The organism is Janthinobacterium sp. 1L-D-8-B-C4, from assembly GCF_057291295.1.
The window spans coordinates 56,639-114,309 of the sequence record NZ_JBXAVX010000017.1 but is presented as its reverse complement, the minus strand read 5'-3'; the positions used below and the strand labels follow the sequence as shown (position 1 = coordinate 114,309).

The window sequence follows — 57,671 nt, the reverse complement described above, 5'->3', positions numbered from 1 at the left end:
GCGCTACTGACGTTCGTGTTATGGGGAATGTATGGCCCTGAACCGAGCTGGGTCTTTGGTTTTGTTAACGCCGTTGCAGTACTGATCATTGCTTGCCCATGTGCATTGGGGTTAGCCACGCCGATGTCCATTATGGCCGCCACAGGCCGCGCGGCCACCCAAGGTGTGCTCTTTCGGGATGCCGCAGCGATAGAAGACCTCAAGAAGGTCGACACACTGATTGTCGACAAGACGGGGACCCTCACTGAAGGTAAGCCTTCCTTTAACAGCGTGGTCGCAGCGCCCGGTTTCAAGGACGAAGACGTCCTGCAAATGGCGGCGAGCATAGACCAGGGCAGCGAACATCCGTTAGCGCACGCGATCGTCTACGAAGCGAACAGGCGAGCACTGGTGCTAACCAAACCTGACAGTTTTGAGTCTGCCAGCGGTATTGGCGTGCGCGGCACGCTTGGCGGGGTGCACATCGCACTGGGCAACACCGCGCTGATGGATGCTGACAAAGTCGATTGGAGGCCGCTTGCTGAGGTCGCTGAACGCCTGCGGACAGAAGGTGCTAGCGTCATGTATCTATCCTCTGACGGCGTTTTGGCTGGACTGATTGCGGTGTCGGATCCCATCAAGGCAACGACGCATGAGGCCATAGAAGGCTTGCGCGCTGAAGGGCTGACCGTAATCATGGCCACTGGCGATGGCGTCACCACTGCGAAGTCCGTAGCCGAAAGGCTGGGCATCACGGAGTTCTACGGCGAGGTGAAACCACAGGACAAGTTGGCCTTGGTAGAAAAACTGCAAAAGCAAGGCAAGGTGGTCGCAATGGCCGGCGATGGAATCAATGATGCCCCCGCACTGGCGAAGGCCAATGTTGGTATTGCCATGGGTACAGGAACAGACGTGGCTATCAATAGCGCTCACGTCGCTTTAGTAAAAGGAGATCTGCGTGGGATTGCCCTTGCCCGTCGAATCTCGGTCGATACTGTTCGAAATATGTGGCAGAACCTGGGCTTCGCGTTTGTCTACAATGCCTTGGGCATTCCCCTGGCTGCCGGTGTGCTGTATCCATTTACTGGCCAACTGCTATCGCCGATGATCGCCGCGTTAGCGATGAGCCTGAGTTCCGTGTCTGTCATTACCAATGCACTCCGGTTGCGCGGTACCGGTCGGCCTTAACCGCTGACTGTGGCACCGAGCGACATTCTTGTGGAAGCAAACATGAATATACCTGCGATAGTGAAAGCTGCATCGAATAATGGCTGCTTGCTTAGCAACGAAGAATTGAATTTTCTTCCGGCTGCACGCCTCAATAGAGACTGTTTCTGCACCAGTTTGGATAGCTCCGCATTGAAAATAGCGCTTTCTAGCGAACCGGGCATGGACGGATTGCACGAGTTGATCGAGGAGCGGTGTCCCTATCTATTTTCTGCGCGGCCTATTTTTGTCTCGTATCGCCAAAGCAAACGTATTGCGGACGTTATTGCAGCGATTGAATCCGTAATATCGCTGCCATCGTATCGTGCGCGCGTTCTGACTGATGCTCCTGACATTGCCAAGCATAATCCTGATGATGCAAAAGGAGTATTTTTTGGCTATGACTTCCACATCCACGACGATACCTTGGCGCTCATCGAAATCAACACAAATGCCGGTGGAGCGATGCTCAACGCCGCGATGGCAAAAGCCCATAGATCGTGCTGTCTCAGCGATAGTGAATTGACACGAGCCATTGATAGCGGTGCGACCCTTGAAGATACCATCTTCAACATGTTTGAGTCGGAATGGGCGCTCTCTCAACGTTCACAGCCACTTCGGACAGTCGCGATAGTTGACGATCATCCAGAGCAGCAGTATCTCTATCCCGAGTTTGTTCTTTTTCGACGCTTGTTCGAACGCCACGGCATAGAGGCCGTTATTGCCTCACCATCGGACCTTACCTATCGTGATGGCGTTTTACGTCATGGGGATCTTGCTATCGACTTGGTCTATAACCGGCTGACCGATTTCATGCTTGAGTCGCCCCAGTGTCTCCCATTGCGTTCGGCGTATCTAGAAAGCGCAATCGTGCTAACGCCGCACCCCCAAGCGCATACCCTCTATGCAAATAAGGCAAATCTGGTTCTGCTATCGGATAAGAAAGAGCTCGTAGCGCTTGGCGTAGCCCCCGCCGTGCAAGATATTCTGCTCAAGAGCATACCGCGAACGCAGATTGTGACGGCCTCCGATGCGGACCGCTTGTGGACGGAGCGCCGAAAGTTGTTTTTTAAACCTGTTGCAGGTTACGGGGGGCGAGCCACGTACCGTGGTGAAAAGATCACCAAACGGGTATGGCAGGACATTCTGGCTGGTGACTACGTCGCTCAGGCCCTCGTCATACCCGGTGAGCGCTCGATCGGTTCCACCGATAATCCTAGCTCGCTGAAATTCGACCTTCGAGTCTATGTTTATGACGGAAAGGTGCAGTGGACCGCGGCCAGGATGTATCAGGGGCAAACCACCAACTTTCGCACCCCTGGAGGTGGTTTTGCACCTGTTTATAGTTTGGACGACGAGCGCACTGCGAATGAAATCAGCTCTATCGCGACTAGAGCTAGTTCCCATCACGATTGAGACGTGTTTGATCCTTAAAGCGAACAGGTTAGTTAGTTACTCTATCCGACCAGCTCTCTGAAACGTCAGAAATCGAATGTCAATGAGGGAGGAATCCATGAATAAAATTGAATCGATCCAGGCATCTATCGGGCTCACAGTTAAGGGTAGCACCAGCGCGGAAGGCAAGACGGCAGGGCAAATGTTTTCTGCCACATTAGCTAATGCACTAGGATCGACGCCAATAGTGGCAATGGCCTTGCCTCCAGTGGCAACTATTCAACACACACAGTTTGACCTTCCATTGAATTTGACCGCTGCTAAGATTTGGCAGCAGGTGAGTATCAATGAACGTGCGCTCGGACTGCGGGCGTACCGTCAAGAACTTCTCGCATCCAATATCGCGAATGCCGATACGCCTGGATATGTGGCGGTAGATATTGACATTGAGAAGGCCTTAAAAACAGGAAAGTCAAAAGATGACGTTTCCCTGCAATTTCGTATTCCAGCCCAAGGTAGCATTGATGGAAACACCGTTGATATGGATGTTGAACGGGCCCAATTTGCTCACAATTCCCTCATGTATGAATACAGCGTTGATCGTGTCAAGGGACGCTTCAAGGAACTAGATGACCTTTTGAAAAATACACCATATTAGTAATCTCTTCTTGGAAATACTGACAGTAGCGACTTAATGCAACTACCGCAGGCAACGGAAAGATTAAGTCATGGCGTGATCGGGTAAGCACCTGAATGGATACGATCGCTGCTGGCCGCATATGCCACCAGCAGCGATCGCATCCAGCACTCAAAACCGCGTTACTTTTTCTTCATCATTTCCTGACAGTCCTTCATCATTTGATCCATTTTTTCATACATTTTCGGATCCATTTGATGATCCTTTTTTGGCTCCATCTGATGTTCCATTCCAGCTTGCGGGGCTTTATTGGCCGCTCGCATCATTTGCGCCTGCTTGGCCTTGCGCCCTTGCTCAATCAGTTGCCAGTCCGGGCCAGCGAAGGCGGGAAATGCAGTGCTAAGAGTGCTGATACAGAGCAGCGTAAGTAGTAATTTTTTCATGATAGACTCCTCGATAAACTAATTTGATGTATGCATCGTCATCCCCATGGTCAAGTGGCTAATTCAACCATCGACAATACAAAAGCCGCAGCGCAACTGCGGGAACGTCTGACATATCAGAAAAAAAATCACTTCTATCCGTTTGCGAAACAAAACGCATCGTAGCAGTGGTAGCACCGAGATCCGGATAGTCGCCGCCTGCGTTATGGTCGGCAAAAGGTGGTCCCATATAGCAGAAGGCGCATGTCTGGCAGCTTGGCATGGCCATCGGCTGCGCAATCGCCGCAGATGCAGGCATGTCGTTTTGCAGTGGAAACGCCGGTATATGGCTGCACCAGATAAAACCGAACAACACCACCGCACACCTCACGAAATACACGAGGTGCTTAGCCGAGCGGTAGGTGCCGAACGGTCTCATGACGGCTAATTCTCCTCTGCTGCTGCCGAGCCGGCGGCACGGATCTGACGCCGACGAAGCAGCAGATAAACCGCAGGGACCACAAACATGGACAACAACGGCGCGGTAATCATGCCGCCAACCATCGGCGCGGCGATGCGCTGCATGACCTCCGACCCGGTGCCGGTGCCCAGCATAATCGGCACCAGGCCGGCGATAATGACCGCCACCGTCATTGCCTTGGGCCTCACGCGCAAGACCGCCCCTTCACGAATTGCATCGAGCAGATCGGTTTCACTAGCGTTACCATTCGCCAGACGTTCATCCCAGGCATGCTTTAAATAAAGCAGCATGATTACGCCGAATTCGGCCGAGACGCCAGCCAACGCGATGAAGCCGACGCCGCCGGCGACTGACAGGTGATAGTCGAGCAACCACAGTAGCCAAATGCCGCCGGCCAGCGCAAACGGCAGCGTTGCCATGATCAAGGCCGCTTCATCGAAGCGCTTGAAGGTCAAATAAAGCAGCACGAAGATAATAAGCAAGGTCGCTGGCACGACGATTTTGAGTTTTTCAGTGGCACGCTCTAGATATTCGAACTGCCCCGACCATGCAATGGAGTAACCCGCCGGCAATTTGACTTCCCTGGCGACGACTTGCTTCATGTCATACACAGTCGAACTCAAGTCGCGATCGCGAATATCGACATACACCCAGCCTGACAGCCGGGCATTTTCACTCTTGAGCATCGGTGGGCCGTCGTCGATGCGGATCGCGGCGACATCACCCAGCCGGATTTGCGCCCCCCGCTCTGTCAGCACCGGTAGCTGGCGCAGTTTCTCAATTGAGTCGCGCACCTCGCGTGGATAGCGCACATTAATCGGGAAACGCTGCAATCCTTCAACAGTTTCACCGATATTGTCGCCGCCGATCGCCGCCGACACCACGCTTTGCACGTCTGCTATATTCAAGCCATAGCGGGCGGCCGCGTCGCGATCGATGTTGACGTCGATGTACCGTCCGCCGTTCAGGCGCTCGGCCAGCGCTGAGGAGACACCCGGCACCTTCTTGACTGCGCGTTCTATCTCACCAGTGATGCGGTCAATTTCCTGCAAGCTAACGCCTGCGACCTTGACGCCGACCGGGCTTTTTATGCCGGTGGCCAGCATGTCAATCCGGTTGCGGATCGGCGGCACCCAGATGTTGGACAGCCCAGGCACCTTGACGGTGCGGTCCAGTTCCTGTATCAATTTTTCCGGCGTCATGCCAGGGCGCCACTGATCGCGCGGCTTGAACTGGATCATGGTTTCGAACATTTCCAGCGGCGCCGGATCAGTGGCGCTCTCGGCTCGACCGGCCTTGCCGAAGACGCTTTGTACCTCTGGTACCGTTTTAATCAGCCGGTCAGTCTGCTGCAACAACTGCGCGACCTTGCCGGCCGACAGACCGGGCAACGCCGACGGCATGTACAGCACATCGCCTTCATCCAATGGCGGCATGAATTCGCCGCCGAGCCGGGTCATGGGCCAGATCGTGATGGCTGCTACCAGTGCTGCCGCCAGCAAAGTCAGCTTTGGAAAACGCAGTACGACATCGAGCAAGGGGCGGTATAGCGCGACCAGGAAACGATTGAGGGGATTCTTTTGCTCATCGGGAATCCGGCCGCGGATCAGATAGCCCATTAAAATGGGAATCAGCGTCACCGCCAGTCCAGCCGCCGCCGCCATCGCATACGTCTTGGTAAAGGCCAGCGGCGAAAACAGACGGCCCTCTTGCGCTTCCAGAGTGAACACGGGAATAAACGAGAGAACGATGATCAAAAGCGAAAAGAACAGTGCTGGTCCAACCTCAACAGCAGCGTCGCCAATGACGCGCCAATGCTCATGACCCTTTAGCTGTTTACCTGGATGGGCATGATTCCAGGCTTCAATATGCTTATGGGCATTCTCGATCATCACCACGGCGGCATCGACCATCGCGCCTACAGCAATGGCGATACCGCCCAGCGACATGATATTGGCGTTGACTCCCTGGTAGTACATGACGATAAAGGCGATCAGGATGCCGATCGGCAGCGTGATGATGGCCACCAGCGCCGAGCGCAAGTGAAACAGGAACAGCGCACAGACCACAGCGACGACAATGAATTCCTCGATCAGCTTTTCTTTCAGGTTGGTCACAGCGCGCTTGATCAGGTTCGATCGGTCGTAGGTGGGGATGATCTCGACGCCGGGCGGAAGGCTCGCTTTTAGCTTTTCCAGCTTGACCTTGACGGCATCGATGGTTTCCAGCGCATTTTTCCCGGAACGCATGATGATCACGCCGCCAGCAACTTCGCCCTCACCATTCAAATCGGCAATCCCGCGCCGCATCTCTGGCCCGATCTGGATGCGCGCGACATCGCCCAGCCGGACCGATACGCCAGCGTCAGTCGTCATCAACGGAATCTTGCGGAAGTCGTCAAGCGACTTCAGATAACCAGAGGCCCGTACCATGTATTCGGCCTCGCCCAATTCCAGCACGGAACCGCCCGTTTCCTGGTTGGCTTTCTGCACGGCATCGATAATTTTGCCATGTGGGATGTTAAAGGCGCGCATCTTGTCTGGATCGAGCACGATCTGGTACTGACGCACCATGCCGCCAATGCTGGCCACTTCCGAGACGTTGGGCACCGCTTTCAACTCATACTTGAGAAACCAGTCCTGCAAGGCGCGCAATTGCGACAAATCGGTCTTGCCGCTACGGTCGACCAGCGCATATTCATAGACCCAGCCGACGCCGGTCGCATCTGGTCCGAGCGCGGTTTTTGCCTGCGGTGGCAGGCGTGACTGCACCTGGTTCAGATATTCCAACACCCGTGAACGCGCCCAGTACGGATCGGTACCGTCTTCAAACAGAATGTAGACGAAGGAGTCACCGAAAAACGAGTATCCGCGCACCGTCTTGGCACCCGGCACCGACAGCATGGTGGTGGTCAGTGGATACGTGACCTGGTTCTCGACGATTTGCGGCGCTTGCCCCGGATAGCTGGTGCGGATAATAACCTGCACGTCCGACAGGTCGGGAATGGCATCGAGCGGCGTGCGCGCCAGCGACCAAATGCCCCAGACCGTAATGAATACAGTCGCCAACAAGACCAGAAAACGGTTGCTGATAGACCAGCGGATCAGTTTTGTGATCATTTCGCCACTCCCGCGGGTGCTTTCATGCCACCCATGGGTTTATTTTCGGGTTTCGGCGCACCGGAGGTCGGCGCAATGGCCACGATCTCAAAGCTGCCATCCTCGCCTTGCTGGATGTCGAAGGCGACTCGGTCACCTATGCCAATATTGCGCTGCAAGCCCGTGGAAGACACTTTGAAACCCATCGTCATCGCCCCCCACTGCAGCGACGTGATAGGGCCATGCGAAATGGTGATTTCATCCTTGCCGATCTGTTCGACCTTGCCTACCCCATGGTGGCGCGGAAGTGCCTTGTCTGCGTCAGGGGACTGCGTATCGCTCATGCGTGTCGTCGTTCCCTTCAGGCTGGCCTCGGAATCGATCAAGAACTGCGCCGAGACGACCACTTTCTGACCAGCGGATAGGCCCTTGCGAATTTCGGTGAGACCACTGCCTTCGCTGCCGACCTCCACATCGACGGGCATAAACTTGCCGCCCTCCTGGGCAAGCATGACAACGCTGCGCGTACCCGTCTGGATGACTGCCTCCGACGGCACCTGCAAAACATCGGTGCCACTGTTTGACGCGAAGGTCAGAGTAGCAAACATACCGGGCAACAACTGAGCGCCGGGGTTAGCCAGCTCCACACGGGCTTTCAGGGTTCGCGTCGCGGCATTAACTTCCGGCAAAATGGCACCCACCTTGCCCTTGAAAATAGTTCCGGGTAGCGCCTGTACCTGCGCTTCGACGGCGTCACCAGGGCGAACCTTGGCCGCCACGCTTTCGGGAACCTCCGCGTTGACCCATACTGTCGCAAGTCCATTGATGCGAAACAGCGGCGCACCAGCGGAGACGGTCATTCCTTCGCGGGCGCCAAGCTCTGCGATCACACCGCTGATGGGTGCTGAAACCGTCAAGCGAGGATGGACCTTTCCACTTGACTCGACTAGCCGGATTTGCCCCTCACTCATACCAACTAGCCGCATGCGCTGGCGGGCAGCGTCGACCAGGGATGCTGTTTCATTGCCTTGCATACGACGGCTTGCCAGATAGTCTTCTTGTGCCGCGATCCAGTCAGGGACATACAAGTCAGCCAAGGGTTGCCCCTTTTCCACCGGATCGAGCAGGGCACGCGCATACAAGCGCTCTACAAATCCACCGCTACGCGCCTGCACCAGTGCCACGTCGCGCTCGTTATAGGCAACGTTACCGACGGCAACCAAGCCGGCGGACATCCTTCCTGATGTGACGAGCGCTGTGCGCACTCCCAGGTTTTGCTGGACCCGCGGGCTAATCGTAACATTACTGTCCTCACCATCCCCCGCAGCATAGACGGGCACCAGCGGCATATCCATGAACGGTGACTTACCGGGTTTGTCAAACTTCTGGCCCGGCACCATGGGGTCATGCCAATATAATGGTTTCTTGTTGGCAGCACTCGCGGCGCCTGCTGCGTTGCCGGATACCGCCTTGACGTCACCTGTAGATACTGTCTGATGTGCTTGTCGTAAACCAAACTGGTAACCGGCATAAGCGACCGCTGCAAGGGCACCCGCAAGTACTAGGACGCGTAATTTCTTATTGTTCATTTGAATTCCTGCTGGCGATGTACTGCGGAAATCTGCGTGATTGCGATGTCGGGAAAGAGGAAGCGAAGCTGTGCCCAGAACTGGGCTGTATTCATCTGCAACTGCAGCAACTGAACGTGCATGTCCGCACTGTTACGCCTGGCAGCGAGCACCTCAGCCAAAGAGGCTTTTCCGCCACGATAAGAGGCCAGGACCGCTTGGCTTCGCTTGTCGGCAAGGGGCAATAGCTGGAGCGCGTAGCGCTCGCTACGTTCTTGGCCACTCCTCCATTCGATGAGCAAGGCACGGATGTTGGCGGCATCTTCTCGCAGCAGTTCGTCGCGTTCGCTCCTCGCTTGTTCGACCAAGGCGAGTTTGGAGCCTAGTTCGCGGTCCTGCCGGTTTTTGCGATCCCACTGTAATGGCAGGGATAGGCCAACGGAGACCATGTTCGAGTAGGCCGCGCCGCGCTGCTGGAATGCGAACTCGATACTCCAGTCCGGATGCCGATTCGCTTGCGCCAGATTGACGTCGGCCTGGGCGACTTCTTCCTGCCGATTCAACACCATGATCTGCGGGCGGTGCGCCAGTTCAGTGTCGAGCAACACCGGGTCCAGAGGGATGGTGCCCAAGTCGGGCATGCTGGAATCGGCAAGTTCGCCGCTGCTGCCAGTCCAACGCACCAGCATGTTTTTTGCCGTATTGAGGTCGCGTTCGACCTGACTGGCTCGGTCCTCAAGGGTTAACAAGGCAGAACGCGCAGCCAGCACGTCGGCCTGGCTGCCACGCCCGCCCCGATAGGCGGCCGTAGCGGCGTCAATTTCCTGGCGGGAAAAGACCACTTGTTCTGTCAGAACTACTGACATTTTCCGAATGTAGTAGACGTTGAGCCAGGAGATCGCCGTGTCGCGCTGAATCGCGGCGAGTGCGACATCTTTTTGCGCCTGCGCCTTGTCGGCTTCGCGCTCAAGACGTGCGGAACGCCAGCGCAATTTATCGGCGCGTGTCAGTTCCTGCGAAATGCCGATGCGCCGCATCGTCATGAAATCCCCGCTCAAACTAAAGCGATCGGTGCCACTTAAGGGCACATTATCGATGCCGACCTTGAGAGTGGGATCGGGGCGCTGCGCCACTGCTACCGCCATTTCGTGTGCGGCGACAGTTGCCTGGTCCTGCGCATGAAGTTGGCGCGAGCGGGCGACAGCCTGCTGCAGCGCCTCGGTGAAGGTGACTGGCTGGGGGGCCGCGCGCGCATCATGAACGAAGGCAAGCAGCGGAACAGTAAGGGCGAGAGTTAACGCCGTCTTCATGAATGGGTGAAGGCGGACGACGCGTGCATTTGTATGCACGGTGTACGGGATTGACATGGCAGCTCCAGAATGCGATGGGAGGCATCGCCTTGTCGAACCCGACAAGGCGATGGCGATCTAGGCAGTCTGGAGTGTTAAATACGGAAACAGCAATGGCGGATAGCGATAGGCGGTGCCGTTGGCCTCGCCAAGGTAATGAGCAAAGGAGGTTTGGCTGTATACACTACGGGAGTGTCATAAATAGCTAACGTCAGAAGCAGGACAACAGGTACGAAAGATGGGTGGTCGGCGACAGGCGTCTTGTCCAGCGACTGCCTGGACGCATCCCCCACAGCATAAATTTGACACAACGTCGACTGGTCAGTGTCCATGCCGGCGCAGTCTGTCATCGCGGGCATCGCAGACACCCCAACACCTGCGGATGTAACGGAACTACCGACTCCCATCGGTACGCCGGGGCATAGGTATGAAGCGACCGCATGCTGCATGAACAGCATGCTAAGTATCGCGACAAGAGCCGTGAACAATCGCACTGTGCGGGAGGTCTTCATAAACTATCTAAACGGATGATATTCGTAGCCTAGGTTGTATCAAACCAACTGTCAAGCTATTGCTATGCTGTCACTTGACCGTGAGCAAGTACGGATCGAATGACAGATATCATCACTATACGCATTACCATAATGGGAAGGTCAATCAAAGACATATGTCGCCGGATTGGAATGCTTTACGTTTAATTGCTTGACAAAAAACTTGCAATCGATGCACCATTTCCAGCAATTCCTTCGCTGGACCGGTGTCGATTGATTTCAATGACGAATATCCATGAAACGGCTTATCCACGCCTGAAACAAGAGTTCACTGAGCAGGAGCTCGGGGCGATCTACACGCCTTCGCGCGCACAAATTGACCATATCTTCACGCTGTATCGCCAAGCATCGCATCGTACTTTTTTGCTGATCCAACTTATGCTGTTGCAAAGGCTCGGTTATTTCGTCCCTTTGTCGAGCATCCCGTCTATCGTGGTGCGGCATATCTGCGAACATAGCGGTCTGCGCGTTCCGGCAAAACGAGCGCTGGCGCAATACGATCAATCCGGTAGCAAGACAACACACCAGCGCCGTCTGCGCGGGTACGTGGGGATCCGGGTGATGGACTCGTCCGATGAATACTGGCTGGAAGATCAGGCCCTGCAGGCTGCCCATACCAAGCAGGAGCTACCCGACATTATCAATGTCCTGATTGAAGAGTTGGTCCAGCGTCGCCTGGAACTGCCTGGATTCACCTACTTGTTCAGGCTGGCTCGCCATTCCCGTACCAGCGTCAATGACGGCATCTATAAGGCGGTGGCTGGCGGATTGCCAACTTGCGTGGTCGAGCGTTTTGAACACATGCTCACTGCGGGTAAGAACCTGCGCATATGGGATAGCCTCAAACGCGAGCCGAAGCAGCCCAATGTGCGTGCGGTGACGGATTTCCTGGCCCACATTGAGACCATGATCGCGCTGGCGCAGGATCTGCCCAATACCGAGGCCATCGCCGCAACCAAGCGTGAACAACTCGTTTTGGAGGCGCGTGCCCTGGATGTGGCGGAAATGCGGCGGCTCAAGCCACTCAAGCGCCACACCCTCATCGTGCTGCTGATTCAAAGCCAGTTGCAGAAGGCAATGGACGATATCGCCGAAATCTTCATCAAGACCATCCGCAGCTTGCATAACGGTGCCGAGGAACGGTTGCGTCAATATCACCTGCAGCACGCCGAACAGATTGAGCGTTTGATCGGACAGTTCCGCGAAGTGCTGACCGTCCTGAGCGACGAGGGCAGCGACGAGGAGCGCGTCGCTAGGGTCGAGCAATCCCTCGACGGGGATCTTGGGGCATGGATCACTGAATGCGACGAGCACATGGCGTATGCTGGCAATAACTATTATCCGTTCATGCTGGTCGGGTATGTTGGCAAGCGCAGCCTGCTCTTCAAGTGCCTCGAAGCGCTCAGTCTGAAATCGAGCTCCCAGGATCAGAGCCTGCTGGCGGCGATCGCCATCATCCAAAAGCATCGCTCCAGCCACAAGGAACAACTGCCAGCGGCAGAAGGTGCGCTACCTGAATTGGCACTGGACTGGATGTCCGATAAGTGGCGCAAGCTGGTTTTTGGCCGAGTCGCAGCCGATGCCCCAGCGAACGTGCATCGCAAGTATTTCGAACTTGCCGTGATGACGCAAGTCATGGATGAACTCAAGTCGGGCGATCTGTACGTCGAGCATAGCGGCGACTACGATGATTATCGCAACCACCTGGTGGACTGGGAGCAATACGAGCGTGAAGTGAAAGCCTATGGTGAACTGGTAGGGCTGTCGGTGGAAGCTCCGGCGTTTGTCGCGCAGTTGCGCGACAAACTCGGCAGTCTAGCGCGCGACGTTGACAGCCGATTCCCGCAAAATAGCCTTGCCGATATAGACGAGAGCGGCATTGTGATCCGTCGCATGGAGCGCCCGAAGCCGCCACCCGAACTTGACGCCATCGAGCAGATGGTCACCAATGAAATGGATCCGGTGAGCATCCTTGATGTATTGACCGAGACTGAAAAATGGTTGGACTTGCATAAACTCTTCGGTCCGTTGTCCGGCTTCGAGGCCAAAGTAGACGATCCGCGCAAGCGCTTCATCACTACGTTGTTTTGCTATGGTTGTAACCTGGGCGCCACGCAAACCGCACGCTCGATCAAGGGACTGAGCCGCAAGCAGGTGGCCTGGCTCAATCTCAAGCATGTCACCGAGCAGCGTCTGGACAAGGCGATCGTCAAGGTGATCAATGCATACAACCGCTTCGCATTGCCACGTTATTGGGGGTCGGGAAAGAGCGCGTCGGCCGACGGTACCAAATGGAACATTTACGAGGCTAACCTGCTTTCCGAATACCATATCCGCTACGGTGGATACGGCGGCATTGGCTACTACCATGTGTCCGACAAGTACATCGCGTTGTTCAGTCACTTTATTCCATGCGGCGTCTATGAGGCGGTTTACATCCTCGATGGGCTAATCAACAACCAGTCGGACATCCAGCCAGATACGCTGCACGGCGATACCCAGGCCCAAAGCACGCCTGTCTTTGGCCTGGCTTCGCTGCTGGGTATCGACCTGATGCCGCGCATCCGCAATATCAAAGATCTGGTGTTCTTCAAGGCGGACAAGGCCGACCAGTATGACAATATTGGCAGCCTGTTCCGTGGATCGATCGACTGGGAACTGATCGCGCGCCATATGAAGGACATGCTGCGCGTCGTTATTTCCATCAAAGCGGGCAAGATTGCGCCATCGACGATCCTGCGCCGCCTAGGGACCGCTAGCCGCAAGAACAAGCTCTACTACGCGTTCCGCGAGCTCGGTAGGGTACATCGGACAATGTTCCTGCTCAAGTACATCAACGACGCAGAATTGCGTCGTACCATCCATGCAGCAACCAACAAGAGCGAGGAATTCAACGGCTTCATCAAATGGTTGTTTTTTGGGGGCGAAGGCATCATTGCCGAAAACGTTCGGCACGAACAGCGCAAGGTTATCAAGTACAACCAGCTCGTTGCGAACATGGTCATCCTGCACAATGTCCATGAGATGACGCGGCTCCTCAAGACAATACAGGCAAAGGGATATGTGCTAACGGAGGAGGTGCTTCGCGGCTTAGCGCCATATCGGAAAGGGCACATCAACCGATTCGGCGAATATATGCTGGACCTTGAACGCGAGGTAGCCCCGATGAATTATAAAGTCGAATTTACCAAATAAATCAATTGGTTAGGTCGGTTTTTGCGAAAAAAACTGCAATCCCGGCCGGCCCTCTATCACATCCCGAGTAATATCCAGTTATAATCAGTCATGCTCAAACGCTTCCTCTATATTCTTGCTGTCGCTTTCGCTCTCCAGATGAGTTGGGGAATTGCGAGCGCATATTGCTTGCATGAGAGCGGTAAAGCAAGTTTGCATTTTGGGCATCACCAGCACGAACACAAAACATCCAAAGATACTTGCTGTGGTTCTTCCTCTTCCAGTTCAAAGAAATCGGCTGTTCATCTTGACTGCCCATCGTGCTCGCATGGCTTGGTAGGCATGATCACTTGGGCTTCCAATTTCGAGGAGCCGTTGACGGCAATTCATTCCCCGCCGTTATTAGTTCGAGCATTACCCCCTCCCTATCCTGAATTACCTGAGCGCCCTCAGTGGCATGTTGCCGCCTAGTCCGGCGACATCGACTCATACACATCTTCGTATTTGTAGATCACCACTACAGGTGAGCGTGTCGTCGCCGGATTCTTCCCATTTCATTTTTTGGAGAATTCTATGCGACCATCATTTTTGCCGCTTGTGCTTGCTATCGTACTCGCATTTCCGCTGCAAGCGGCTGCACAGACGGAAGCACCGTCAGTTGCAACGGCAGCCCCAGCGGCTGCTCATAAAGGCGCTTCTGCATTGACATTGGCAGAAGCAATCAAACTCGCCTTTGAGGGCAACCCTGGGCTCCGGACAGCCATGCGTGATATTGATATCGCCGCTGGCGAATTGATCCAGGCGGGTACCCGACCTAACCCTGAGCTTTCCTTTGTTTCGGAGGGTCTAAAAAAAGAACAGAGGACACGAACTATACAATTCAGTCAACCGTTGGAGCTGGGTGGCAAACGTGCTGCCCGCATGGCGGCAGCGAGCCTCGGAGGGGATATTGCCTCTGCCGATCTGGCCGGGTACCGTACCTCGTTGCGCGCTGACGTCGTGACTGCTTTTTTCGACGTCGTAGCGGCTCAAGAGGGCTATCAACTTGCGCTTGTATCACAGCAACTTGCGCAGCGCGTCAGCGATGCAGCGGCGCGGCGTGTGATGGCAGGCAAGGTGTCACCGGTAGAGCAAACCCGGGCTCGTGTGGCGGAAGCAAGCAGCAAGATCGAACTCAATCAGGCTGCCAATGATCTGACGCTGTCCAAACGGCGTCTCGCTGCAACTTGGGGAAGCCAGACACCCCAGTTTGATTCCGTTGTCGCACTTGAAATGCCAGCACAGGCTATCCCTACCTCTAATGAATTGAATAATCGCCTTCCGACAGCCCCACAGACTCTCCGGGCACGTCTGGAAGTTGATCGCCAAGAGGCGTTGACTAAGGTAGAACGCAGCCGCAGGATTCCTGATGTAAATCTGATCGTTGGAACCCAGCGTGACGAACAACTTGGTCAAGTCGGGCCGCGTCGCACCATCTTGGGGCTATCGATTCCGTTGCCACTTTTCGATCGTAATCAAGGCAATGTCCTCGCAGCCTTGCGCCGAGCAGACAAAGCCAGAGATGAACTGAAGGCAGTAGAGAACAGATTGTCAGCGGAAGTTGCTGAGGCAACTGCACGCCTCAGTGTTGCGCAGTCCGAATTGACAATTTTGCGGACCGACATTCTGCCAGGAGCGCTGAGTGCATATGAGGCAGCTTCAAAAGGGTTTGAACTCGGAAAATTTAGCTTCCTTGATGTCCTTGATGCACAGCGCACACTTTTCCAGGCAAAAACTCAATATGTACGCGCGCTCGCTGAATCACATCGCTCCGCCGCCGACATCGATCGCATTATCGGACGCGTTGAATCGAATGGCACTTTGATTGCACCTGCGATCTCATATCAGGAAACAAAATGAAAACACCGAACATTGAAAAGAAATCGCTGCGCGCGATGATGGCGATCGTAGCAATCGGCGCTGTGCTGTTGGCCGCCATTTTATTTACTGGTAAATCCGGCGGCGCCCCGGAAGGGACGGACACTGAAACTTCCGCCAAGGCAGATGAAAAAGAGAAAGGCGTTGGAGGAGGCGCCGGCAAAGGCAGCCATGGCGGAAAATTGTTTGTCCAAGGGGCGACTACCGTTGAAGTCATCCTTGCAGAAGAGAAGGGAGAAGCTCGCCATCGCTTATGGCTCTACGAAAATGGCAAACCCGTTGCGCCGACTACCGCCACTGCGACCGAGCAAATCAAACGCGCTGACGGCCAGGTGATGAACTTTGAATTCGCAGTCGACAAAGATAGTTTGCTGGCCAAAGAGAGCATTGCCGAACCGCATATTTTTGATGCTCTCATTACTGTCCGTAAGGGCGGCGTCACGATCCCGATCAAGTTGCAAAGCGAGGAAGGCAAAATTGAGTTGACTGATGCTCAAATCAAGACTGCTGGGGTGATGGTAGCAAAATCCGGTACGGCGAGTATTAATAGTGCCTTTCAACTAGCTGGCGAAGTGCGCTTCAACGAAGACCGTACTGCACACATCGTGCCCCGTTTGCAAGGTGTAGTTGAAAGTGTGGCCGTCGACCTTGGTCAGCAGGTAAAGAAAGGACAAGTTCTAGCAATCATCGCCAGCACCGTTTTGTCTGAAATGCGCAGCGAATCGCTTGGTGCGCAAAAGCGCTTGGCGATGGCGAAATTGACCTACGACCGCGAGAAAAAATTGTGGGAAGGCAAAATTTCCGCAGAGCAGGATTATTTGCAAGCCCAGCAGGGGCTGCGCGAAGCGGAAATAGCTGCTCAGAACGCTTCTCAAAAAATCGCCGCCATTGGTGCCTCTGGTGCTAGTTCCGGTGCATTGAACCGCTTTGAACTGCGTGCGCCATTCGATGGTGCAATCATCGAAAAGCACATTACTTTAGGCGAATCTGTGGCCGCCGATGTGAACGTATTCACGATTGCGGATCTGTCAACGGTATGGGCAGAAATCATCGTTCCCGCCAAGGATCTCGGCACTGTGCGCGTTGGTACGAAAGCACTCGTCAAGGCAACCACGATGGATTCCGAGGCATCTGGTGTAGTTTCCTATGTGGGTTCGCTGCTTGGAGAACAGACACGCACGGCCAAAGCGCGAGTCACCCTGGCAAACCCGAAACTGGCCTGGCGCCCGGGCCTGTTCGTCAATGTCGACCTGACCTCCGATGAGCGCGAAGTACCTGTTGCGGTGGCCAGCGATGCAATCCAGACGGTTGAAGGTAGTCCAGCCGTGTATATCCGCATCGATGGCGGCTTTTTCGCTCAGCCAGTGGAGACCGGCCGCAGCGATGGGAAATACACCGAGATCGTAAAGGGTCTTGCTGCTGGTACTACGTATGCGGCAAAAGGTAGCTTCGTCCTCAAGGCGGAGCAGGGCAAAGACAGCGCCGAACATGCACATTAAGCCGGAGAAATCAAATGTTTGAACGCATAATCCGCTTTTCCATCGAGCATCGATGGTTGGTGATACTCGGTGTTATTGCCATGGTGGGTATTGGTATCTTCAGCTACCAAAAGCTGCCAATTGATGCCGTACCCGATATTACCAATGTCCAGGTTCAGATTAATACCTCAGCACCAGGGTATTCGCCGCTGGAAGTTGAACAACGTGTGACTTTTCCGATCGAAACAGTGATGGCCGGCTTGCCAAGTCTGGAGCAGACGCGCTCATTGTCGCGTTATGGCTTGTCGCAGATTACCGTCATCTTTAAAGATGGAACGGATATTTACTTCGCCAGGCAACTGGTCAACCAACGATTGCAGGAAGCGAAAGAACGCTTGCCTGAAGGCGTATCTCCGGTACTCGGTCCAATTTCAACGGGTTTGGGCGAAATTTATCTCTGGACAGTTGAGAGTGAGCCGAACGCAAAGAAGGCCGATGGCCAGCCTTACACGCCGACGGATTTGCGTGAAATCCAGGACTGGATCATCAAGCCGCAATTGCGCAACGTGACTGGGGTTACGGAAATCAACTCCATAGGTGGCTTTGCAAAGGAATATCACGTTACACCGAACCCGACAAAGCTGTCATCGTATGGCCTGACGTTTCAGGCCATCGTCACTGCGCTGGACGCGAACAACAACAATGTCGGTGCCGGTTATATTGAAAAACGTGGTGAACAGTTTCTGATCCGCGCTCCTGGCCAGGTAAAGTCGCTGGAGGATATGAGAAATATTATTCTCAATACCGTTCAAGGGGTACCGATTCGCATTCGTGATGTGGCCGAAGTCGAACTCGGGCGTGAACTGCGTACCGGTGCGGCGACCGATAACGGCCGCGAGGTTGTGTTGGGTACTGTCTTCATGCTGATTGGACAAAACAGTCGGATCGTCTCGCAAGCGGTAGACAAAAAAATGGCGGAGATTAACCGCACTTTGCCCGCTGGTGTCAAAGCCGTCACTGTTTATGACAGGACCGTGCTGGTTGACAAGGCAATCAATACCGTTAAGAAAAATCTGATGGAAGGCGCGGTACTGGTCATCGTCGTACTGTTCCTATTCCTTGGTAACATACGAGCTGCTCTGATCACCGCGATGGTCATTCCGCTGGCCATGCTGTTTACGTTCACGGGGATGGTGACTTATAAGGTCAGCGCGAACCTGATGAGTCTCGGCGCCCTTGACTTCGGCATCATCGTCGACGGAGCCGTTGTCATTGTAGAAAACTGCGTACGCCGTCTGGCTCATGCGCAAGCGCATCATCAACGTACATTGACTCGCGCGGAACGTTTTCATGAGGTATTTGCTGCGGCAAAAGAGGCACGTCGCCCATTGTTGTTCGGTCAGCTCATCATCATGATCGTCTATATTCCTATCTTCGCCCTGACCGGTGTGGAAGGAAAAATGTTCCATCCAATGGCATTTACCGTTGTCGCGGCACTTGTCGGCGCGATGATTCTGTCGCTCACTTTCATCCCGGCCGCTATCGCACTGTTTATCGGCAAGAATGTTGCTGAAAAAGAAAATCGCGTAATGGAGTTTGCCAAGCGCTTATACACGCCTTTGCTGGCCAAGGCGTTACTCAATAAAGCTGTCGTGGTAACCTCTGCAGTCGTGCTTATCGTACTGTCGGGTGCTGTCGCAAGTCGGATGGGGAGCGAGTTCATTCCCAATCTGAACGAAGGCGATTTTGCGATTCAGTCGTTGCGCATCCCGGGGACTAGCCTGACCCAGTCGATCGAAATGCAGAAACAGCTCGAAGCTGGTCTGAAGGCCAAGTTTCCGGAAATTGAGCGGGTCTTCGCGCGTACAGGTACTGCGGAAATTGCTTCTGACCCGATGCCGCCGAATATTTCAGACGGCTATGTGATGCTTAAGCCTGAAAAAGACTGGCCGAGTCCGAAAAAAACCCGCGCGCAAGTACTAGCGGCCGTACAAGCGGAGGCAGCCACTTACGCTGGCAACAGTTATGAGTTCTCACAGCCCATTCAGTTGCGCTTCAATGAACTCATTTCTGGGGTGCGTAGCGATGTCGCCGTCAAGATATTTGGCGACGATATGGACGTCCTGAATGCGACAGCGGCGCAAATCGCTGGTGTACTTTCTCGCATCCCCGGCGCGGCGGAGGTCAAGACCGAACAGACTTCCGGCCTGCCGATGCTCACTGTCAATATCGATAGGGAGAAGACTGCTCGCTATGGCCTCAATGTCGGCGCGGTTCAAGAAGCGTTGGCGATTGCTACAGGCGGAAGAAATGCCGGCACCGTGTTTGAGGGTGACCGCCGTTTCGACATCATCGTGCGGCTTCCGGAAGATCTGAGAACTGACTTGGAGGCACTCAAGCGCCTGCCTATTCCTTTGGCACGTTCTTCGGGAACGAACGGTGCGGCCGGGGAAGTTAGTTTCATCCCTCTCTCCGAAGTAGCCACCCTCGATTTTGCACCAGGTCCTAATCAGATCAGCCGGGAGGATGGCAAGCGACGCATCGTGGTGAGCGCGAATGTGCGTGGGCGCGATATTGGTACCTTCGTTCCCGAAGCGGAAAAACTGATTCAGAAGGAAGTCAAAATACCACCTGGTTACTGGATGATCTGGGGCGGGACTTTTGAACAACTGCAGTCAGCAACCCAGCGACTGCAACTGGTCGTGCCACTCGCATTATTCCTCGTGTTTACCTTGCTATTCGTGATGTTCAATAACGCCAAGGACGGCTTGATTGTGTTCACAGGCATTCCGTTTGCGCTGACAGGCGGCATTCTGGCGCTTTGGCTGCGCGATATTCCGCTCTCGATTTCCGCTGCAGTCGGTTTTATCGCCTTGTCTGGTGTGGCCGTGCTGAACGGTTTAGTGATGATCTCCTTTATCCGGACACTTCGCGATGAGGGCATGTCCTTAGACCAGGCAATCACGACGGGTGCGCTGACTCGTTTGCGACCAGTCTTGATGACTGCATTAGTGGCATCGCTGGGATTTATTCCGATGGCGATTGCGACCGGCACAGGTGCGGAAGTACAACAGCCACTTGCGACAGTCGTTATTGGGGGAATTATTTCATCGACGCTGCTAACGCTACTGGTCCTTCCGCTGCTTTATCGCTTAGCACATGGCAAGGATGAGGATGCTGAATCCGGTACTGTCCAGGAAAAAGATCAACTTCCTGCTTGATCCTCATATTGATTAACGACAATTGATAACAAACCGCCCAAGCATGGCATCGCTTGGGCGGAAAAAGAGCGACATAGACGTGGTCAGAAATCACAATACCGCTATGGGCACAGTAGAAAAGTATGATTTCGATAATACTGCATGTAATTATTATTTATTTTATTAAAAATGAAAATTATTAATTAATATTTTTAGAATTTCTTCTTGGTTAGCGCGATCAGAAGGTTGGCAGTAATTGAATTTTTTTCAAAAAATATTGCGATTTAATTGTGCATTGATATGATGTATAGGGAAAGAGTTGGTGTATCAATGAAAAATGAAAGAGAATTTATAAAATATATCGGCGAAAAATTGTTGATATTGGCACTCGTTTTATTGTTGATTTTTGTTGTTTTTGATTCTGTGTCCTATTGGTTGCCGGATTTAAATTGGTTAATCACAAAAATTTTATAGAAATAAAATATTTGACAATCAAATAAAAATAATTTTTTGGTAAAGATGGGGGGAGTCATGCGTATATTATTGCTGGGAAGTGATATCTCATTTGCCGATAAGGTATTTGATAGCGCCTTGAAAAATGGCTGGAGGATCAATCATGTGAAAGACCTTATCGCAGCAAGATTGGCCTTGCTTGAGACGAGTTACTCTATTGTCCTAATCGATAATGATCTATCTTCGAAATTCGGGTTGAACCTGCTTCGAAATATGCGTGCTCAATATGACGTGACACCAGTACTCATAACAGCCGAATCCTGTAAGGTGAGTGAGCGTATAACTTGGATTGATGCTGGTGCAGACGATTATTTGCTGAAACCATTTGAATTTGATGAGCTGTGGGCGCGCGTACGCGCAGTAACCCGAAGAAGTGAGGGCCGTATGGTGCCTTTAATAACTTGGGGCGATATTGAAATTGACGTCGTAAAGCGTAGTGTAACGCGTGCTGGTAAGCCAGTCCGGCTTAGCGATCACGAATACCGGATCCTGCTAACCCTTATGCAGGGGAAGGGACATGTTGTTGGACATGAGCATCTAGAAGCAATGATGTATGACGGAGCTGCTACGATTGAAAGCAATACGCTAGCCGTGCATATTTGTCAGGTCCGACGCAAACTGGGTGCGGGCATTATTACTACCGCCTATGGCCAAGGATATTTAATGGCTAATCCATGCTAAAAATTCCTTTGGAGTTGAATGCGTTCTAAATACAAAATATAAAAATCAAAAAGCTATATAAATTTTAACATACATCTCACATATTAATTGAGATCTGAAATGAATGATGCGATTAAAAATTCTCCGATAGTAGAAAATAAACCAATTGAAAGCGTGGGGGCGCGCAATCTTACAGAGATGCCTGATTTTCATCTGGAGGTCACTTGGACAGTTTTGGTTACATCCGTTCTGACATTCTTGCTGCTCATGGGATTCGTGTTATGGATGCGGCTGTCGAGTCGTAGAAAAAAGTTGGTAAAGAAAGAAATTCTTCTACCGACTCGACATCCACGAAAGCGAAAACGGCGACGCCATTAAAACCATTGTGCAGTCCAAAATTTTAATAAATTAAAAGAAGGTTATATTTTGATGCTTCGCTTTCAATCAATGAGCTGGATTGAAGTCGCTTCTCACATTATTGATATGTTGATCGCCTATGCTTTGGCATTGCCAATTGGGTGGGACAGAGAGTCGGCAACAAATGGTGGCGCAGGTTTGCGGACATTTCCTATAGTTGCAATGGCCAGCTGCGGTTTTATTTTAATTGGAATCGGTGCGCTCGGTGAAAATTCACCACAGTTAGCGCAGGTCCTATACGGTTTGATTGTGGGGATTGGATTTATTGGTACCGGTACTATCTTCAAGAGTAGTAGCGAGATGCGCGGAAATACCACGGCATCGACAGTGTGGGTGACTGGCGCAATTGGCGCTGCAGTGGGATTTGCTTTGTACGATATCGCCGTGGTATTGAGTTTTGTAACTTTTTTGACACTACGTCTCAGAAAATTAAATACATGAATGATCATGAATTCCCATCATTACGAATATTTCTTGTGAAGTCTTATGTATAGTTATTTGTTAAAATTAATGAAGTTAAAATTATTATCAATAGTAAGATATTTTAAAATATATTTCGGAGTAAACTATGTTGGAACACATCAAAGCAAGTTTGACCGATGCTAAACAGGCCCTCGATACATTTCTAGCCGACGAATCTGGGCTGCAGCGGGTAGAGCGTGCAGCAAATGTCTTGCTGGCTGCCTTTAATGGTGAAGGAAGGATATTCACATGTGGTAACGGAGGGTCCATGTGCGACGCGATGCATTTTGCAGAAGAGTTTACTGGGCGTTTCCGTAATGATCGATCTGGTCTGCCAGCAACAGCGATCAGTGACCCAAGCCATATGTCGTGTGTTGCAAACGATTTCGGATATGACCAGGTATTTTCTCGCTATCTGGAGGCGCATGGGCGTGAAGGCGATGTGCTGTTAGCCATCAGTACGAGCGGAAAAAGTCCGTCGATCATTATGGCTGTTACCAGCGCCCGCAATCTCCGAATGAAGGTAATTGGATTGACGGGCAAGGCGGGTTCGGAATTTGAGCCACTATGCGATGTTTGTATTTGTGCACCAGCTGGCCAATATGCAGACCGCGTGCAAGAGATGCATATTAAGATTATTCACATACTGATCGAATTGGTAGAGCGTTCGCGCTTTCCTGAAAACTACTAGTACATTTATGTGAAAATCCGGCCTCACTGGAATGCAGAGAATTTTTACCTGATGAGATAAAACTTGTCCTTGGTTTATACTGTTTTTTTACTTCCCCATCGTTAGGGATGGTTCTTAAAGACACTGTTTCAATAGCTGCGCGAAAGATGCGGTATCGGAAAATGTTAAGTACGACCGATGTTCCACAGCGCAAGCTCCATAATTCCTTTGACATGAAAGAATTAATCCATGAATGCAACTAAACATCCCGTTGAAGGCGGACCAGAAGATAACCAGCCTGACAAGGCTGCGCAAGCCTACGACCATCCTGGGCAGGTGGCAGCCGATCACCGCCCCAAGGATGAACATGCTGGCCACGACCATGCGCATGGTGGTGCTTTGGGTGAAAATGCGGAACTCATTTTTGCCGGTGTATCGGGCATCTTGCTGCTGGCAGGATGGGGGATCGAAAAATTCTCGTTCGGCCCAAGCTGGTTGCCTACTGCATCATTTGTTGCAGCGTATTTTTTCGGCGGATTTTTTACCGCCAAGGAAGCGATCGAGAATATCCGTGCGCGTCGTTTCGAAATTGACACTCTGATGCTGGTCGCTGCCGTGGGTGCTGCGGCATTGGGAAAATGGGCGGAAGGGGCTCTATTACTGTTTTTGTTTAGCCTTGGGCATTCGCTGGAGCATTATGCAATGGGGCGTGCACGTCGTGCGATCGAGGCATTGGCCAAGCTTGCTCCCGAAACGGCCAACGTACGCAGGAATGGGACGATGATTGAGCTTCCAGTGTCACAACTGCAGCTTGGCGATATCGTGATTGTCCGACCGAACGAACGCCTTCCTGCTGACGGTGTGGTGACCCGGGGTACCAGCAGTGTGAACCAGGCGCCAGTAACCGGCGAAAGCGTTCCCGTCGACAAGCAACCCGCTTCTGATCCTGCAGAGGCGGTGAAGGCTTTTGACAAGGTCGCAGCTGTAAACCGCGTGTTCGCAGGCACCATCAATGGTAGTGGCGTCATCGAGGTCATGGTGGCTCGGCGTGCGGATCAGTCGACGATGGCGCGCGTAGTCAAGATGGTTGCCGATGCAGAAACGCAGCGCTCACCGACACAGAATTTTACCGAAAAGTTTGAGCGTATCTTCGTGCCGGCAGTTCTTGTTCTGGTAACCATTCTGCTGTTTGCCGGAGTTGTGGTGGATGAACCTTTCTCGGACAGCTTTTACCGCGCCATGGCTGTCCTGGTTGCCGCAAGCCCATGTGCGTTGGCCATCTCCGTACCAAGTGCTGTATTGAGCGGTGTTGCAAGGGCAGCGCGGGGTGGTGTTCTGGTAAAAGGAGGAGCGCCGCTGGAAAATCTAGGCACGCTTACTTCAATTGCTTTTGATAAAACCGGCACTCTCACTGAAGGCAAGCCTAAGCTGACTGATGCTGTTGCAGCTGACGGGGCGACCGAACAGGAACTGTTATCAGTAGCTATGGCAATTGAGGAGCATAGTGACCATCCGCTGGCGTCCGCCGTGGTGGTCGGTGCAAAGGAACGACTAGGGAACTCCGTGATACCAGTGCAGGCGTCCGATATCAAGAGCATTACGGGGCGCGGGGTACAGGCGATGGTCGGTGAAGAACTCGTGTACATTGCCAAGCCGGTCTTTTTTTCGGAAACAGATGGAAATGTCCTGCCGGTGGACGTGCTCAACGCTGATCTGAAACTAGTGGAAGCAGGGCGTACGACCATGATTGTTCTTAAAGGGAAACGCTTTCTGGGAGTACTGGGCGTCATGGATACGCCTCGTCCAGTGGCAGGAGAGGTCATGGCGGCGCTGCGTGGTTTGGGTATCGATCGCCTGATCATGATTTCAGGCGATAATCAGCAAGTTGCCAATGCGGTTGCCAAAAGCGTAGGCTTAACTGAGGCGCGTGGCGACCTGATGCCAGAGCAAAAGGTCGAAGCGATCAAGGAACTTCGTGATAAGCACGGCAAAGTCGCCATGGTTGGCGATGGCGTCAACGATGCACCAGCTATGGCAAATGCAACAGTTGGAATCGCCATGGGCGCTGCGGGTTCGGACGTAGCGCTAGAAACGGCAGATGTTGCACTGATGGCAGACGACCTTGCACAATTACCCTTCGCCGTAGGACTGTCCAGGAGCACCAGTCGTATCATCAAGCAAAACTTGTGGGTCAGTTTGGGCGTCGTCGCAGTATTGATACCAGCCACCATAATGGGTTTGAACATTGGGACCGCGGTCATATTCCATGAAGGATCGACGTTGCTGGTTGTCATCAATGCATTACGTTTGCTGGTTTATGGTGATATTAAATCTGCAAAAACCATCGCGTAAAAAGAAAGGGCGCGCACCAGAGCTGAACGGTAGCGCGCCGAAATTTATTTTCTTAAATCCTCCCTCTTTGGCGCTATGCAGAGCCAATAAAGAACAAGGATTAACGCCGCAGCGAACCAGATCGACCATAACGTATGGCTCAGAAAATGGGCCCCGCGTAATTGCTGTGATATACCCATGGTCAACCCCACCGCAAAACCTGCTACGCCCGCAGGAATAGCCTTTTTTGGCTCGGCCGGTAGCCAAAAAACACATAACGAAATCAGCCACCGCCTGAAGCGTGTCCGGCAGGAAAACTATTTCCGGCTATAACGAAATCCGGCATAAATTCCAGAAGACGGTAATAAGGCACGGTGCCGCCAAATTGATCAATATCCCAAGGGCAGTGCGACCGGCTACTCCTCTTCAATAGACTGATAGTCGCAGGAACCAGTATCGACGATAAAATGACTAGTCGGATGCGGCGGTCGAATTTGGGTTTCCAAAACTTTCCCGGATACTTCCAGCCGATCATGGTTAGAATAGCAAAGAAAATAGCCAGTAAATTCAGTGAATTTTTAAGATATTTGTGTAACAGGCGTTCGGTCACCCATGAATTTCGCAACGGAAAAACCTGCTGTTGGGCGTCAAAGCTCAGTCCTGCTAGCCACATGTCGATATTAGCGGCCTGCCCCATCCATAATAGCAAGCCGGCGCTAACAGCTAAGAGGAGCAATGCCTTGGAGTATGCCTTACTCTGCATTGGTGCATCCGTTTAATATATCAAGCTCTGGCTTGTAAACTGAGGTGCTTACGCCGAGCAATCCCAGTATCGAATGGAATACATTATCATGCGAGTAAGGCAAGGCGCGTCGCGCGTCCAGACAAGAACGTTTGAGTCGCAGTCTGTCTTGAAAGCCATCTGACATCCATATAAGCATCGGTACGTGGCGCTGTTCTATGGGGGATATAACAAAAGGCGTTCCAAAAAAACAACTTAAATGATATGTAAGAGAATGAATCAGTGGATAATAGTTAATTCGATGGCGGATGCCTGTATTCGATCAACCTTTTCCCAGCATCGCATAGAAAAATATCCGCGAAGTATACATCGTATATTCTTATCTCGAATATTAGATAGGAGGGGCACGAATTTCTGGATATTGCAGAAAAAATGAATTGGCTGTGCAAAGCTATTGCTTCTGGAACTAGCAAGTAATGTATAAGTCTGGCACGTAGATGTATGCTGCAAGCTACGGTTCGCGTAGCGGTTTGGCAGGCTGTTTGGCAGGCTTTAGCTACGCGAGTAACAAGCTACACTGTCGGGCTACATGCCACGTGCAAGGAAATAACATGTGCCGGTTAAACAGTTATCAGCTAGTTAGCATAAAGAGGATTTGATCCCACATATACGCGAACACCATGCGTTTTCATTTCGGCTGGTGCAATGGAGGATAGATCAAAATCATCTGTAGGGCGAAGAGTATCGAATAGCCAGGTAAACTGTTTTCCATCAGAGGTGAATGTAACGACATCTCCCTGCCTGACATTTACATATTTTGTAGATGGCAAAATTGTGACGCTACGTGTTACTGCTTGGGTTTGGACCGTGCTGCCAAGGTTGGTTTTAGCCATGACTTTACTCTGAGACTGAGCAGTGGCAATTAGCGGGCTGAGGGATGCAATCACAAACGCGGTGATGATTTTGGTTTTGATTAAGTTCATTTGATCTCCTGCCTCATGGTTGTGGTGAAAGAATCTTCGAATTCGGTGAGTTCATTTTATAGAAGTGATCGCACACCGGAATGGCCGAATCATTACATTTGCATTACAACAGTAAGCGTCAGCTACCCAATCTTTACCGCCATCAACGAGTGCGTGCAAAACCTGGGGAGATGACCTGATGCAACATTCGGCGGCATTCTTTTCGGTTCGGCATGATTGCGGTAATCTGACGGGTATCGCAACGGCGAGGGAGATGGTCATGCGTTTGATTATAGAGGCACGCATCGTTGACGGAGACGACGATACCAGCCGAGCAGACAATGCGGTTCTGGCGGTGATCGAGCGTCCCGACCATAGTCTTTCACAGCTGGGTCTCACGCTTTCCGAGGGGAGATCTCTTTTGGCCGAGGTGCAGCGCGCATTGGTGATGCAGCAAGTGGATTCATGGCTTGCCGGACAAATGCATTGCAGGTTTTGCGCCGCAGCCTTGCAGCACAAGGAAAGCCGGGCGCGTGTCGTGCGCACCGTATATGGCAAGGTGACCGTGCCGAGCCCGAGACTGTGGTCATGCAATTGCCATGGCGCGCCAAAACGTACGTTCAGTCCCTTGAGCGAGGCGCTGCCCGAACACACGACACCCGAGTTGAACTACCTCCAGGTCAAATGGGCTGCCCATCTGCCGTTCAGAGCGGCGACCGATTTGCTCAAAGAACTTTTGCCGCTGGATCAGGGCATCTCTTTCAGTGGCACCAGGAATCGGATCCACGTTGTTGGCAAGCTGCTCGATGCCGAAATCGAACGTGATATCGCCAGGCAGGTCGTCACAGAGCCCAGTGACAGTGAATCCGAGCATGTCGGCGCAGTCAGCGTGGATTCGGCCTGGCTTCGTCACACCGACTCCATTCGGGGTCTGGGTCGGCATGTGAATCTCGTCGTCGGCCGCGCGACTTTTGTCGACGGCGAGCCGCGTGTCTACGCCTACGTCCACAAGGAAGTCGCATCGGCGGCTGCACGGCTGGATCAGTTTCTCAGTCGTTGCGGCGTGGCGCCCAATCAGCGCGTGACGGTGATTAGCGACGATGCCGGCGAATTCAGCAAAGCCGTCAAAGGAAGCCAGCTCGCGCGCGGCCGTATCCTGGACTGGTTTCATATCGCGATGAAGTTTCAGGCGGCACTGAACTCGATTTCCGGCGAAAAGACCATCGACTCGCTTGGACACGAGTCGATGGAGCGTGATATTCGCGGCGCCAAATGGTTGGTCTGGCATGGCAAGGGCAGTAAGGCGGTGGCCAGAATCAAGGCACTTGATGACAGGCTGCTGTGCAGGGATGGTTACGAATTCTCAAGGCTGTGGTGGAATCTGCGTACCGTCAGCTGCTACATCCGCAACAACACCGATTCCCTGGTCAACTATGGTGCACGATATAGAAAAGGCCTGCCAATCAGCAGCAGCATCGCCGAATCGGCCGTGAATCTGGTCGTCAGCCAGCGCATGGCCAAGAAGCGCCAAATGCGCTGGACCGACGAAGGCGCGCACTGCCTTGCACAGGTCAGAGTCGCCGTTCTCAATGGCGAACTCTCGCCAGGCAGACTGCAAACTTTGATCGCGACCAGGCCGACTTCCGTCGCCTCTCGACAGTCTTGCGCCAATGGCAGCACATTTGAGCAGCAAGGATGATCTGTCAGCCTCCCCAGGTTTTGCACGCACTCTAAGGTATTTAACCTGGCGCACCAAGATTGGCACGTCACGGCCGGCGTTGATCAAATCGAAGGCCGCGTTGTTGGCGCCGCTCTTGTCCATCGCGACTTTGTCTGGATCGCCGTTAGCTCAGATGGCCTTGTCGAAGAAGCGCTTCGCTGCCGCCATGTCACGCTTGGCCGTGAGCAGTAAGTCGACGCTCTTGCCCTGCTTGTCGACAGCGCGGTACAGGTATTTCCAGACGCCCTTGACCTTGATGTACGTCTCATCCATTCGCCAGCTGCCACCGACCGGGCGCTTGTGTTTGCGGACCATCTTCTCGATCTGCGGAAGAAATCGGACCGCCCATTTGCTAATCGATGAATGGTCTACCGACAAGCCGCGCTCCTCCATCATTTCTTCCACGTGCCGGTAGCTCAGCGGGTAGGCCACGTACCAACGAATGCAGACAAGGAGCAGATCGATCGGAAAGCGCATCCTCTTGAAGTGGAGCACATCGAGTCGTTCAAGATTAAGCACCGTAGTTTTCCTGATCGGCCATCGAAGGTTTGCTAATGCGACAGGACCAATTCAAGTCCGTCGTTCACAATGAGAAACATAGATTTTCTTGAGCTATGCCAACGCAAGCGGCTTGATTGCTTCGGCGATGGCTTTGCCAGCGGATATTTCGGCCATACGCAGATCATACGCACTTTGGAGATTCAACCATCCTTGTGCCTCACTGCCAAAATAGCGCTCCAAGCGAAGTGCCGTATCAGCGGAGACGCCGCGCTCACCTTTGGTGATCTCGCTGAGGCGAGAGTACGGAACGTGCAGGGCCAGAGACACAGCGCGCACGCTGACGCCCATGGGCTTAATGTAGTCCTCGACCAAAATTTCGCCTGGGTGGATAGGACGCATACCATTTTTGAACATAATGCCCTCCGTGGCTGTTCAGGTTTTTCTATGCGGGGCTAGGCCCCGCTCAGTGTGGGTCTTCGATCAGCACTTCATAAGGGCCGCTATCACCCCACTTGAAGGTCAGACGCCATTGGTCGTTAATCCGCACATGCCAAGCGCCGTCGTACTCTTTCAGGTCGTTACCCGGCGGCGCCTTCATGAAATTCACCGAGGGAGCCGCGTCGAGCTGGGCCAGCTTGCGCTCGGCTACGTTCTTAATGTTGACGAATCGGCGACTCCTGCCTGTGGTGAACAGGGCTTGCGTGTCGGGACAAGCGAAGGATTGAATTGGCATGTTTTCATATTATCCGTTATCCGGTTAACAGTCAACAAAACGCAAGAATTTTCCTCGTTACATTTAGTTGGACGGCTGAAGCATTTGGGGGGAAGCCTACCAAAAAATTTAACTCCTGTTCACTTGATTCCATCGGCCTGGCCCGCACGGGCCACGCGGCCTGGCGTTTCTCGCTCCCAACTCTCGATCAGATCGATCGCGTCCTGTTCCGTGTAGCCCATGGTCGTGTCGACGCTGGCATGGCCCAGCGACGTGGCCACGCTTCGCAGATCCTGACCCGACAAGAGCGACGTCATCGCGAACGTATGCCGCAGCCAGTGTGCCGATACTCGATCCAGGTGCGCGGCGCTTGCGCCATCGCCGGCCTGCTCCAGCAGAAGGACTGCATCCCGTATCCGGCCTTTGATGATGCCATGCAGTCCTTGCCGGCTCCCCACGTCGCGCCATTCACCAAACAGCCGTCGGTCCGACGCGCTCTTGATCCGGCTCCCGCTCTCCCTTTTTTTGGTGCGCACGGACAGCACAAGCCCATACTGCTGGGGGTTCGGTCCAGGCATCGGATCCAGTCCGAACGCGCGCCGGTAGGCAATAAAAGCTTCCAGGAACGCCACGCTCACCGGTACCGTGCGCTGTTTGCCGCCCTTGGCCGTCTCTGCCTTGACCGTCATGGCCCAATAGGTGTTGCCGCTGTTGGGGTTGTACAGCAACCCGACGGCATCCATTTTAGCCCCGATGAGTTCCGACGCCCTCAGTCCCGACTCGCGCAGGCAAATGAAGATGAAGCAGTCGCGCACGTAAATCTGATGGTCTTTCTGGGTTGGCTGCGGCGCCTCCGCCATCACCTGCAGCACCAGGTCAAACAAATCATCCCCCACGGCGCGTTTTTTGTCCAAGCGGCGCTGCTTCGGCGCTTGGACGAGCGCCATCGGATCGAGGCGCAGATAGCCGGTGCGATGCAGGGCACTGAACATGGCCTTGGTAAAGCGCATGATGTCGGACTGGGTGCTGACGCCGGGCTGCTTCTGGAACGGTGAGTAGTCTGGCGCACCAGGTGCGATATTGATAGTACGCAAGGACGAAGCAGGCAGCTGCGCGAGGTAGTTGCGGAAGGCTTTCACATCTTGCAGGGTCCAGGTCGACGGCGGGCGTCCCAGTTCGCGCTCGCAGTACCAGCGCAGCTTGGCCAGGTGGTAGCGGTAGGTTTTGAGCGTTTCATTGGAACCGCTTCTGCTGTTGTCGGCCACCGCGGCCAGCCACACATTGATCGCTTCCCAGTCGTTGGCGACGGGCCCCAGGCTGTGCACCGGCTGGGGGGCGGCGACCGCGAGCTGGCCGGCGCCGTGGGCGTAGGGCGTCAGTCCAGTCATCGTGCAGGCGCTCCTTTGCTGAACGCCATTTGCCGGTACATGTCCACTTGCTGCTCCTTGTCCTTGAGTTGTTGCTCCAGCTGCGCGCAGCGTTCTTTGGCCCCGCGCGTTTCTCCGCGCACGCCATCGATGGCCTGCATGGCAAACTGCCGGCTGCCATGCAGTTCTTCCGCCATCGCGCCCAGCGCCGCCGCCTGGTCCTTGACGTTCTGGTACAGCGCCGCCAGCTCGCGCGCACGCTCCTCTGCCTGGGTGGCGGCAGCTTGCACCTCGAGCGCCATCCGGGCGGCCTGCGCCCGCGTTTCATTTAAATCCTCTTCGGTGACGGCGAGACGCTCGCGCAGATAGTCGTTGTGGGCTTGCAAGCCGGCCGAACGATCCTGGCCTGCGAACGCCCGATCCTGTTGATCCAGTCGCGCTGACAGGTGGTGCAGCAAGCTGATGATCTGCTGGAGCTCGAGTCCGGTTTCCCGCGCCGGCGCCGGTGCTGGCACCGATGGCGCTGCCTCAGCTGCCGGCAGTGGCGTTGCCGCAGCGATGCCGACGGCCACCGCGCGGCTTTTCAGCTCATGCTCAAGCAAGTTTTTTTCGGTCTCGAGCGTGGTCGTTGACGGCGTGCGCTCGGGCGCGTACGCCTGCAGCAGCTTGCGATAGGTCCCTGCGCTGTAGATGCGCCCGGTCGCGTGGTGCACCGCCCGTAGAAAATCGTGCACGAACGGACGATGCTGGCGGGGGTTGTTGGCGTGACGGGTACGCATATCGCCCAGTTGCATCACCAGGCTGCGCGCCTCATCGTCGGTGAGCGCAAAACGCGGCCGGCCGGCGTTGCGCGGCAGCGATGCCGGTGCTGGCGGCGGTGGGAACAGCGGGTCTGATGGTGGTTGCATGGTGCGCGCAATTGATCGGGTGGGCCAGCGCGGACATCACGGCGGCGTGGGTGAAAAAGAGCATAGCACGACCAGCCAGACAGCGGTATTTAAACCGGTATTTTTCATGCATAAACGTACCTGTAATTTACCCTATAATACTTAGCCCATATTAAGTAAACTACTTAACATTGTATGCTTTTAGAAGATACCGACCGATCTCATAGTACGCCGACATCATTCTGGGGTGTTTTGCGACATCATTATGGGGTGTTTGCGAAATCGTCCGAAAAGGTACAACTAGATGTCGCACAGTTTCTCAACTCTGTCGCCAAAGTACGCCGTCATCATTCTGGGTGTTTTGCGACATCAGTATGCATTCTCGATTTTGGTCCTCAAACGACAGCAGTACTCGTTCGAGTCCGTAATCAAATTCCAATGCGCTATTCCAAATGATGCTCCCCGTGCACTGTAAAAATTACAGTCGGTTCGCCGCGGCCGTGTCCGGCTTGCGCGACAGATATTCAAGAGTGGCGTGCAGCCACCTATCGAAGGCGCCGAGCAACGGGCTTGATCTTGCTGGCTCGCCTGCTGTCGTTCGTGCGACGGCTTGCCGCATATCTCGGCCTCAATGCGCCCAACAACCCGCTTCTTGTATGGTGCCGTCGACGTAGAGTGCATTGAAACTGCCATACGCATGGGCCTGCAACTCATCCTCAGAGTTTGCCAAGTAGGTTTGCGGGTCGATGCCTTTCCGGTCTGGCGTATAAGCAAACCAGGCTGCAGATGGCATGGTGGCCCCGGCAGCGCTGTCTTGGTCTTGCCATTGTCCAGAACTGTGCACGTTCCAGTTCGAAGCCTTTGCGGGCAAAGATCATCGACTGCCGGTACAGCAACATAAGCAAAGTCACTAATCTTGTTCTACGTCGTTCAAAAGACTCTTGCGGAAAGGGCTGCGGCTTTCAAGATTTGACAGCCGCAGAGATACCCCTGCCTACCCCCACTTAATCACTAACGTTTCTTTCCTGACTGAGATACCAAGGAGCCGGCAAGGGATTTGGTTGTAGCCGCAGAATTTGGGTTCTTAAGCGCAGCTGATGCCTTCGCTTCCATGTCTTTGCCAGTCACCTTTTGTGTACCTGACTGCGCTAAGGCGCTTCCAGCCAAGCTACGTTGCAGCGCCGATGTTCCTGAATTGCCGAGGATGCGGCCTGCCGCCGATGAAATCTTACCGCCAGTCCCTTTGCTTGCCATGGATTTTCTCCAAGTTAAGTTTAAAAACTACTACCTGTTCATCGCCGACGACCGCGACATACGCTGATCAAGCAGGACCGCTTGAAAAATTAAGCACTGGCACTACCAGCGATCCATCACGCAAATGAGCATTTCAGACCCCGAGTAAGCCTCAAAGAAGAAACTGACGCGGCGCGCTCACTTCTTGGCTGAGGCCGACAGCGCAAAGCACTAGCTCCGCCGTTGCGATATAGGCTATCGGGGCGGGTGCTGGTCGTGCTGGCGGTGCTTGTCAACTTGACGAACTACCGATGCTCGGGCAGCGCCTTTCTCGCATAGAACGTGGCTACGCTGTCGATCTCCGCGTCTGTCATCTGGCGCGCGACATTTCGCATCTGCTGCTGGCCGTCGTTCTTGCGCCGGCCATGCCTGAAGTCTTCGAGCTGCTGCACCAGATAGGGTTTTGGCATGCCTTCGAGCCACGGCGCGCCCAGCTTCTGATCGACGCCGCCGTGGCACGAAATGCAGGGGGCGATATTGCGCATCGGATCGCCCACGCGCACCAGCGCCGGCAGCGCTTCGTCGTAGGTTGTCGGGGCCGTGCGCGCTTTCGGCAAGCTGGCGTAGTAGGCGGCCAGGTCGGCGATGTTTTCTTCGGTCAGGTTACGCGCCAGCGCGGCCATGATGGCGCTGCTGCGCTTGCCGCTCTGGTAGTCGAGCATCTGCTTGCGGATCACTTCCGGATACTGGCCCGCCAGATTCGGCGCGTCCGAGCGGCTCAGGCCCAGCGCGCCGTGGCACATGGTGCAGTTCAGTGCCAGCGTGGCGCCGCGCCCGACCGAGGCCGAGGATGCCGGTTTCGCCATTGCCGGCAGCAGCACCACGTTGGTGGCGACCACGTCGGCATTGTCCTTGCGCGGGCTGCCATCGAGCCATTTGGCCGGCACGCCCGCGGCACGGCAGATGCTGTCCCATAATCCCTTCGCGCGGAAGTCGGCCTGCGCTGACGGCAGCCAGGCAAAGGCGACCAGCACCGCAATCAATGTCAGCACGAGCAGGCCAACCGTGCTGACCCAGCCGATGCGGTTTGCTCGGGAAAAGAAGCCGTGTTCTCGCATTATCGCGCTCCTATCGGCACTATCGGAACGCTGGCGTCAGGCGTGATCGCCAGCTGCAAAATGGGGTAGCCATAGTTGACGACGGTGAGCGCGATCATCATCGCCACCCACAATGCAAACCCATTGAGGGCGGCCGGCACCCTGGCGTTCGGATGGACGGCCTGGCTAAAGGTAAACGGCGCCGCCGGCGCATTCTGACGTTTTGGCGTGGCCAGAATGTAGATGAACAGCGCCGCCGAAATCACCAGTATCAGCCCACCAAAGGTGGACATGGTGACCGTGATGGCCTGCGGCGCCAGCAGCGGATGCGTATAGTCGTAATAGGCCATGCGGCGCGGCGCACCGAGCAAGCCTACCAAGTGCCACGGCATGGTGAGGATCATCATGCCGATGAACCAGCTCCACAGCTGCGCCCTGATCAGGCGTGGCGACAGCGGCCTGCAAGCACGCAGCTGGGGCCACAGCTCATACGCCACCATGAAGTACATGATGACGATGGCGCCGGCAAAGATCAGGTGGAAGTGTCCCGTTACCCATTGCGTGTTGTGGATCGACTCATTGAGCTGGTAGCTCATGTTGATGATGCCGCCGGCGCCGCCAAAACCGAGCATGATGAAAGCCAGCGTGACGGCCAGCATCCACGGATTGGACCACGGCAGCGCTTTCACCCAGCCGACCGGTCCCTTGCCGCCGCGCAGCCGGCCCACGATTTCGGCCGAGGCGACGATGGTGAACACCGTGAGCAGGGTCGGAATAGACACCATTGCCGTCATCGCCGCATGTACGAACTTGAAGCCGGCGCCGACCTGGGGGTCGGCGAAAAGATGGTGGATGCCGATCGGCATCGAGAACACGAGGAACAGCGCAAATGCGACGCGGCCCATGGTATCGCTGTACAGCCGTCCGCCGATCGCGCGCGGGAACAGCGTATAGAATGCGATATACGCCGGCATCAGCCAGAAGTAGACGATGGCGTGCAGCGTCCAGGAAAACAGCACGCGCGCCAGGCCGACGTTGATGGTGTCGGTCAAACCCAGCGCGGCCGGCAAGATCAGCACCAGGATTTCCACCGCCGCGCCGACCGAGGTCCAGGCCCACAGATAGGCGCCGGCCACGTTGCCGAACATGGCCAGCGGCATGGTGGCACCCGGATTGGCTTTTTTCCAGGCACGCAGGTTGACCGACATCAGCGCGACCCACACCCAAGAGCCCACCACCACCAGCACCACGCCCAGGTAGTAAAAGACGCTGCCAATCATCGGCGGATAAAAGGTGTACAGCACCGACGATTTGCCCGAGGCCGTGGTCAGCGCCGCCATCAGCGTGCCGGCGATCACTAGCCAGAAACCGGCCCAGGCCCAGCGCAGGCCGATCAATGGGCGTTTCAGGGCCAGCTCCGTGATCGCATAGCCAAAGCCCATCGCCACCAGCGTGGGCAGCACATAGCCCATCACGGTGCCGTGTGCGGTGACGGAGCGGTAGTAATGTTCGGGGTTGTTGACCCAGGGCGAGAGGGGGCTGCGCACGAACATCTGCCATTCGCCAAGCAGGATGGCGGCGAAAAAAGCGATGAAGGCGACCCAGAAATGGGCGAGGACCAGTCGTTTAGCCAGGAACACAGCTCATCCTTTCTGCCTTTTTTGCCCGGGCATAGAATTCGTCGGAAGGAATCACCTGGAACCTGGCCCACATGGCCTCGTGCCCGGTGCCGCAGTATTCGTGACAGGGCATCAGCTGCTCGCCTGCCTTGGGAAATGTAGTGGTAAAGGTAGAAATGAATCCCGGAATCAGCATGGTGTTGGCGTTGGTGCGACCCACCACAAAACCGTGGATGGCGTCGCTGCTGGTGCCGCGAAACGTGACGGGCACGCCGGCCGGCACCACGATGCATTGCGGCGCGAACGAATACTGCTGGCCGATCAGGCGCACCACCACACGGCCGTCTTTTTCCAGCGCCGTGCCCAGGTTGTTTTCGACGAATTCGCCTTTCAGGTGCAAGGTTCTGACGTCGACCGTTTCCACACGCGACGGCGGCATGGCGGCCCAGTGTAGGCCCGTGAAGACCATCACGGCCAGCAGCAACACGATAATGGCGATAACGATGTACGCCCAGCGCCGTTCGGCCGCCACTGCCACCGCTTCCGACGCATGGTGCAATTCATGTGCGGCAGGTTCACTCATTGCACCGTCCCCCGTGGCAGGTACACCAGCCAGTAAAAAAGGAAGAAGATCGCGACCACGATGAAGGTCGCGATGCCCGCCACCGCGAACGCGCCCGAGGGGCCGTGGCTGACGATTTCGTCGATGCGTTTGTTCAGTTCTTCGGATTCGGTGTCACCAGGCATTTGCATGGGCCTCCTTATTCAGGCAAGAGTTTGCGCAGGTCGCTGACCTGGGCAGCATTGACGGGCGTACCGCTATTACCCCAGGCGACACGGATATAGGTGACGACTGCCGCCACCTCGTCGTCGTTCAGAATGTGCGAGAACGGCGGCATGCCGTGCGGGCGCGGATTCTTGTAGGTACCTGGCGGATAGCCGCCATTGAGTACCATGCGTATCGGGTTGACGGGCGTGACCATGGTGATCGAGCGGTTGCCGGCCAGGATGGGAAACGATGGCGGTTGGCCCTTGCCTTCGGCGCCATGGCACATCGCGCACTGCGCCACATACACCTTGCGGCCGGTCTCCATCACTGCCGGATCGACCAGGCGCGCCTGGCTGGTCGGCGGCGGCGCGTCGTCCTTCTGCGGCAGCGCCTTCAAGTAGACGGCCATCGCCTTGGTATCCTCATCCGTCATGTATTGCAGGCTGTTGTAGACCACTTCGGCCATCGGCCCGTAGACGGTGCCGCGATGCGACACGCCCACCTGCAACAGATCCGAAATTTCGGAAATCTTCCAGTCGCCCAGGCCCGCTTCGCGGTTCGAGGTCAGCGAGGGCGCATACCAGTTCTGGTTCGGGATCATGCCGCCTTCGAATGCCTTCGATTCGCTCGATCCGCCCAGCGCATTGACAGCCGTGTGGCACATGGCGCAGTGGCCCAGGCCGCGCACCAGATACGCGCCACGGTTCCACTCGGCCGATTGCGCCGGGTCGGGCTGGAACTCGCCTTGCTTGAAGTAAAGGGTGCGCCAGCCGATCAGCAGTTCGCGGTTATTGAAGGGGAAGCGCAACTCGTGCGCGCGGTTGGTCTGTCTGACCGGCGTGACCGACATCAGGTAGGCGAAGATGGCGTCCGAGTCGGCCCGCGTCACCTGCGTGTACGAGGCGAACGGCATGGCCGGATAAAGCAAGGTGCCGTCGCGCGAGACGCCCGTGTGCATCATGCGGTAGAACTCGTCGGGCGTCCAGAGGCCGATGCCGGTGTCGTCGTCGGGCGTGATATTGGGCACGTACAGGTTGCCGAACGGCGTGGCCATGGCACGCCCGCCGGCAAAGATCGGGCCATTGGGCACCGTGTGGCAGGCCACGCAGTCGCCGGCGCGCGCCAGATATTCGCCCTTGGTGATCAGCTGCGTGGACGCACTCGTCTCGCCGCTGCGCGGAGCTTTTTTCTGGTTCGGCATATGCCCGGGGCGCAGGAGATACACGGCTGCCACCGCCAGCAGCGCGAAGACGAACAGGGCAAGCAGGATTTGCAGGCTTTTGCGCATCATGGGCCCCTAGCGCTGGCTGCCGCAGGCCACCGGCATGCGCACAAGGTTGGACGGTTCCGGCGATGCATTGGCTGGCGGGGTTTGCTGCGCCAGCCACGAGGCGACGGCCGTGACGTCGGTATCGGACAGGCGCGTAGCGATGCGCTTCATGCAGTCCGGATCGGCCGCGCGCCGCTCGCCCACACGCCAGCGTGTCAGCTGGCCGACGATATAGGTCGAGCGCAGGCCGGCCAAGCCCGGGATGCCCGGCTCCATCCCGGACAGGCTCTTGCCGTGACAGGCCATACAGGCGGGAATGCCCTTGGCGGTATCACCCACGGTGGCCAGCACGCGACCCCGTTCGGCCATCGCCGCATTGGCCGATGGCTGTTCGGGCGTCTGAAAGGCGGGGCGCAGCGAGGCGAAGTGCTGCGCGATTTCCTTCAGGTAGGCGTCGGGCAGGTAAGCCACCAGGTAGTTCATCGGCGGATAGCTGCGCGTGCCGTCGCGAAAGCCGACCAGCTGGTTGTACAGGTAGCCGGCCGGCTTGCCGGCAATACGGGGAAAGTAGCCGTTCGAGGTGCCCTGCCCTTGCTGGCCGTGGCAGGTGACACAGCCCTGCACGCGTGCTTCGATCGAATCGAGCTTGCTGAAGGCGGGGATGGTGTCGTGCGGCTGTACCGACTGGCCGCTGGCGGTGACCGCGCAAAACAACAGCAAGGCGCTGGCCAGCGGTTTCGCGACGGTTGCGACGGTGACGACATGCGGCATTGGATCACTCTCCCAAGGAAAAGTCAGCTTGTACAGCGCTGCTGCACGATACAAAGTATTCAATGTGACGAAATTTACAATTAAATCAAGTCTAGCACCGTTTGATGCAAGCACAGTTGAGCACTGGAAAAATTTCCAATTTCTTTATCCAGATCAAATTGACTTGCTTGACGATTGCGGCTGTGATCCTTGCCTTTGTAGAAACATGAGGCTTCGCACGCGTGGCCGATTGCAATCGCCTAGGGCATCAGGATGGACGCCAGTCGCGATTAGACCCACCGGTGCTCAACGCCCGCCCAACTTGGGAACGCGCTGCTTGTCTACCAGAATCCAATTTCGAGACCTCCCCCACCCAGCATTAGATTGCAATTATTAAAACCTTGCGAAAGGGATATAATTCCTTTTTTGTGGCCATTTGATCGCTCTAGCAGCGATGGAGAGTAGAGATGTCAGCGACTTTTGCGCCAGCATATGTTTTTTGCTACACAGAACGAACTAGAATGGCTTTCCGCGATGCAAAGTCGCTGGGTGGCAAGAAATTTAGGATTGATGTACAGAACTCGGCGCCACCGTTCGATGCGTTGGTTACCTCTGCATGGTTGTTAAAAGATGGCGAAAAATTACACTTTGAAAACGGCAGCGCCACTGCGATAGTCAATATTTGCTATACCACTTTGATGCGTCACATCGATTTTTGCTTTGCAACAGATATGTCAGAGACCAGTCGCCATACGACTGAAACGACAGTTGTCTGACGTCTCATCAAACATATGGAAAAAGGTACTTCGACGTGTGATAATGTTCCATCAATGACGAAAAATTGAGAGCTACATGGACGTTTAAACAACGGGACTGTTGCTCATTTTTGTTCGCGCTGCTCGCTCACGGCCATCGTATGGATGGCCGCAGCGATTGGCCATAGAGAAGTCATCAAGCAATGCTTGAACTGAGGTGTACTGTCAATAGCGGACACTCTTGTTTCAAGCCACCCGTGGCTGTCTGCTGAATTTTTCAGCGAACAACGCGGGCGGAACATTGCCAAGGCGCGAATGGCGTCGCTGGCGGTTGTAAAAGCTTTCGATATATTCCTGTATTGCGGCTTTCGCGTCGGCCCGGGTCGCGTAACGTTGATGGTGCACCAGCTCGTTTTTCAGGCTGCCCCAGAAGCTTTCCATGGGCGCGTTGTCATAGCAGTTCCCCCGGCGCGACATGGACGGCTTCATGCCGAACTGCGTCACCAGTTTTTGATAGTCATGGGCGCAGTACTGGCTGCCACGGTCGGAGTGGTGAATCAGGCCCGGCGCGGGGCGTTTGTTGCGCACGGCCTTCCACAGCGCCGTTGCCGTCAGCGTTTGCGTCATGCGCTCGTCCATCGCGTAGCCCACCAGCTCGCAGGTGAACACGTCCTTGATACCGGCCAGGTAAAGCCAGCCCTCGCCGGTCGCCAAATAGGTGATGTCGGTCACCCAGGCTTCGTTCGGCCGGGTCGGCGCGAAAGTCTGATTGAGCAGGTTGTCGGCCACCGGCAAGTCATGGTTCGAGTTCGTGGTGGCCTTGAACTTGCGCTTTTGCTTGCAGCGCAGGGCGAGCTCGCGACGCAGACGGACGATACGATCACGGCCGGCCGGAAAGCCTTGCGCCGTCAGTTCCGGCTGCATGCGCAACGGGCCATAAGTCTGCCGGCTCTGCGCGTGCACGGCCTCGATGGCGACCTTCAGGCGTGCGTCGTCCTGCGCCCGCTGCGACGGTTTGCTGTTCGCCCAAGCGTAGAAACCGCTGCGCGAGACGCCAAAGACGCGGCACATGATGGTGACAGGAAATTCGAGTCGCAAGGTCTTCATGACCGCGTACTTGGCAGCGACTCCCGCGCAAAGTACGCTGCCGCTTTTTTTACGATATCGCGCTCCATGCGTGCCTCGGCAAGCTCTTTGCGCAGCTTGGTTACCTCAGCCTCAAGCTCCGGCACGGAGCGGCTACCAGGGGCCACTTTGGGCGACGTGCCGCGCCTTGCCGCACTGACCCAGTTTGCTAGCGTACCCTTGGGAATGGTGAGACGCAACGCGGCGTCTTCCAGCGTCAGGCCTTGTGTCAGGACCAGTTTTACCGCTTCTTCCCGAAGCTCCGGTGTATATGTTTTTGAGCGTGTCATAAGTTCTCCAGTTGGTGAAGTTTACCAAACTAGAGTGTCCGAAAAAGTCAGGGTACCTCACAGTTCGTGGCCTACACCATCAAACTTATCCTTACGCACAAAGGACTGACAAAGCGTTCTGTGACATTTCACACAACTAACAGGGTGTGGAAAAAGGCACCCAGCCCTTCGGGTTTTGTCGCCAGAAATACGGATTTTTCGGGTTGTAACCCGTATTCTGCCTAAAAACCAGTTTTTAGCCACTTTTCAGTCTGATTTTTGGCACTTTTAGCCCTTTTCATCTGCCCTGGACGGAGCTATCACACCACCGCCGATAACCGCCAGCCAAAGATCGTCGCCATGCGCGTCAGGTTGTAAGCGGCGAAAGTAAATGTGGTTTTAAGCGTCAAGCCAGCACCGTCTTGAACCCGGCAATGAATTAGAAGATGATGGCATCACACCGCTGGGAAGTGGCGTGTTGTTTAAGCCGAAGGGAGCTGCGCGGCGCAGTTCAAGGGCAGGAGGTCGTCGACCCGGTTGACCGGATGATCGGCGATGTTGGTCAGCACATGGCGCAGTCAGGCCTCGGGGTCAACACCGCCCAGCTTGGCCGTGACGATCAGCGAGTAGATGGCGGCGGCACGCTCTCCGCCGCTGTCGGCACCGGCGAACAGATAGTTGCGCCGGCCGATGGCGACACCGCGCAGGGCGCGCTCGGCGGCCGAGTTGTCGATCTCGATGATGCCGTTGTCGCAGTAGCGCAGCAGCGCCGGCCACAGTTTGAGCGCGTACTGGATCGCGGCCGCCGTGTCCGACTTGCGCGACAGCTTTTCAAGCGTGGCGCGTAGCCAGCTGCCGAAGTCGTCGAGCAATGGTGGTGATCGTTGCTGGCGCACCTGCTGTCGTTCATGCGGCGGCTTGTCGCGTATCTCGGCCTCGATCACATACAGCTCGGCGATCCGGCGCAGTGCCTCGGTCGTGATGGCCGATGGCCTGGCTGCATGCAGATCGTGGAACTTGCGGCGCGCATGCGCCCAACATGCCGCTTCCTGTATCGTGCCGTCGACATCGAGTGCATTGAAACCGGCATACGCATCGGCCTGCAGCACGCCCTTAAAGTTGGCCAGGTGAGTTTGCGGATGGATGCCTTTGCGGTCCGGCGTGTAGGCAAACCAGACCGCCGACGACGTGGTGTCGCCGCAAGCGCTATCGTCACGCACGTAGGTCCACAGCCGCGCTGTTTTGGTCTTGCCATTGCCCGGTGCCAGCACCGGAATCGGCGTGTCGTCGGCATGCAGCTTGATGCCAGCAAGCACATGGCGTCGGATTGCGTCCACCAGCGGGTGCAACAAGGCGCTGGCGGCACCAAGCCAGTTCGCCAGCAGCGCACGCTCCAGTTCAATGCCTTCGCGGGCATATATCACCGACTGCCGGTACAGCGGGAGATGGTCGGCAAACTTGGCCACCAGCACATGTGCCAGCAAGCCCGGCCCGGCGATGCCGCGTGCAATCGGCCGGCTTGGCGCAGGCGCCTGCACGATGGTATCGCAGCACTTGCAGGCCAGTTTTGGACGCGTATGGCGGATCACGCGGAAACTGCCTGGTATCCATTCGAGTTGTTCGGCAACGTCCTCGCCCAAGGGGTGAAGACCACCGCCGCAGGCGGGGCAAGCTTCGCCTGGCGGCGGGTACATTTTCTCGTCTCGCGGCAAGTGATCCGGCAAGGGACGGCGCACCGATTTCTTGCGCGGCGCCTGATCGGCCGCTGGCATCTCGCGCGCCGCTTCGCCCTCGTCAGCCTGCAGGTCTTCCAGTTGCAACTCCAGTTGCTCGATCTGGCGGTCGAGCTTTTCCGACTTGCGGCCGAACTGCATGCGCCGCAATTTGGCAATCTGCAGCTTGAGATGCTCGATCTCGACGGCGCGCGTGTTGAGCTGCTCAGTCAAGCCGGCGACGACCTGCTGCTGCGCGAGCAGCAATGCTTTCAAGGCATCGATGTCGTTGGGCAGGTCGGCGAGGTTGAGCATGGGCCGAGTTTACGCGAGGGCGCCGACGTTTACAAGGCCGATGATGGTTGCCAGGTGCGCTCGGGGCGCCGCCAGTCGATGCCTTCGAGCAGCATCGACAGCTGTGCCTGCGATAGCAATACCGTGCCGCTGGTAGCCTGCGGCCAGACGAAGCGGCCGCGTTCAAGCCGCTTGGCCAGCAAACACAGCCCATCACCACTCCACCACAGTACTTTGATCATGTCGCCACGCCGGCCACGGAACACGAATACGTGACCGCTGAACGGGTCTTCGTCCAGGGCCGTTTGCACCCTGGCCGCCAGGCCGTTGAAACCAGAGCGCATGTCGGTCACACCGGCTGCGATCCAGATGCGCGTGCCCGCCGGCAAGCCAATCACGGCAGCAGGCTTTGCAAGACGAGCTGAAGCAGCGCTGCGTCGATGCCGGCATGCAGACGCACGACGGCATCGCCAATGATGATTTCAATCATGCCGCTTGGCTCAGCCATGTGCAGTGACGGCGACCGTGTCGTAGCAGGCTGAATATGCACCGGCAGCAGCGCCGGTGCGACCGGCTCGAACAAATCGGCACGCAACTCACGGCGCCACTTGAACAGCATATTGGCGTTGATGCCATTCTGCTGCGCCAACTTCGACACCGAGATACCAGGTGCACAAGCCTCGATGGCGAGACGCCGTTTGAAGTCAGCCGGATAGTTGGGGCGGCCCTTGCGGTTGCCTGCCGTTTTATCTGTGTCCAAAGTGATTCCCAACAAAAAAGTGACGGGAACTACTTTGGGATATGTGGACTTTTAAAGATAGACGGCGCTGGGAAGACGCTTACGCCTTCGGCGACTGTCGCCCTCCTCTGCCCTTGGCCGCCCGCAACCAGCGCGCACCCGCGCTATGGTCCACGCCCAGGTAGCTGCACGGCATGCCGGCACTTCCACGTGGTGCTGCAGTCTGCCGCAGGTGCCAGTGCCACTCCCCTGCCGCTGATCGAACCAACGGTTTCAATCCATTTTTTGTTTGAACAGGGTACCGACGGCGACCGGCTGGCCGCAATCCACACCGGCCAGCGCCTGCAGCCGTGCCGCGTCAGCCATCGGGCATTTGACCGGCATGGCCTTTACGCAGTGAGTCAGCAGCCAGATGGTGTGGGTGGACACCGTCGGTGAACGTGAGGACCGGGTGCTCGGTCACGTCGATGCACGTCAGCACCTTCCACAGCAACCAGCGACCCCGCACTGGCGTTTCCAAGCGTCGCAGCTCACAGCTGACGGTGGCCAGCGGCACCGGTTGGCACGGCCCTGCGCAAAATGCCGGTCAGGCCAAGGGAACTTGCGGTCCAGCGGCAAGGTCGCGTGGCTTTGGTGCGACACCTCCGGATGGGTGCTGCCCGGCCGGCACAATAGCTGCAGGAACCGCTGGGAGTCGACCTCCACGACCGCCTACGCCTCACCGTCAAATCCCGGGCTGCCCCGATGACGATTGCTGCCTTGCAGGTGCGAGAGCACAAGCGCGGCGCCGCGCCAGCACCAGGGGACAAGCTACAGGCAGCGGCGACGGATTGGGCACATACAATGACCAACCGGAAATGAGAACGGCCCGCAAGAAGCGGGCCGTCGAATAGTTGGGGAGGATAGTAACGCGGAACTTATCACAGACCGTTAAAACCTAACCCCTTTGATCTTTTGTCTACATTACGATGACATAGCGATATACTACCACACTTTATTCACCAACTTTATGCAGTATGCGCTTCGATAACAAGATCAAACCCGAATTGAATCTGACAACACGCCAGCGATTGTTTGGGGAAGTCTGGTTCAACCTGGTACACGAATATTCGCTCGATGCGTTCCGTGTTAGGACCATGAACCCGGTTAATGTGATCAACGAACTAGTACGCAGCTTTACCGTTCAACCTTTTAACGACCGTGATCGAGCCAAGATCATCGCCGAGGCAGTTGAGCTGCTCGCCACGTCACTTCTCATTCGGCAGGGTGCGCTGGGTGAGATCGCCGACGAACTGATTTTGTTGTTGGATCAATGGGGTAAGAAGAGTAGGCGTGACGAGGGAGTGGAGAACAAGGCTGCTGCCGACATCAAGGATAACGGGGTGACGTCTCATGCGATGATTCTCGCATTTGGTCGCGAGATGGAATCGGCTTTGAACGAAGTGTTTCTGCGTGCCTGTATTGATTGGTTGACGGCGCAACTCACAGACGCAGCGCCGCTAGCGCAGGACGACCAAACCGAGAATATTGTGCAGATCACGGGACAGATGCTTAGTCATCTGATCAGTGTCGGTTGGAGTTTCGAGTCGTTATTTCAGCTTTATCGTCGAGCATTCGCCCAGGACAGCCAGCACACCCCGGAGGGGGAAGCGTATGACTTCGCTCGGGCCCTGCGCTGGTTGTTTGCGCGTGTCGCGCGCGCACCCAAGGATTACGTAATCACTTTCACGATCAACCAGGTCGCTACTGGAGCTGAACTACCCAACAGGGTAGGCGACATTGTTTTCAGTCCGGAAGCGCTGCGGGTATCGGAAAGTTCCTCGGCGCCCGTCAGGCGTGTGGCTCAAGCGGCTCCAGGACGGATCTTCGCTACCATGACCGTCGAGGCTAATGATAGTCGGATTGCCGGGATGCGTGCCGCAGAGCATATCGAGCAGGTACTGGATGTGCTTCGCTACGATTTTATCAAGCAGAATTTTTCGTTGTCTGATCGCTTTCTGGTGCAAAAAGCCACTCATCACGTGGCGCTCGAGATTGCGAAAACCGTACCGAACGAAAAGCGTGAGGTCACGCCAGCACAGTTTCAAACGTTCATGGAACAGCTGCGCAATCTCGTCGCAAGCGGTACGTTGGAGGCAGACTCCAAAGACCGGATCTATGCGGCGTTTCGATTGTACCGAACCGGAGCGGAAACTGCTAACCTGGAGAACAAACTGGTGCAATGGTGGACAGCGCTTGAGTACTTGGTCAAAGCCAGCGGCGGCGGTATCGGCGATGCGGTCGAACGCGCGCTTTACCCTACCGTCGTGTTGGCTTATTTGCCAAAGCATTTGAATTCGTTACGATTAGCACTGTTGGAGTTTGATGCGCCACTAATTCTCAGCGACGGCACGCAACCGGATCTGGTGAGTTGTCGCCTTCCAGAGTTACTGATGTACTGTAAAGATCAAGGATTCAAGCGTGGGGCCATGGCCGCTGCCCAGAGCAAAAGCCCGTACGCCGAGCACTATTTTGCTTCTTTGTTCAAAAAGGTGGAGAGTCCAAAATCGGAGCTGGAAGCATTGGACAGGCATGAGAGGGCGGTGCGTTGGCAAATCCAGCGGATCTACCGTGCGCGATGCGATATCGTTCACAGTGCTGGACGCGTCCCCCAAGTTGCCCTGTTGTGCGCGAACCTTGAGTCGTATCTGAAAATCCTACTCGACACCTTCCTGATTTCGCTGCAAAAGATCGACACATTACGCACCCCGCGTGAATTCTTTGATCGCCAGCACCACGTGCAGGCCCGCATCAAAGCGCAGCTTGGTGCCAAACCAGTCGCTTCCGAAGCCTTGCTGTTGGCTGCGCTGTCGAAACATCTATAGGGGTGCAGGAAGTATGCATGCGAGGGCGGTGATCTTCTTAGAAAAACGGGGCCGACCGACGGTAGAAATTTGTAGCCGACGGCCTCAAAAATAACTATCCTGAAATCCCTTATCTCTTGGAGAATTCAATGTCTGAAACTGAAGTGGTTCGCGTCGGCATTCACGATGCTAGCTCAACGGAGTTGCTGGCCGGCCCGATCTTCCTGCACCCGTTTCCGCGTCAGGGAGAAATCTTGGTGGTCGACGGCCAGTATTACCAAGTGCTGCTTACCGAGCGCGACTACAAGACGCAAGATGTAGCCAAGGTGTACGTGAAACCACTAGGACGCTACGACGATTATATGGTCGCCTTCTCATCCCTTATTTCAGGCGCAGCGAAACGCTAAGCCTGGTTGCCCTGCTACTAGCGAAACTCGGGGGCAATGCTACCCCGAGGACGCATAGGAAATTGGCCGGAAGAGGTTTCCCGTCACTCCAACATAGTCGCAAATCCGTCGCGCGGAATTTTCGGGGGGGGGGGGGGCCGGCGGCGAAGGACTGCTTCCGTAGGTGCCGGTGCGGGCGGTCCCAATGGTCTAGTGTATGGGCTTGTTGCGATCCGAATAAGTAAGAAGTTTGTTGAGAGCACTTAAGCTGGAAGCGGATTGCCTGAAAAAATGATCGTCAATGTTTTGGCTCCACGGGTCATTGCGACATATAGGTCTTTGGCATCAAGACTATCTGCGTCTAAAATTACTGCATGGTCATACTCCAAGCCTTTAACCAACAATGTCGTGCCAATGAGCCTTGTATGACGAATGGGCCTACCAGTATGCCTCATGTCACGTTGATAGAGCTTCGCTGATTCGCTCAAAGTGTCGCCGTCACCGTCAATGTGCATTTTCAAAACATTCAGGAAACGATAGAGCAAATCTCTTCTGAATGGGGACGTTTCTGGATTTTCCTTGAGTTTAAGAAAGAAGGCGTTCAGGTTTTTCGTCGTGGGATCACCCAGATAAAGATTCGCCGCCTGCAACATGAGCGGATACTTAGTCGTCTTGATCTGCTTGGCGACTTCACCTTTTTTCGTTCCTGCTGCAAGGGCATTGTCTACCCCCGTGAAACACTTCTTGGCAAAATCCAAAGCATGAAGGAACGCCGCTTTCGTGTCCTTCGCAGTGACCAGCTTCTTGATAATGGAGTGGAGCGCCTTCCCCTCAACTTCTTCAATAGAAGAGAACTTCCCACCCAACATACGAGCCAGAGCGTGAGTCTTTTCCTTGAACCGTTGGTCGCCTCCGTGAAGAGCGATGACCGTGCCTTGGGCGTCTAAAAGCTTCATGAGCGACGTGTGCTGTTTTTGAGGAATGAAGTCCGCCCCAGTATAAACTCGCCTTACGCTTATCGGCACATCATTAACAAGGTCAAGCTTCAGACCTTGTTCCAACCGCTCACGGGACTTTTTCAACCAGGCACCAAGCAGAGGTGCTTTTGCGTTATCCCACCGCCAAGGCGTTTCCAGCTTACCAAGACACTCAAAGTGGGGATAAATGCTGATGTCCCAGTCAACAGGCTTCTGGCCATTTTCAAAGTCAAAGATAGCCTGCATAGGATCACCCAAGACACGACATGGCAAGATGTCGGCCAACGTACACACAAGGTTGTGTTGAAGGTCTGAGCAGTCTTGATATTCGTCCACGTAGAAGCCGGCATAGCTGCAGAGAACAATGTGTCGTATGAACGCCATGGTCAGCAGGCCCGAACATGATTCATAGAGCTTGTCCCACTGCTTGCTTGAAGGGCTGTCCACCTTCCAGCCTGAACCCTTGGGGTAGGCCAAGCACAGTCGCAAGGACCAATTGGCGATTGTATCTACCTGATATTGTACAGTGGGCACCTTCAGAGCGGCCATCTTGGCCTTGAGTGAATTCACGCCAGCGAACGTATGCGTCAATATCAATTGCCGCTTCGTGGCAGTCTTGACAGCCATGGCAATAAGATGGGTCTTGCCATATCCAGCAGGGGCAATTATATACCCTTTGGTGGTGCAGTTCCCCAGCGTGATTGCCAGTTCGTCAGACATTGGAAGCCCATTTCCAGAGTAAGGCCAACTTGACTGCCATGTCCTTTTTTGAAAAAACTGGATCTTCAAATGTTGGGCTGATAGTAGAGAACCACTTCTCGCCTCGCGTAATGTCTTTGAACCAGCCGCTGCCTTTTGCGGCACTACCAATCGCCACTCTAATCTCTGGGCCGCCCTCCCATTCGTTTATGTCTTGGCTTAGCTCCTTATGAAGCTTGGATCGCACGTTATCATATACCGGAAAATGCAGATCGTCTTGCGCAAGTTTTAAGCTTGCTTTTATACTAGGCCAAGGTAAATCTTGGAAGGCTCTTTCCTCAAGCGACAGCATGTCGCTCCACGCATAAACATTGATTTCCAGTTTGCGAAGCTCTTCTTCGTCTGCTGGCGAAAACAGCTTCGGTGCGTCAGCGTCTGCCAAGACCGCTACGTCATACCACAAAGTCTTGAATGCTTTGGCAAGCCCTTTGACGTTGCTTGCACCTCCTGCATTAAGCAGGGCGACTCCATGATAGGAGAACGGATCGCCGCCCTTCCCGACTTGGTAGTCGTCAAAGCCTCTCAAAAATCCAACCTCAGTGGCACCTTCGCAGACAATGACCTTTTTCGCCAAGAATGCTTCTGCACTTGATCGAATTTTTCCTTGCGCTTCGTGCTCCGACAAGCTTTCAGAAAAGGCAGGAATGATCTTAACGACACCGGCCTTGCTATGGACGATGTAAAGCTCTTTCACAGTAAGCTCACGCAGCACAACCGGGGAATGCGTCGTCAAAAAATACTGCCCTCGCTTGTCCTCTCTGACGTGCTTGATCAGACGAGAAATCCGGTGCGGTTCCAAGCCAAATTCAACTTCATCAAACAAGGTGACGTGTCCTTCGTCCAAGCCTACTTGTTGAATCCCGCATAGGAGCATGCGACGAGAGCCCAAGCCCAACTGACGCAGCGGAATGTCACCGTCATGCAGCGCCAAGCCTCCTACCTTCAAGTTGATGGAACTCAAATCCAAGTGCGCTTGGTATGCGGTATTGACCGGCACACCCAAGCGCTTGGCTATGTCCTGCGATTTCTCAGCAGCGGCGTCAAAGTTCTTTAGCGTTACCAAGCGGTCGACGTCTAGCGACGTGCGGGCAGTTCGTGAGGCCGTGGCAAGGAGTTCGTTCAAGCTTTGGGCTTCGGTCAGTTTCGCCAGCGCCGTGCCAGTCGCCCACGATAGCTGCCTTTCACTGTAAGCACCAATGAGCCCTACACTGACCTTGTTGCGATCTGCTTGCTTGAACGTCACGCCTTCAGGGGTGCGGTCAGTAAAAATAACCCATTTGGGTTCCAGTTCTTTGCCGACAGTCAGCCGAACCGTCAGGACAGCCTCAAGGTGATCAGCGGATTCATCAAAGAGCTTCTGAGTTGCGCTATCCCAGCCCCGTTGATGTTGACCATATTTTTGCAAAGAACAGAAGTCAGGATCCAAGTCGCCAAAGGTAACTTCAATGACGATGCTGTCTGCAACCTTACACTGGTGGAAATCCGCGTCGGTAAAAGTTGGATTCCATTGAGGGTAAAAAGCGTAGCGAATAGCCTCCAAAATGGTGGACTTGGACGAGTCGCCCTTGCCAATCAAGCAGAAAATATCCGTTGACGGCAGGCTCCATTCAAGCTCTTTAACTCCGCGAAAGTTCTTGATCGTTATTCTTCTAATTTTCACGTAGCGAAATCCTCAATTTTTGAAATTATCTAATACAACGTCCTAGATCGTGCCTCACCCAGGCGGCACAGAACGGGTGAGTTGGCTCAGCGCGGCCCTTCACGAGCGCTGTATTGGCTTGGTCCCCTACTGGCCGAGCTCCGCCGATGACTAGAGGATAACATCTTGCTTATGTGAAAAATACGCGAAATCTCACAAGCTGAGCGGTGGCGCTGCATGAGAATGAGTGGGACGTTCAATGAGACTGAGTTGCGACGTTCTTCGTATAACTTTCGCGCGCGAAAGTTCCACAGGATTTGGTGAGCATGCGCGCCGACCTTACGAGTAGCGCAGCGAATCTGGCCGACGCCATCGTGATTGCGGCTGTTGTTATCGCAACGACGTTTCATTACGAGTTCTCAGCACACAGTGGAATTCGTAGTGATCGCTGGACCGGCAAGACCAAATACGAGTGCGGGGATCGGGGCAAATTTGGTTGGAAATCGATGGCCGAATGTGACGCAATCAACAAATATGGAAATGTGAACACACGAGAAACGATCCTTTCGCCCTACCGTACCTACCGCTATACGCTATGACGCAATGTCGACAGCCTGAGCGATGAGGGCTACGCGATGTTCATTGGATTGAATTCGAGCGGCTGACGAGGTTTTGGACGACCCAACAATTCGGCGCTGCTTGGCATTCGCAAAAGCTTGGGGTTATGGCGCGCTTTGCATGACCAATCTGTTCGCGTTCCGCGCGACCAAGCCTACCGACATGTTGGCCGCAGTAGACCCAATCGGACCAGAGAATGACAAGCACCTTGTTGAACTTGCGCGCGGCGCCGGCGTGGCGGTGGCTGCTTGGGGCACCAACGGCACTCACCTTGGGCGCGACCAAGCGGTGCGTGCCGTGGTGCCGAATCTGTACTGCTTGCGCAAGACCCAGGCTGGCCATCCGGGCCATCCGCTGTACCTTCCAGGAAACCTCACTCCGGTGATATTTTGAAGGAAATCGACGTTGTTCTACTTGAACATCTAATAAAATCAAAGGCTTATAATTTTAAATCGGCTTGCATGGCGCCATTCATCGAACCGATTTTCACAGAGATCGAGAACCAGAATGTAAATTACAACCAAGCACGCAATCACTACTGGTCGGCGCCAAGAGCGAAAGCTCATCAAAACAGGAAACACGAATGTTCTACTAGAACACCCAATAAAATCAAATACTTACAATTTTATATGCAGTCGCATAAGCACAATTGGCCGACGCATGACGTTTGAAATTTACCAAGCATCTAAGTAACCGTTGGAATAAAAAGCCGACTCAATGAAAGTTGCGACTGCGTGTATCCAGATCCCCTAACAGATGGGTAAGATCCACCAGCCGTTTCGCCACCAGGTGCCTGACATTGTTCGCACACTGCCATTGACCATACACGCCCAGCAGACGCGCGCTCATCACCTCTCGACGCTGCTGCTCCAAAAGGCTCGGCCAGACGATGACGTTCACGTTTCCTGTCTCGTCCTCAATCGTCAAGAACACGACGCCCTTCGCAGTCTCCGGGCGCTGCCGCACGGTCACTAAACCGCAGCCACGCGCGAGACGCGCATCATCATACAAATTCAAAATTTCCGCCGGCATAAAGCGCATCGCGTGCAAACGCTCACGTAATAGAGCGAGAGGATGACGGCCCAGCGTCAATCCCATATGGCGGTAGTCCGCCACCAGCTCCTGCCCTTCTGTGGCCGGTGCAATCGTCAATTCTTCCTCAACGATGTGCGCCTCCCGTAATAGTCCGCGGTCAGGCACGCTTCCCGCCGCACTCCATATCGCCTGGCGGCGATTGCCGCTGATCTCCAACAGCGCATTGGCACTGGCCAGCAACTTCAGTTGGGCCGCATCGAGCGTCGCGCGTACGCCCAAGTCATGCAGATCCTTGAACGGCCGCACCGCCCTCGCCTCCTCGATGCGCCAGGCGGCTTCACGCTCCATACCCCGGATCAGGTTGAGTCCCAGGCGTACTGCAGGTTGGGGGCCACTCGAAACCTCCAGCGTGGCCTCCCAGCCGCTGATATTGATATCGACCTCACGCACCTCGACGCCATGACGCACCGCGTCCTGTACCAGTTGCGACGGACTATAAAAACCCATTGGCTGGCTGTTCAACAGAGCGGCTAGAAACGCGGCCGGCTCATGGCGTTTCATCCAGCTCGACGCATAGGCGAGCAAGGCAAAACTGGCAGCATGCGACTCCGGAAAACCATACTCGGCGAATCCCCGGATCTGGCCAATGATGCCATTAGCAAAATGGTCGCTGTAGCCCCGCGCCGCCATGCCTGTTTTGAGCTTGTCTTCGAACTGCTCCAGGCCCCCTTTCCGCTTCCATGCAGCCATGGCACGGCGCAGCTGATCTGCTTCGCCAGCCGTGAAACCGGCAGCGACCATCGCGATCTGCATGACTTGTTCCTGAAAGATCGGAATGCCCAGTGTGCGCGACAACACCGCCTCCATTTCCGCACTGGGATAGGACACGGGATCGGTTCCCTCGCGTCGGCGCAAGTAGGGATGGATCATCCCCCCTTGAATCGGACCTGGGCGAATAATAGCCACCTCGATCACCAGATCGTAAAACGTCTTAGGCTTCAGCCGCGGCAGCATCGACATCTGGGCGCGGCTCTCGATCTGAAACACGCCGACCGTGTCAGCCTGGCAGATCATCTCGTACGTCGCCGCATCCTCTTTAGGAATATCGGCCAGTTCAAACCGCTCGCCGCGCCTGGCCGATACCAGCTCCAGTGTGCGACGCATGGCACTCAACATGCCCAACGCCAAGATATCGATCTTTAACAAACCCACCGCATCCAGATCGTCCTTATCCCACTGCACGATAGTGCGGTCCTCCATGCTGGCATTTTCCACCGGTACCAGACGCGACAGCTTGCTGTGCGAAATGACGAAACCGCCAGGGTGCTGTGACATGTGACGAGGAAAGCGCATCATGTGCTCAGCCAGGAAAGCCCACTTCCTGGCGACGTCGGACTCGGGATCCAGTCCGCAGCTGTGCATGCGTTCCGCCAGTTCGGCCCGCCCTCCCCATCCGTGGTTGGCCTTCGCTACCTTGTCGACAATGGAAAGATCAACGCCGAGCGCCGTGCCGACATCGCGTAACACGCTCTTCGGGCGATAGCTGATGACAACGGCCGTGAGCGCCGCACGGGTCCGACCATACTTTTGATAGATATACTGGATCACCTCCTCGCGACGCTGGTGCTCGAAGTCCACGTCAATGTCGGGAGGCTCATTGCGTTCCTTGGAAATAAATCGTTCGAACAGCAAAGTGCCACGCGATGGATCGACCTCGGTCACGCCCAGGCAATAGCACACGGCGCTGTTGGCCGCCGAACCGCGTCCCTGGCACAGGATCTTGTTGGCCCGCGCGAAGCGAACGATATCGTAGACCGTGAGAAAGTAGCTTTCGTAGGACATCTCAGCAATCAGTTCGAGCTCCCGCTCGATGAGAGACTGGACGTCGGCCGGCACGCCGGCCGGATACCGCCAGTGGGCGCCAAGGTATGCCTGCTGCCGTAAGTAGCCACTCGGCGTCATCCCCTCAGGCACAATCTCCACCGGGTACTCGTAACGCAACTCTTCGAGCGAAAATGTACACAGATTTGCGACGCGGACCGTCTCTTCGAGCGCGGCACGCGAATATAAATTGCCCAGCCTAACCCTTGAACGCAGGTGCTGTTCGGCGTTCGACGCCAGCCGGTAGCCACAGTGTGCGACCGGCACGCCATGGCGGATTGCGGTCATGGTATCCTGCAGGGGCTTGGCCGAGCGCACATGCATTACCACATCACCGGTAGCCACCACGGGCAAGTCGAACTGCGCAGCGACAGCAGCGACGATATCCTTGTGTGCCTGGTCACGTGACCGGAAGTGCAGGGTTAATGCGATCCGCGCACGACCAGCGGCACATTGCAACAACCAAGCCCCCTGCCGCTCGATGACGTCGAGCCCCGCGCCATAACGTGGCAGCAGGATCAACTGACAATCAGGCATGCCTCGCAACGCAGCCAAATCGGGCGGCGGCGCCGCGATATCGCGAGGCCGCACAAGATACTCGCCCTTTTTCGCGCGCCGGCGCGCGACCGTGATCAGTTCGCACAAGTTGCCATAGCCATTGCGGTTCATGGCCAGGATCAGCAGGGAGAAGGGCGGTGTGCCATCCTCCGGCGTCACCACCATCTGGCTGCCGATCAGCAATTTAAGGCCAGCCTCCTTGGCGGCAAGATGTGCCTTCACCACGCCAGCGACCGTGCATTCGTCCGTAATCGCCAGAGCGTGATAGCCAAGACCAGCGGCACGCTGCACCAGTTGCTCGGGAGCGGACGATCCATGCAAAAACGTAAAATGGCTCACGCACTGCAATTCGGCATAGGAGGGGAGGGCGATTGCCATGGCGCGCATCCGTCAGGCGTACAGTCCATGCAAAAACCAGCGACGATCCGCAGTGCGCTCAAGATAAATCCAGTAGCACGTCGCATCTGTACCTTGCGCAACATAGTAGTCGCGCGCGACCGAATGCGCATCCCACCAGCCAGCCTCGAGCCGCTCGGGTCCGCGTATCAGTCTGAGCGGGCTCAAATAAAAAGGCCTTTCGTCGCGCGTCAGCAGCTGTATCGGCTTGGGCAGCACAAAACACGGCCGATCCAACACCAGTTCAACTTCGGTGGAAGAGATGACTTTCGCCGTGGCCGGCCCCCAGCTGTTGCACTGCTCGGGGCGATGATCCGGGGACAGCACCGGCACCAAAACGTTGTCCGGACCTACTCTGGAGGACAACAATTCCAGCAGGCGTGTGAAATCGGCCAACGAACCACCTGGCTCCGGAAATAATTGATCGGTCAGCGGCTGCATCGCTTCCAGCTGCACCACTTCCAGCCGTAAGCCGATGACCGGCGCACTCAATTCGATCTTAGCCAGGCGTTCCTTCAACAGCCTTAACAAGTGTGGCTCTTTCCACGCCGGCTCGGCCAACGTGATTTCGACAGGCGTCGGCGACACCGCAGAGCGGCCACGTTCATGCACCAGCTGTAGCTTGAACGTAATCACAGCCAATTGGCGTGCAGTGAGCCAACCTGTCAGCTGCAAAATCAATGTCGTGGCGCCATGCATCAACGCTTCCGCATGTTCGATGCGATCGAAGGTTTCGATATGGGCGCAAAATTTCGCCGGCACCGATATCCAACGATGCATTTCTTCGATATCGCCATACGCACGGTCGAGGACATGCAAGAGCTGCTTGCTCGTGCGCCGTAGCAGCCCAGTCCTAGGCAATTTCCGCACATCGCTCAGCGTACTAGCGCCGATACCATCGAACCAGGTAAGAAATGGCGCAGCCGATGGCACAAGTGAACAGGGTAACGCGTCGAGGCGGAAAGCCAACGTTGACGACTGCACGCACCTTCTACGCGGAGCATGACGGCCAGGCTTTACGTGGGCAAGCAGCCAGGCACCTTCCGCCGTCGGGGCCGCACCCAGCTGCCCGGTAAAGCCGAGTCGGCGGATGCTATCGCGTACTCGCCGACACAACGAAAGCGGACCGCCAAACAACACAAGACTGGCGCCGACATCAAGCAACAGGCTGAAATCATCGGTAAACGCAACTTCGGGCGTGAACTGCAGCATCGCCATCGCAATAGAATCGAGCGCACGCGATTCCTTTTCTGTATCGCGATCCAACATGATCGCACCAGGTGCAATGGTTGCCACACCACCAGAGCGCATGCCAACTCGCACGCCAGCATTGGCCGCCTCTGCCGAAGCGACCAGCACTTTTCCACCATCAACCACCACATAAGGGCCTGTCTCAGACCAAGACGGGCGCAGCGTTTCGAGCGGTAATAACGGCAGGTATAAAGTTAACAGCAGAGGCGTTTTCATCATGCAAGGGGTGACGGCCAGTAGGCATATCAGCAAGCGGAATAAATAGGGTTTTATCGGAGACAGGGCCACGTCGCTTTAACACCTCAACCTGGACACCACCCATCGCTGGTCGAACTCCCAGCCGAAGGGACGCGGGCGAGGCTTCACTTGCACACGCCATTGGACGAATCAGCCAGAACCAGGTTTCCGCGCCCTGGGCCGCAAAATTCAAGCGACGCAGGGAATCGGAGCGGATATGATTCTGCCAAAACACTACCGCACCACAACTACCATTTTTTAGTATTTGTTCCGTCGTCCACAGAGCGTCCGCAGTACTGGGAGCCCGAACCCATATCAATCGGCCAACATCGATGCCCCATATCTTGAACGCAAGCGAATGCGGAATATAAGGCGGCTGAACCAATACAATTCTTTGCTTATCCGATAGCTTGGCGAGTAAGGGCTTAAGCAACTGCAACTCTCCGATACCCGATTGCTGAACAAGCAACTCAATCAGCGACGAACGCGGCCAACCAGCACCAGGTAACTCTCCATCCAGCAACGAATATCCCGATGAACAACTGACGTCATGTGACACTGCCAACTCACTCGCACGCCAAACGTGGGAAATCACCAAGGGATCAGTGACCTCCGCGGAGAATTCAGAACAGACTTGAGAACAGAGCAAAGCCATGAGAAAGCACAATCGTTATCAACATAATACTGTATATACGTACAGTGTATGCGTGATTGTTTGATTCCGCAATAGCCAGCTTCAGCTAAAAAAACATCGCTGAATAAAAAAGCGCCAAGGGCTGCCTTCGCGCGCGGGCTTCCCCGCTTGCTTGCGCGCCGACGAAACCCCCGTCGCCACGCCCGGTTAACCTGAAAACCCATCAATTCAACATCCTGAAACCCAGCAGAGGTATCCATCACCGACTGCTTGCTGAAAACAGCACAACCCAGACCCCAGAATGGCACCACCACAGGAACTTATCCGTCCTCAACCCGCTGCGGGCTTACGGCGATGACAGAAGACTCACTGGAACTGCCTTCAATACGCACAAGAGAGACAAGTTGCAAAAAAGCAACCCCTACT

At 55.2% G+C, this 57,671-nt stretch carries 46 protein-coding genes and 3 pseudogenes (2 of these 49 running past the window's edge); 17 read left to right on the top strand and 32 right to left on the bottom strand.

What is annotated here, in order from left to right:
- The 3 genes from AC0Z42_RS24890 to AC0Z42_RS24880 form a co-directional block, all read left to right on the top strand.
- Positions 1-1,167 carry the 3' end of a heavy metal translocating P-type ATPase gene (locus AC0Z42_RS24890; protein ID WP_070289048.1) on the top strand. The gene continues 1,215 nt to the left of window position 1, outside the view, so the window shows 1,167 of its 2,382 coding nt (coding positions 1,216-2,382); its start codon lies beyond the left edge, outside the window; the stop codon is at positions 1,165-1,167.
- A 42-nt stretch (positions 1,168-1,209) separates the two neighbouring features.
- Positions 1,210-2,601 carry an ATP-grasp domain-containing protein gene (locus tag AC0Z42_RS24885; RefSeq protein ID WP_232731428.1) on the top strand — a complete coding sequence of 464 codons (1,392 nt, stop codon included), beginning with the start codon at positions 1,210-1,212 and terminating at the stop codon, positions 2,599-2,601.
- 97 nt (positions 2,602-2,698) lie between these two features.
- Complete coding sequence (locus AC0Z42_RS24880) at positions 2,699-3,238, top strand: flagellar basal body rod protein FlgB (protein WP_306821361.1); 540 nt, start codon at positions 2,699-2,701, stop codon at positions 3,236-3,238.
- A 161-nt stretch (positions 3,239-3,399) separates the two neighbouring features.
- Here the strand turns inward: AC0Z42_RS24880 and AC0Z42_RS24875 are convergent, their stop codons facing one another.
- Genes AC0Z42_RS24875 through AC0Z42_RS24855 form a run of 5 tightly spaced genes read right to left on the bottom strand, consistent with a single transcriptional unit; the run spans position 3,400 to position 10,153 of the window.
- Positions 3,400-3,660: a hypothetical protein gene (locus tag AC0Z42_RS24875; protein WP_070289049.1), complete on the bottom strand. Its 261-nt coding sequence runs from the start codon at positions 3,658-3,660 to the stop codon at positions 3,400-3,402.
- 58 nt (positions 3,661-3,718) lie between these two features.
- Positions 3,719-4,078, bottom strand: a complete 360-nt coding sequence (locus AC0Z42_RS24870; protein WP_131687601.1) for a hypothetical protein — start codon at positions 4,076-4,078, stop codon at positions 3,719-3,721.
- Positions 4,079-4,083: 5 nt separating this feature from the next.
- Positions 4,084-7,239, bottom strand: a complete 3,156-nt coding sequence (locus AC0Z42_RS24865; protein WP_071080257.1) for an efflux RND transporter permease subunit — start codon at positions 7,237-7,239, stop codon at positions 4,084-4,086.
- A complete protein-coding gene (locus tag AC0Z42_RS24860; RefSeq protein ID WP_070289051.1) occupies positions 7,236-8,807 on the bottom strand; it encodes an efflux RND transporter periplasmic adaptor subunit in 1,572 nt (523 codons plus the stop codon). The genes AC0Z42_RS24865 and AC0Z42_RS24860 overlap by 4 nt, the downstream gene beginning before the upstream one ends.
- Positions 8,804-10,153 carry a TolC family protein gene (locus AC0Z42_RS24855; RefSeq protein WP_232731429.1) on the bottom strand — a complete coding sequence of 450 codons (1,350 nt, stop codon included), beginning with the start codon at positions 10,151-10,153 and terminating at the stop codon, positions 8,804-8,806. Before AC0Z42_RS24855 ends, AC0Z42_RS24860 begins: the two co-directional genes overlap by 4 nt.
- Positions 10,154-10,908: 755 nt before the next feature.
- Between AC0Z42_RS24855 and AC0Z42_RS24850 the strand changes: the two genes are divergently transcribed.
- The 8 genes from AC0Z42_RS24850 (at position 10,909) to AC0Z42_RS24815 (ending at position 25,529) form a co-directional block, all read left to right on the top strand.
- A complete protein-coding gene (locus tag AC0Z42_RS24850) occupies positions 10,909-13,881 on the top strand; it encodes a Tn3 family transposase (RefSeq protein ID WP_070289053.1) in 2,973 nt (990 codons plus the stop codon).
- A gap of 552 nt (positions 13,882-14,433) precedes the next feature.
- Positions 14,434-15,759, top strand: coding sequence for a TolC family protein (locus AC0Z42_RS24845; protein WP_071654388.1), 1,326 nt, complete (start codon positions 14,434-14,436; stop codon positions 15,757-15,759).
- Entirely contained in the window at positions 15,756-17,276 is a 1,521-nt protein-coding gene (locus tag AC0Z42_RS24840; protein WP_070289055.1) for an efflux RND transporter periplasmic adaptor subunit, read from the top strand. Before AC0Z42_RS24845 ends, AC0Z42_RS24840 begins: the two co-directional genes overlap by 4 nt.
- A 14-nt stretch (positions 17,277-17,290) precedes the next feature.
- Positions 17,291-20,476 carry a CusA/CzcA family heavy metal efflux RND transporter gene (locus tag AC0Z42_RS24835; RefSeq protein WP_070289056.1) on the top strand — a complete coding sequence of 1,062 codons (3,186 nt, stop codon included), beginning with the start codon at positions 17,291-17,293 and terminating at the stop codon, positions 20,474-20,476.
- A gap of 510 nt (positions 20,477-20,986) precedes the next feature.
- Positions 20,987-21,649: a winged helix-turn-helix domain-containing protein gene (locus tag AC0Z42_RS24830; RefSeq protein ID WP_485470794.1), complete on the top strand. Its 663-nt coding sequence runs from the start codon at positions 20,987-20,989 to the stop codon at positions 21,647-21,649.
- A gap of 408 nt (positions 21,650-22,057) precedes the next feature.
- Positions 22,058-22,486 (top strand): MgtC/SapB family protein, encoded by a 429-nt coding sequence (locus tag AC0Z42_RS24825; protein ID WP_071650238.1) that lies wholly within the window; start codon positions 22,058-22,060, stop codon positions 22,484-22,486.
- 127 nt (positions 22,487-22,613) lie between these two features.
- The gene (locus AC0Z42_RS24820; protein WP_485470793.1) at positions 22,614-23,198 is read left to right on the top strand and encodes an SIS domain-containing protein; all 585 of its coding nucleotides are present in this window, start codon (positions 22,614-22,616) and stop codon (positions 23,196-23,198) included.
- Between the two features lie 228 nt (positions 23,199-23,426).
- Complete coding sequence (locus AC0Z42_RS24815) at positions 23,427-25,529, top strand: heavy metal translocating P-type ATPase (protein ID WP_083287605.1); 2,103 nt, start codon at positions 23,427-23,429, stop codon at positions 25,527-25,529.
- A gap of 262 nt (positions 25,530-25,791) precedes the next feature.
- On the opposite strand, the gene AC0Z42_RS24810 is transcribed toward AC0Z42_RS24815, so the two are convergent.
- The 3 genes from AC0Z42_RS24810 to AC0Z42_RS24800 all read right to left on the bottom strand — a co-directional run bounded on the left by AC0Z42_RS24810 (position 25,792) and on the right by AC0Z42_RS24800 (position 27,233).
- The gene (locus AC0Z42_RS24810) at positions 25,792-26,271 is read right to left on the bottom strand and encodes a phosphatase PAP2 family protein (protein WP_083287606.1); all 480 of its coding nucleotides are present in this window, start codon (positions 26,269-26,271) and stop codon (positions 25,792-25,794) included.
- Positions 26,261-26,479, bottom strand: a complete 219-nt coding sequence (locus tag AC0Z42_RS24805; protein ID WP_485470802.1) for a sulfatase-like hydrolase/transferase — start codon at positions 26,477-26,479, stop codon at positions 26,261-26,263. The genes AC0Z42_RS24810 and AC0Z42_RS24805 overlap by 11 nt, the downstream gene beginning before the upstream one ends.
- Positions 26,480-26,885: 406 nt before the next feature.
- Positions 26,886-27,233: a CzcE family metal-binding protein gene (locus AC0Z42_RS24800; protein ID WP_071650240.1), complete on the bottom strand. Its 348-nt coding sequence runs from the start codon at positions 27,231-27,233 to the stop codon at positions 26,886-26,888.
- Between the two features lie 259 nt (positions 27,234-27,492).
- Between AC0Z42_RS24800 and AC0Z42_RS24795 the strand changes: the two genes are divergently transcribed.
- The gene (locus AC0Z42_RS24795) at positions 27,493-28,911 is read left to right on the top strand and encodes an ISKra4 family transposase (protein WP_175445163.1); all 1,419 of its coding nucleotides are present in this window, start codon (positions 27,493-27,495) and stop codon (positions 28,909-28,911) included.
- A gap of 33 nt (positions 28,912-28,944) precedes the next feature.
- Here AC0Z42_RS24795 and AC0Z42_RS24790 read toward each other — a convergent pair.
- The 13 genes and pseudogenes from AC0Z42_RS24790 to AC0Z42_RS24730 all read right to left on the bottom strand — a co-directional run.
- A pseudogene (locus AC0Z42_RS24790) lies at positions 28,945-29,409 on the bottom strand (IS6 family transposase); the annotation flags it as partial.
- A 135-nt stretch (positions 29,410-29,544) separates the two neighbouring features.
- On the bottom strand, positions 29,545-29,847 hold the full coding sequence (locus tag AC0Z42_RS24785; RefSeq protein WP_070289058.1) for a HigA family addiction module antitoxin: 303 nt from the start codon (positions 29,845-29,847) through the stop codon (positions 29,545-29,547).
- Between the two features lie 49 nt (positions 29,848-29,896).
- A complete protein-coding gene (locus AC0Z42_RS24780; RefSeq protein ID WP_070223560.1) occupies positions 29,897-30,166 on the bottom strand; it encodes a type II toxin-antitoxin system RelE/ParE family toxin in 270 nt (89 codons plus the stop codon).
- A 119-nt stretch (positions 30,167-30,285) separates the two neighbouring features.
- Positions 30,286-31,533 (bottom strand): tyrosine-type recombinase/integrase, encoded by a 1,248-nt coding sequence (locus AC0Z42_RS24775; RefSeq protein WP_070289059.1) that lies wholly within the window; start codon positions 31,531-31,533, stop codon positions 30,286-30,288.
- A complete protein-coding gene (locus AC0Z42_RS24770) occupies positions 31,530-32,420 on the bottom strand; it encodes a hypothetical protein (protein ID WP_070289060.1) in 891 nt (296 codons plus the stop codon). The genes AC0Z42_RS24775 and AC0Z42_RS24770 overlap by 4 nt, the downstream gene beginning before the upstream one ends.
- 610 nt (positions 32,421-33,030) lie before the next feature.
- Positions 33,031-33,213: pseudogene (locus AC0Z42_RS24765) on the bottom strand (IS66 family transposase); the annotation flags it as partial.
- 197 nt (positions 33,214-33,410) lie between these two features.
- Positions 33,411-33,653, bottom strand: a complete 243-nt coding sequence (locus AC0Z42_RS24760; protein ID WP_485470792.1) for a hypothetical protein — start codon at positions 33,651-33,653, stop codon at positions 33,411-33,413.
- Positions 33,654-33,937: 284 nt separating this feature from the next.
- On the bottom strand, positions 33,938-34,750 hold the full coding sequence (locus AC0Z42_RS24755; protein WP_070223566.1) for a c-type cytochrome: 813 nt from the start codon (positions 34,748-34,750) through the stop codon (positions 33,938-33,940).
- Positions 34,750-36,369, bottom strand: a complete 1,620-nt coding sequence (locus tag AC0Z42_RS24750; protein ID WP_485470791.1) for a cbb3-type cytochrome c oxidase subunit I — start codon at positions 36,367-36,369, stop codon at positions 34,750-34,752. The genes AC0Z42_RS24755 and AC0Z42_RS24750 overlap by 1 nt, the downstream gene beginning before the upstream one ends.
- Positions 36,356-36,931 (bottom strand): cupredoxin domain-containing protein, encoded by a 576-nt coding sequence (locus AC0Z42_RS24745; protein WP_070223573.1) that lies wholly within the window; start codon positions 36,929-36,931, stop codon positions 36,356-36,358. Before AC0Z42_RS24745 ends, AC0Z42_RS24750 begins: the two co-directional genes overlap by 14 nt.
- The gene (locus AC0Z42_RS24740; RefSeq protein ID WP_175444849.1) at positions 36,928-37,101 is read right to left on the bottom strand and encodes a hypothetical protein; all 174 of its coding nucleotides are present in this window, start codon (positions 37,099-37,101) and stop codon (positions 36,928-36,930) included. Before AC0Z42_RS24740 ends, AC0Z42_RS24745 begins: the two co-directional genes overlap by 4 nt.
- Before the next feature lie 8 nt (positions 37,102-37,109).
- A complete protein-coding gene (locus AC0Z42_RS24735) occupies positions 37,110-38,408 on the bottom strand; it encodes a c-type cytochrome (RefSeq protein WP_485470790.1) in 1,299 nt (432 codons plus the stop codon).
- A 6-nt stretch (positions 38,409-38,414) separates the two neighbouring features.
- Positions 38,415-39,158: a c-type cytochrome gene (locus tag AC0Z42_RS24730; RefSeq protein ID WP_070223575.1), complete on the bottom strand. Its 744-nt coding sequence runs from the start codon at positions 39,156-39,158 to the stop codon at positions 38,415-38,417.
- Positions 39,159-39,604: 446 nt separating this feature from the next.
- Here AC0Z42_RS24730 and AC0Z42_RS24725 point away from each other — a divergent pair, with 446 nt between their 5' ends.
- Positions 39,605-39,913 carry a hypothetical protein gene (locus AC0Z42_RS24725; protein ID WP_485470789.1) on the top strand — a complete coding sequence of 103 codons (309 nt, stop codon included), beginning with the start codon at positions 39,605-39,607 and terminating at the stop codon, positions 39,911-39,913.
- Between the two features lie 225 nt (positions 39,914-40,138).
- Here AC0Z42_RS24725 and AC0Z42_RS24720 read toward each other — a convergent pair.
- The 5 genes and pseudogenes from AC0Z42_RS24720 to AC0Z42_RS24700 form a co-directional block, all read right to left on the bottom strand.
- Positions 40,139-41,307, bottom strand: a protein-coding gene (locus tag AC0Z42_RS24720; protein ID WP_485470788.1) for an IS3 family transposase whose coding sequence is annotated in 2 segments (ribosomal slippage) — positions 40,139-41,043 and positions 41,043-41,307 — 1,170 coding nt in all. Because the reading frame shifts where the segments join, the coding sequence is not laid out codon by codon here.
- A gap of 461 nt (positions 41,308-41,768) precedes the next feature.
- Positions 41,769-43,313, bottom strand: a pseudogene (gene tnpC / locus AC0Z42_RS24715) (IS66 family transposase).
- Positions 43,314-43,342: 29 nt separating this feature from the next.
- Positions 43,343-43,690 carry an IS66 family insertion sequence element accessory protein TnpB gene (gene tnpB / locus AC0Z42_RS24710; RefSeq protein ID WP_038492299.1) on the bottom strand — a complete coding sequence of 116 codons (348 nt, stop codon included), beginning with the start codon at positions 43,688-43,690 and terminating at the stop codon, positions 43,343-43,345.
- Positions 43,687-44,052 (bottom strand): IS66-like element accessory protein TnpA, encoded by a 366-nt coding sequence (gene tnpA / locus AC0Z42_RS24705; RefSeq protein ID WP_485470787.1) that lies wholly within the window; start codon positions 44,050-44,052, stop codon positions 43,687-43,689. The genes tnpB and tnpA overlap by 4 nt, the downstream gene beginning before the upstream one ends.
- A gap of 252 nt (positions 44,053-44,304) precedes the next feature.
- The gene (locus AC0Z42_RS24700) at positions 44,305-44,460 is read right to left on the bottom strand and encodes a ParB N-terminal domain-containing protein (RefSeq protein WP_175445181.1); all 156 of its coding nucleotides are present in this window, start codon (positions 44,458-44,460) and stop codon (positions 44,305-44,307) included.
- Between the two features lie 587 nt (positions 44,461-45,047).
- Between AC0Z42_RS24700 and AC0Z42_RS24695 the strand changes: the two genes are divergently transcribed.
- Together AC0Z42_RS24695 and AC0Z42_RS24690 are read left to right on the top strand one after the other, a co-directional pair.
- Entirely contained in the window at positions 45,048-46,895 is a 1,848-nt protein-coding gene (locus AC0Z42_RS24695; RefSeq protein WP_070289363.1) for a hypothetical protein, read from the top strand.
- A 128-nt stretch (positions 46,896-47,023) separates the two neighbouring features.
- Positions 47,024-47,281: a hypothetical protein gene (locus AC0Z42_RS24690; RefSeq protein ID WP_070289361.1), complete on the top strand. Its 258-nt coding sequence runs from the start codon at positions 47,024-47,026 to the stop codon at positions 47,279-47,281.
- Between the two features lie 242 nt (positions 47,282-47,523).
- Here AC0Z42_RS24690 and AC0Z42_RS24685 read toward each other — a convergent pair whose 3' ends face one another.
- Positions 47,524-48,957 (bottom strand): DEAD/DEAH box helicase family protein, encoded by a 1,434-nt coding sequence (locus AC0Z42_RS24685; protein ID WP_070289359.1) that lies wholly within the window; start codon positions 48,955-48,957, stop codon positions 47,524-47,526.
- On the bottom strand, positions 48,950-50,656 hold the full coding sequence (locus AC0Z42_RS24680; RefSeq protein ID WP_070289357.1) for an ATP-dependent nuclease: 1,707 nt from the start codon (positions 50,654-50,656) through the stop codon (positions 48,950-48,952). The genes AC0Z42_RS24685 and AC0Z42_RS24680 overlap by 8 nt, the downstream gene beginning before the upstream one ends.
- A gap of 305 nt (positions 50,657-50,961) precedes the next feature.
- Here AC0Z42_RS24680 and AC0Z42_RS24675 point away from each other — a divergent pair, with 305 nt between their 5' ends.
- The gene (locus AC0Z42_RS24675) at positions 50,962-51,234 is read left to right on the top strand and encodes a hypothetical protein (RefSeq protein ID WP_139143001.1); all 273 of its coding nucleotides are present in this window, start codon (positions 50,962-50,964) and stop codon (positions 51,232-51,234) included.
- Between the two features lie 73 nt (positions 51,235-51,307).
- Positions 51,308-51,646, top strand: coding sequence for a DUF1643 domain-containing protein (locus AC0Z42_RS24670; RefSeq protein ID WP_485470786.1), 339 nt, complete (start codon positions 51,308-51,310; stop codon positions 51,644-51,646).
- A gap of 321 nt (positions 51,647-51,967) precedes the next feature.
- Here AC0Z42_RS24670 and AC0Z42_RS24665 read toward each other — a convergent pair whose 3' ends face one another.
- From AC0Z42_RS24665 to AC0Z42_RS24650, 4 genes are all read right to left on the bottom strand, one after another.
- On the bottom strand, positions 51,968-55,114 hold the full coding sequence (locus AC0Z42_RS24665) for an error-prone DNA polymerase (RefSeq protein WP_485470785.1): 3,147 nt from the start codon (positions 55,112-55,114) through the stop codon (positions 51,968-51,970).
- A gap of 3 nt (positions 55,115-55,117) precedes the next feature.
- On the bottom strand, positions 55,118-56,590 hold the full coding sequence (locus tag AC0Z42_RS24660; protein WP_485470801.1) for a Y-family DNA polymerase: 1,473 nt from the start codon (positions 56,588-56,590) through the stop codon (positions 55,118-55,120).
- On the bottom strand, positions 56,517-57,266 hold the full coding sequence (gene imuA, locus AC0Z42_RS24655; RefSeq protein WP_485470784.1) for a translesion DNA synthesis-associated protein ImuA: 750 nt from the start codon (positions 57,264-57,266) through the stop codon (positions 56,517-56,519). Before imuA ends, AC0Z42_RS24660 begins: the two co-directional genes overlap by 74 nt.
- A gap of 299 nt (positions 57,267-57,565) precedes the next feature.
- Positions 57,566-57,671 carry the final stretch of a replication initiation protein gene (locus AC0Z42_RS24650; RefSeq protein ID WP_485470783.1) on the bottom strand. It continues 1,109 nt past the right edge of the window, so the window shows 106 of its 1,215 coding nt (coding positions 1,110-1,215); its start codon lies off the right edge, out of view; the stop codon is at positions 57,566-57,568.

Bases quoted from the DNA above. Each gene is read 5' to 3' on its own strand.
- AC0Z42_RS24820 (WP_485470793.1), top strand. From the start codon at position 22,614: ATGTTGGAACACATCAAAGCAAGTTTGACCGATGCTAAACAGGCCCTC.
- AC0Z42_RS24865 (WP_071080257.1), bottom strand. From the start codon at position 7,239: ATGATCACAAAACTGATCCGCTGGTCTATCAGCAACCGTTTTCTGGTC.
- AC0Z42_RS24685 (WP_070289359.1), bottom strand. From the start codon at position 48,957: ATGTCTGACGAACTGGCAATCACGCTGGGGAACTGCACCACCAAAGGG.
- AC0Z42_RS24755 (WP_070223566.1), bottom strand. From the start codon at position 34,750: ATGCGAGAACACGGCTTCTTTTCCCGAGCAAACCGCATCGGCTGGGTC.
- AC0Z42_RS24695 (WP_070289363.1), top strand. From the start codon at position 45,048: ATGCGCTTCGATAACAAGATCAAACCCGAATTGAATCTGACAACACGC.
- AC0Z42_RS24735 (WP_485470790.1), bottom strand. From the start codon at position 38,408: ATGATGCGCAAAAGCCTGCAAATCCTGCTTGCCCTGTTCGTCTTCGCG.
- AC0Z42_RS24775 (WP_070289059.1), bottom strand. From the start codon at position 31,533: ATGACTGGACTGACGCCCTACGCCCACGGCGCCGGCCAGCTCGCGGTC.
- imuA (WP_485470784.1), bottom strand. From the start codon at position 57,266: ATGGCTTTGCTCTGTTCTCAAGTCTGTTCTGAATTCTCCGCGGAGGTC.
- AC0Z42_RS24885 (WP_232731428.1), top strand. From the start codon at position 1,210: ATGAATATACCTGCGATAGTGAAAGCTGCATCGAATAATGGCTGCTTG.
- AC0Z42_RS24835 (WP_070289056.1), top strand. From the start codon at position 17,291: ATGTTTGAACGCATAATCCGCTTTTCCATCGAGCATCGATGGTTGGTG.
- AC0Z42_RS24840 (WP_070289055.1), top strand. From the start codon at position 15,756: ATGAAAACACCGAACATTGAAAAGAAATCGCTGCGCGCGATGATGGCG.
- AC0Z42_RS24725 (WP_485470789.1), top strand. From the start codon at position 39,605: ATGTCAGCGACTTTTGCGCCAGCATATGTTTTTTGCTACACAGAACGA.
- AC0Z42_RS24830 (WP_485470794.1), top strand. From the start codon at position 20,987: ATGCGTATATTATTGCTGGGAAGTGATATCTCATTTGCCGATAAGGTA.
- AC0Z42_RS24770 (WP_070289060.1), bottom strand. From the start codon at position 32,420: ATGCAACCACCATCAGACCCGCTGTTCCCACCGCCGCCAGCACCGGCA.
- AC0Z42_RS24745 (WP_070223573.1), bottom strand. From the start codon at position 36,931: ATGAGTGAACCTGCCGCACATGAATTGCACCATGCGTCGGAAGCGGTG.
- AC0Z42_RS24690 (WP_070289361.1), top strand. From the start codon at position 47,024: ATGTCTGAAACTGAAGTGGTTCGCGTCGGCATTCACGATGCTAGCTCA.
- AC0Z42_RS24855 (WP_232731429.1), bottom strand. From the start codon at position 10,153: ATGTCAATCCCGTACACCGTGCATACAAATGCACGCGTCGTCCGCCTT.
- AC0Z42_RS24860 (WP_070289051.1), bottom strand. From the start codon at position 8,807: ATGAACAATAAGAAATTACGCGTCCTAGTACTTGCGGGTGCCCTTGCA.
- AC0Z42_RS24810 (WP_083287606.1), bottom strand. From the start codon at position 26,271: ATGCAGAGTAAGGCATACTCCAAGGCATTGCTCCTCTTAGCTGTTAGC.
- AC0Z42_RS24825 (WP_071650238.1), top strand. From the start codon at position 22,058: ATGCTTCGCTTTCAATCAATGAGCTGGATTGAAGTCGCTTCTCACATT.
- AC0Z42_RS24660 (WP_485470801.1), bottom strand. From the start codon at position 56,590: ATGAAAACGCCTCTGCTGTTAACTTTATACCTGCCGTTATTACCGCTC.
- AC0Z42_RS24875 (WP_070289049.1), bottom strand. From the start codon at position 3,660: ATGAAAAAATTACTACTTACGCTGCTCTGTATCAGCACTCTTAGCACT.
- AC0Z42_RS24795 (WP_175445163.1), top strand. From the start codon at position 27,493: ATGCGTTTGATTATAGAGGCACGCATCGTTGACGGAGACGACGATACC.
- AC0Z42_RS24850 (WP_070289053.1), top strand. From the start codon at position 10,909: ATGACGAATATCCATGAAACGGCTTATCCACGCCTGAAACAAGAGTTC.
- AC0Z42_RS24800 (WP_071650240.1), bottom strand. From the start codon at position 27,233: ATGAACTTAATCAAAACCAAAATCATCACCGCGTTTGTGATTGCATCC.
- AC0Z42_RS24785 (WP_070289058.1), bottom strand. From the start codon at position 29,847: ATGTTCAAAAATGGTATGCGTCCTATCCACCCAGGCGAAATTTTGGTC.
- AC0Z42_RS24815 (WP_083287605.1), top strand. From the start codon at position 23,427: ATGAATGCAACTAAACATCCCGTTGAAGGCGGACCAGAAGATAACCAG.
- AC0Z42_RS24730 (WP_070223575.1), bottom strand. From the start codon at position 39,158: ATGCCGCATGTCGTCACCGTCGCAACCGTCGCGAAACCGCTGGCCAGC.
- AC0Z42_RS24675 (WP_139143001.1), top strand. From the start codon at position 50,962: ATGCGCGCCGACCTTACGAGTAGCGCAGCGAATCTGGCCGACGCCATC.
- AC0Z42_RS24665 (WP_485470785.1), bottom strand. From the start codon at position 55,114: ATGCGCGCCATGGCAATCGCCCTCCCCTCCTATGCCGAATTGCAGTGC.
- AC0Z42_RS24870 (WP_131687601.1), bottom strand. From the start codon at position 4,078: ATGAGACCGTTCGGCACCTACCGCTCGGCTAAGCACCTCGTGTATTTC.
- AC0Z42_RS24760 (WP_485470792.1), bottom strand. From the start codon at position 33,653: ATGGCAAGCAAAGGGACTGGCGGTAAGATTTCATCGGCGGCAGGCCGC.
- AC0Z42_RS24740 (WP_175444849.1), bottom strand. From the start codon at position 37,101: ATGCAAATGCCTGGTGACACCGAATCCGAAGAACTGAACAAACGCATC.
- AC0Z42_RS24845 (WP_071654388.1), top strand. From the start codon at position 14,434: ATGCGACCATCATTTTTGCCGCTTGTGCTTGCTATCGTACTCGCATTT.
- AC0Z42_RS24780 (WP_070223560.1), bottom strand. From the start codon at position 30,166: ATGCCAATTCAATCCTTCGCTTGTCCCGACACGCAAGCCCTGTTCACC.
- AC0Z42_RS24880 (WP_306821361.1), top strand. From the start codon at position 2,699: ATGAATAAAATTGAATCGATCCAGGCATCTATCGGGCTCACAGTTAAG.